We start from the raw sequence: 54,212 nt of genomic DNA, 5'->3' as shown, positions 1-54,212 counted from the left end.
TGTAGATGGCACATGGAACAATGGTGCAGTCGGAAAGCCGCCCAACATCTTCAGCCATAACGTCTATACTGCCGAGATTAACGCAGACTTGACGTTCGATGGTATGCTGTCGATGCGGTCATCTTCCGTCGCGGCCCAGATGCGCGTTGGGGGTTGGTATTTCGACAGCGTTGCTCTGGACAATCAGGTCTCGTTCCAGAACTCAGGCGTGAGGAATGAGATCGATGAGCCAGCGAAAGCGTCTGAAAACGGCTTCCTCGGCATCAACCTACGGTCAGTTGCTGTTTCCGCCCGCAACAGCCCTTATATCGCTCAGCCTGGCGCGCGGCGTATGGGCTTCGATTTCCAGGGTGTGCAGACGGTCGATGTGGACTGTCTCATCATGCACGCGGCCGACCCCGACAATCCGGCGGAAATCGCAGCCAAGGGCATAGCCGAACCCGCGGTCAGTCGTGGTCGCGGCGGCCTTTGGTCCAACTTGGTGATCTTCGGGTGGGGCGGTGACTTGAACCTCACCGGCCTGGCGGCATCCATCATCAAGACGATTACAATCCAGCGTCGGGCCGCGCAGCTTCTGGGGGTGCCAAATGCGAGCATCGCAGATTACGCGGAGTATGTGCGCGGGCTGTCTTATCGGGACATGCAGTTGGAAATCCGGGCGATGCACCGCTATCTGCTGGCGGCGCGGGAGGGCAACCTCGAATTGCCTTTGGCGGATCGCACCGTGCCACAGGTGCTGACCTTCAAGCCCGACTGGCGAGGCGAGGGCTTCCGCTCTGACAGCCGGATCAACTGGTCGTCTGGCGATACCCCGATCGACGGCGACAGTCTCAATCTGCACGGCAACAGAGTCAAATGGGTCAAGGACACGGTGGCGGCAGGTGCGATCACCTTCGGTGGGGGCCAGATGGTCGTTGCCTCCGGGAAGTTGTCGGCCGCGTCTCACTCCGACACCGCCGACATTGAGGTCATCCGCTGCGGTAAATATCACGCCCCGGCTATGATCGGCAAAGCCGTGGCCCGAGGAGGGCGGCTGGTGCTGGACGGCGCGGCGACAGGTGATTTCGAAGCCAGCGGCCAAGGGCAGATGATCCTTGGGCCGAACTGCGTCGTGCCCAGCGGGAAGCGTCTGCGCATCGTCGGCGACATGGGAAAGGTGGGCTGGGACGGAACCGGGGGCACCGGAAGTCTGACGATCCAGTCGGGCGGTGTCTTGGAGTTCCACGCGACCCCGGTCCTGCGCTTCGATCTCTTCAATATTGATACCTGGGGGCTTTACCTCCACGACATGAAGGGCGTCACCAGCGGGGCGACAGGAAAATGGGATAGCTGGCGCCGCGTCGGGGAGAATGCCTTTGTTCGCGTCCGTGACATGCTGGGCATTCCCGTCGTCGGTGAACAGACGATCACGAAGAAGTATATTTACGAAGCCCTCGGCACCATTTCCGCGATCCTGCCAGCCACTATCGGAAAGATCGAGCGGTTCCGCAGCGGACGCTTCGGGCTGACGGCTCCCGGCATCGCAGGCACCGTGACCCTTGAGGTGGGATCAGAACTGGTCATCAGCAATCGAGACAAGCTGTCGCCCGGCGTTTACGACCTGGGCGGCGGCGCGGGAACGGGCGTGACCTACGTCGATCAGGGCGCAATCTTGCCTGTGGGTGTGACGATCACGGGCGGCAAGGCCACGCTGACCATCAGCTAACCCGGCGGCGCCTTCGCATCAGCGCGAGGGCGCCGAGGCCTAGAGGCAGGAGGGCGGCAGCCGCTGGCAGGGGCACGGGGGCTGGATTGTCCACGGAAACCACGGTGAAGGAGGCAGTCTCGAACCAAGCGTGGAAGCCGCCATAAGACGTTAACTGATCGGGAACTGCTGGCCCCCAAAACCACTGCTCGAAAATTCCGCCCACCTTGGTCGTGCCTTGGGTGCCAATGGTGTCCATGTAATGGAGATGGAAGTCAGAACCTGGAAACGTCATCGTCAAATTTGAGCAATCATAGCCCGCCAATGTGCAATAGTCGGCCCGTCCGCCATTGTCATAGATGCCGGACCAGCTTTCTGGATCGTCAGGGTAGATGACCTGGGCTACGAAGCGGACGATATCTCCGATCTGGAGGTGGCTGAACCGCCCTGTCACGCCATAAGGGTTGCCTTCCAGTGCCATGCTATCAAGGTAAAGGTCGGCAACTGAGGGATCATGCGCCCACAAGGCTACGTCAGTATATACGGTCCCGTCGTATCGCAGTTGGATGTCATAGTTGACCGTCGTCGCCGCCTCTGCCGCCGACCCCACCCCGACCACCACGGCCGCCGCCGCGCACAATGCCCTGATACCCATAATCCACCCCTGAAAATCGAATCACCGTCACCATGCGCGGCTGGCGGAATCATCAGCATCACGGGGGCGTGAGTCTCGGGGAAAGCGCCGAAGGGAAATCAACGCGGAGGCGAAAGGCCGGCCGGAACAGAGATCTAACGCTAGCTGAAAATATTTGGCCCCGCCCGGTTTGCGCCGGGCGGGGCCTTTTTTCGTTTCAGCGGTCGGCTTCAGTCTTCTTCTGCGCCTGCGTCCCAACCCCGCTGCCACGCCGCCTCGGTGTCCTCGTGGGACTTGTACTTGGCCGGAGCGGCGTCCCGGCGCTGACCGCGCCCATAGGCCTTGCGCCCTGCCTGATAGGCGGCCTCGATCTCGTCGTCGGATGGGGCGGCTGCCTGGGGCCTCTGCTGCTCGTCCTCGCGGTCCGAATTACCTTCCGCAGCTTCTGCCGCGCCATCCTGCCCGCCTGGCACGCCGCCTTCGCCAGGATCATCACCGGTATTTTGGGCAGGCGTCTCATCGGCCTTATCAGCTGCCTTCGTGTCGCTCTGCTGCTTCGCCACGTCCTCGAGCGTTTGAGGTTTCTTGGTGTCGGCCTTCTTCCCGTCGTCCTTCCCGATTACCTTGACTGGCTCGAAATAGGTTTCCACCTGCTCCTCGCCCGATTTCAAGGCGCGGAAGATCACGGTCAGGGGGGCAATGTGATCGAGGGTCAGATCGAGCGCATCCCCGATCTGCAGGTAAGCCGCGATCTGCTCTGGCTTCACGCCGAAACTGGCGAAGGCCTTGAAAAGGTCGTCTCGCCTCTCGACAAGCGTTTTGGCGTCACCTCGCGTCACTTTGACGGCCGCGTCATAGGCATCCCCCCAAACCGCCTTCGGAACAGCGGCGAATGTGGCGTTCCGCTTGGCGATTGAGGCCGCCGCATTGCCGGTCACGATAATCAGGTCGTCGTTGAAGAGGCGGCCGTTCTTGTCAACGATGCGGCGCCGGACCCGCGCGGTCGTCGCCACGTTCGTCTCCAGGTCGTGGAAGATGCCCTCGGCTTCGACGAACTTCTCGATCCGGTCGACATGGACCACGCGCGCGCCGACGCGAGCGTTGCCCCACTGTCCCGCGACGATCTCGGCCAAGCGGATCGAGGGGCCCAAGACAGGCTTGTTGCCGCGCGGCAGCGCATAGCAGCATTCCTGGGCGGCCCGTTCCGACATCGTGGCCAGCGACATGATGTTCCGGGCTGCCTTGGCGGGCGAGCGCGGCTTCATGTCCGCGCGCGCTTCCTGCTGCATGATCTCGGCGCGGGTCAGTTCGCTGACCATGGAGATTGGCAACTGTGACAGTTGATCCTCAAGGGTTTCGAGGCTGGCGTCCCGGTCCTTCACCTGATCGTTCATGCCGCCCCGCCTTTCTCGACAAGCTCAATCTCGTCCGGAGCCGGCGGCGCCACGAGCGTGTAGCCGCTCGACAGGGTCTTGATGGTCCCGGACTTCATCATCAGCTTTTCGGCATCGGCCGTCCGCTCGACAAGATCCTCGGCATCGGCCGGGATCATGTGTTCGACGAAGAGGGTGCCGCCGGCGACGGCGAACGGCGACGAGGGGCCGAACACCGCTTCCGCGATCTGCTTTGCGCTCTCATCGCTGATCGCGATGGTGGCCTTGACGCGTCGCATCCGGATCGCGCCCTCGGCCGGGGTGGTTCTTGCCATGTCGACTTCTCCTTTCATGGCGGTTGGTGCGCGCGCCGTCAGGCGCGCTGCTTGGCATAGTGTACGGCGGGCTCGGGCAGCAGACCGAGCCGGTGCAGGTGACGCATCACCTCCAGCGCGGCCCGCGCGTCGCCCACGGCGTCGTGCGCCTTGTCGTTGGCGATTCCGAAATGCGCGCAGGCCTCGGCAAGGTTCGGCCATTTGAAGCCAAAACGGCCGGGGATGCGCAGGAGATCGGTCAGCGGGCGCATCACGCAGATGTTGCGGGTGCGCTCGAAGAGGTCATCGCGGCCCGCGCGTCGCAGCTCGGCGCGGAGCATCTTGATGTCGAACTGTGCGTTGTAGGCGACGATGCAGTATCCGGCCTCAATCCGGCTGACATACTCGTCCAGAACTTCGCAGACGGGCACGCCGTTGGCAGCCAGGAATTCGGTGGTCAGGCCATTGACCCGACCCGCATCGGGCGCCATGGCCCAGCCGTCGGGGCGAACGTAGCGCTCGAAGATCACCGGGTTGTCGTCGTCGGGATGATCAATGGCGATCCCGCAGAAAGACGCCATGCGCGGCTGGCCTTCGGCATCGGCCGGGCGCTTGAAGTCGAAGATGCCGGTGGTCTCGGTATCGATGACATAGAACATGCTGGTTACCCCCTGAAACTGGCGACGGTTTTCGGAAAGACCCGGATGCCGGGCAGCGAGGCGCGCCCCTTCTGGGCGCGCACCATGCCGTTGATCGCGGTCACGACCGCGGCCTCGGCGATGAAGTTCCCGAGGATGCCGAGCGTCCCGTAGACGGCATCCTTATCGGTAAATTCCCAATCATAGGTCGCGCGGGCCGAACTTGTGACGCCCTCGGCGCGGTGGCGGGTCAGGTCGGCGGCGGCCGTCAGCGCACGCTCTTCGGCGGCGTCGGCCGCAGCGTGCAAGGCTTCGGCCTTGCCTTCAGCCCGGCCTGCTGCCTCCGCGCTTTTCGCCTTGGCCGCGCGCTCTTCGGCTTCCTGGGCCTTGCGCCGGGCTTCCTCCGCCTCGCGCTGGGCGCGCGCGCGCTCTTCGGCTTCCTTGCGGCAAACGAAGTCATCGGCCATCGCCTGTGCCTTCTTGACCGCCTTGTCGATCGGATCGGACATAGCGGCGAAGAAGGCGTTGATCCCGCGTTGTGCAGCCAGAACCGGCTTGTTCTCCGCTTGGCGCACCTCGTCCGCGCGCTTGGCATAGGCGCGGGCCTTCACGATCCAGCGTCCGACTGCTGTCTGGTCGTCGTCGCTGTTGACCTTCTTCGGCAGGTCACCGGCTTCGGCCAGCAGATCGGCAATGGCCTTCTGCATGTCGGCGAAGTCGGCCTTCAGCACCTCGTCGAGAGGTGCCTTGTTGTGGCCGAAGACTTGATCCACGACCGGCGTTCTGTCCGGTCTGACCTCGGCAACGGTATCGGGCATGTCCTGCCTCCTATTCGGGTTGGGGGAGAATGAGCTTGCGGAAGACGCCGGCCGGGACGCGGCTTTCCGCCCGGCGCACGCGTTTCCAGGTGATCTTCCGGCCGCGTCCTATCCACGCGACCGAGGCGTCTCCCATTTTGGCCTTGATCTCCGCCTCGGCCGCCCGCAGGCGGTCATCGGCGGCCTTGCGATCGGCCTTGGCCGATGCGGCCTCGGCGATCAGTTCGGGGATGCGGTTATCGCCCGTCAGGTCGATCTCGTCCGCGGGGTCTCCGAATTCATAGAGCCGCTCGATCATGGCGGCGTCTCGGGCATAGTCCGGCTGGGGCTCTTCGCCCGCATCGACGGATGCCCAGAAATCAGCAGCCTTGGCATAGATCGCGTCCACCACGCCCGGCAGCATGTCGATGCCGATGACCGGGCAGTCAACGCCATGCGAGAAGGTCAGGGGCGCGACCGCTGCCCATTGCGCACCGGTCAGGTGCGCCTCCAACGTCGCCTGCAAGGCGATCCAGAGGGGCGGATTGACCGCACCTTCCTCATCCATCCAGCGGCGGCGATAGACGCCCATGTCCACCGTTTTGATCTGGACGATGCCGCGCCCCAGGCGCGGGCACGTCACGAGCACATCGGGCGTCGCACCGACCCGCGCCTCGGGATCGCGCCAGTATTCGTTCCGGCTGTTGTGGTCGATCTGCCAGTCGGGATGCGCCTCGCGGATCATCTGGACCGCGACCGGCTCCAGCAGCCGCCCGCGCCGCATCGCCTCGTTCTCGCGCGGGCCTTCGGTCACCCGCCCGCTCTTGAGGTTCCACAGTTCGTAGACGGTCAGGTAGTCATGGACCCCGAACAGCGCGCCGACGGTCGAGGCCGTCACGTCCTTGCTGCGTGCCTTGAGCCAGGCGCGGCGGTTGGACGGGAGGATGCGTTCGATGGTCATGAGGCGCTTTCGAAAGATGGGAAGGGCGGCGCATCCCCGGCCTGATGCATGAGCGCCGCCCCCGAACCCCCGTCGGCCGGGGATCGTGGTTCACGAGCCGAGACGGCGTGCGACGTTGGCAGGCAGGGCGCCGGTCTGGCGGAACAGTTCGGAGAGGAAGAGGACGGTCACGCGTGGCGCATCCAGCGCTGCGGCAATCTCTTCGATCGCCATGCCCTCAACGACGAGGGCGCGGACCTGATGGACGAAGCGAGGCTGCTCGTCGTTTTCGGTGATGAGGTCGTGATCGTCAGCCATTGGCCCGCCCCTGCTGCTTCAGCGTCTGCTGGGCGAGCGCAATCGAACGATCGAGCAAGGTGGCAATGCTGGTTTCGCCGAAGCCTGCGCTATGCAAGGCGGCGCGGGCAGCAGCCCGATCGCTAAGGTCAATTCGATGATGGACAAGATGGCCGGCCATGTGGCCGGTCAGAACGCTATGCACTGCGGCACGCACATGGATCGGCTGCGGTAGCCGAATAATTCTTCTGTCGTCGGTGGTCATGGAAAATCCTCGTCGTCGTTCGGTCAACGGACGCGGGGATCGTCGCCGCGCCTTCATCGGAAATAATCCGACTTGGCGGCTAAGGCAAGAAAAAAATCTGAAATAATCCGACTAACTGTTGAGGTGCCCAAGAGCCTGTCCGTTGCCGCCGCCATTCTGCCAGGACTTGCCGGACACAACCGGAGGGTTCGCCTTTCCTGCGCGACGCACACGCGCCCGGAGTCTAGAGAACGCGCGCGGAAGTAAGATCTTCCTTAGAGGTTGGGACGCAGGATCATGGAAACAGGTGTGGAAAGGGGTGGCCCCTCATGGGCCACCCCCTGTCACCGTCACCGCTTCATTGCCCGTCAGAATGCAGGTTCCGGTTCCCCGTACATGTGCATTTCCATGGTGACCGATCCGATTACATCGGCCCGGTCCATCGGGATGACCTCTCCGCCGGGAACCTCAATTCCCTGCATCGTCATTTTCCCGATGATGAGGCCGTTTCCATGCTGGCGGGCCACAACCAGCGATCCCGGATGCGGCGTGATGGCGTCAGTCACGATCACGATCGAACCATCCGAAATGCCAAGATGATCCCATGCATCACCGCTCACGATGAAGGCCTGCTGAGAGGCCGACGGGTGGCGGATGTCGCTGTTAACCGTCATCGGAATTGCCATCTCTTCCGGCCCGCCGATCACAGCCGAGACGGTCAACTCGGCGTATCCCGTGCCATCAGGATTGGGCACCTCTCCGGTCAAATAGCGGGGATCACAGTCAAGATACTCGGCAAGCTTCGGGATCAGGTTGAAGTTCATGCTGCCCGATTTGCCTGTCAGGAAGTCATAGAGGTAGGTCCGCCCCTTGCCGATGTAAGCGGCCGCGTCGTCCTTGTTTTTGCCAGTCACCTGAAAGCGCTCGTTGATACGAGTGCGCAATGGGTTTTCCATGTCGGTCCCCTAAAATGTCGTTCTTCGTTCGTCGTTCTGCCGTGGAGGATCGAGCCTCTCTTCATGGCGGATGATATACGCCACAATCGGATCATTTCCAACTAGGCTGATGTTGGGCTAGAGCGAACTCCCGCGCAAAAGTCTTGTCAGTCGGAATATTTCCGATTACACCATCCGACATGCATGATTTTTCCCCATCCCTCCGAGACGAAGTTGTTTCCCGGCTCGACCGCCTGACGGCGATACTCGAGCACGCGGGAATGCCGCCGTCAGTCTTGGGCAAAATCGTCAAGAACGACGGCAATTGGGTGAGTGATTACCGAAGCAACGACATCCGGGTCGGAACATACGACCGAGTCGTTTCGCGGGTGTCGGCCATCTGGCCTGCACACATCGCGTGGCCTGATGACGTGCCACGCCCTGAACCCGCCCGGATTGAACCCGCAGCCGCTGCAGACGCAGCGGAGCGGTTCAGACTGGCCCAGCCAAGCAGAGGATGATCCCGATGGCCAAGCAGCTCAAGGATGCGCCCGATACCAGCTTCGATCCGAAGCAACTGAAGAAATCCGTCGAGACCATCAATCGGGTGAAGGCGAAGGCCACCGAGATGAACGGCGAAGCGGGGGCGGCCACCAAGGCCGCCGTCGACGAACACAATTTCGACAAGACGGCGCTGACCTTCACGTCGCGCCTGGCCCGCAAGGAGCCTGCCGACGCGGCGGCCATTGCTGGCGCCTGCGTCGCCTATTTTCATGCCATGGGCTTCTTCGACACCTCGGACATGTTCCAAGACCACACCAAGGTGATGCGCAAGATCATCGAGGACGTGGACGCGGGCAAGCCCGGCAAAGGCAGCAACGTGACCTCTCTGAACAAAATGATCGACGGGCCGGGCGACGGCGCGCCGGTGAACTGACCGAACAGCGTGCCCGGGGTCTCTCCTCCTCCCTGACCTCCCTACCGGGCGCGCTATGGCGGGGACCACGAACATCCTCGCCAACCGCCAGGAGGGATTCTGGGCAGCAGCCCTCCTGGCACCCCATCCAGATCGAACGGAGACGACGATGACGACGCAACAGAGCGACGACGATCACGACGAGACGATGTTCTTCCAGGTGTCGATCCGCACCAGAAACAACGGCGATGAGGGCGAAGCTGTGTTCGTCTTCGAGACGGCCGAGCCGACCATTGACGATTTCATGGATGCCTTGGTCGAAGAGGATTTCATCCTCGGAACCCGATACGACACCAAGCCTGATGGGGACGGCGTGAGGCGGGTCCGCCAGTCCAGCGACTGCATCCTCAGCAAGCAACTGATCCTGCAGGTCACCTATCCGACCTATGTGCTTCGGTCCCAATCGGGCGAGCTGCTGTTTTCGCCGGAAGACCTGCCGAAATGACAGACGACTTTCCGCCCATTCTCTTTCTTGACATCGCGACGACAACAGGATGGTGCGAGGGCGCGCCCGGCGCGCGGCCGGAGAGCGGCACGCTGCGCCTTTGCAAGACCGGCGGCGCCGATGCCGAGGCCTTTGGCGGCCTTCTGCGCTGGCTGGGCGACCGTCTGACCGCCCGACGCTATCTGCGCGTTGTGTTCGAAGCGCCCGTTGGACCGGGCATGGACCTCGCTGGCGTGACCAACTGGAAGACCAAGCGGCGGCTGATCGGCCTCTGCGCGGTTGCCGAGGCGGTGGCGCATTCAACGGGGCATCCCGTTTTCGAGGCCAGTGCCATAACCATCCGCAAGCATGTCCTCGGCAGTGGGAGACCGGCCGAGCCGAAGAAGGCGGTCATGGCCGCCATGCGGCTGTCAGGCTTCGATCCGAAGGACGACAACGAAGCCGACGCGATCGCAGGCTGGATTTACGCCTGCTCGGTCACCGAACGGCAATCCATGCCGCTTTTGCGCGGCGCGCAGTGACGGGGCCGGGCGCAACAGGCGCCCGGCAGTCAGCCGACCGACGAACATCCGGGGCAAACCGTGTCAGGCGATAGCGACAAATTCAGCGAACACGCGGCGGCCGTGGCCCGCGAACTGCTGGGAGAAGAGAACAAGCACCTTTCTTCGCCGAAAGAACTTCGCTTCGGCAAGCAGGGATCGGTCAGTGTCGACCTGGAGCGCGGGCTCATCTTCGACCATCAGGAAAACCAGGGCGGGGGGGTGCTGTGGTTCATCGAGCAGCGCGCTGGAGCCCCGGTGGCGGGTGGTGCGGCTGTCCAATGGCTTCGGGATCATGGCTACTACATCGAAGACGATCCGGCTCCGCCCCGCGGCTCGTCTGGCGCCAGCTCCGGCACCGTCCGGTTGGACCCGGCCGGGAACTGGCTGCCGAACCGAATTCCTGCCGAGGCCACCGATGCGCGTCTTACGGCGACCTTCGATTACCGAGACCGCGACGGCAAGCTGCGCTATCAGGTTTGCCGCTACGATTGGTCCGTCGACCCGGCGGTCAATCCAAAGGGCCATGCCAAGACATTCGTGCAGCGTCGACCCGATGCGGCAAAGCAGAGCGGCTGGAGCTATTCCGTCAAGGGCGTCGAGCCCTTGCCCTATCGCCTGCCCGAACTCTTGGAGGATGTGGAGGCAGGACGACCGATCTTCGTGGTCGAGGGCGAGAAGAAGGTCGACATGCTGCGCGCCAACGGCGTACCCGCGACCTGCAACCATGGTGGTGCGGGCAAATGGGGCGACGAGTTGTCGGCCTATCTTGCTGGAGCCGACATCATCATCCTGCCCGACAACGACGACGCTGGGCGCGGCCATGCGGATCTGGTCGGACGCAAGCTGGAAGGGACGGCGCAGCGCGTCAGGATCCTCGATTTGGCAGGTCTGCCCGACAAGGGCGGCATCGATGATTGGCTTCCCGGTCGAGACGCCGACGATCTCTACGATGCCGTCGATCGGGACGCGCGCGTCTTCGAGGCGGCCCCCTTCAAGTCGATGTTCGGTGCGGTGGGCTGGGCGCAACTGGATGAGCCCGGCCCGTCCCATGAGTGGCTGATCAAGGGCATCCTCACCCGCAACGAGATTTCCTTCCTGCTGGGCGAGAGCCAGAGCGGCAAGAGTTTCCTGTGCATCGACATGGCGCTGTCGATAGCCCGCGGGGTGGAATGGTTCGGCCGCCGCGTCCTGCGCGGCGGCGTGATCTACCAGGCAGGCGAGAGCGCGACCGGCGTCAGACGCAAGAGGCTGCCCGCCTATCGAAGACACCACGACTGCGCGCGTGAGGATGTGCCTTTCGTGCTGCTGCAGAACCCGGTCGATTTCTACAACAGCGACGAGCAGGTCGAGGAATTCATTGCCGAATGCCAGCATTGGAAGAAGCGCCTGTCGGTGCCGCTGGAGCTGATCGTCATCGACACCTTCAACAAGGCGACGCCCGGCGCCAACGAGAACGACGGCAAGGACATGGGCATGGTGCTCGCGCGTTGCGAGCGCGTGCGCAAGGCGACAGGTGCCCACGTCATGCTGGTCCACCACTTGAACGCCGGCGGCACCAAGGCGCGGGGCCATACCAGCCTTTTCGGCAACGTCGAGAACGTCGTCACGGTCCGCAAGGTGATCGACAGCAAGGACAAGGAGGGCCGCCAACTGCGGGAATGGATCGTCTCGAAGCAGAAGGACGGCGAAGACGGGGTCAGCGGCAAGTTCGTCTTGCCTTCGGTCGAGATAGGCCGGGACGAGGATGGTGATGCCGTCACATCCTGCATCGTGGCCGCACCCGAGAAATACGAGACGCAGCCGGACGATCCGTCCGGTGTCGCGCTGGGCGGCTTCAACGCCTTCCTGCTGCGGGCGATCTATGACGGGGTGAAGGAGAAGGGTGTCCTGGCGCCCCTCGATTGTGGCCTGTCGCGCGGGCATCAGGCGATCGAGAAGCGCGACCTGTGGGAGAAAATCAAGGCCGTCAGCCTCGATGATCCCGAGGACATCAAGGAGGAGGAGAGCGAGGAGCAGGCGGCCGCGCGGCGGCAGAACAACCTTCGCCAGAACGTCAAGCGGTCCCGCGATTTCCTCTACCAGAAGGGCATCATCGACACGAAGGACGACTGGACTTGGCTGACGGGCAAGAAGGTTAAGGGTTTCGAAATGGCCCCCGGTCTCGGTGACGATGCCAAGCCGCGCCGCGGGTCCCGCAAGCGCGATGAGGACGACGCGCCCCCGCTAAATGACATGCCGTCCGCAAATCGACCCTTCGACCCAGAGGATTACTTCTGATGCAGCATGTGGATTGGACCGCCAGACAGGTGCGAGAGGTCTTGGTGGAGGCCGTGACCTGGGCCCGGCAATATGCAGGGCCGGTCGGTCCCTCCTCGGTTCGTGGCTCCATGCCCGTATATAAGGCTACGCTCGAGGATCACCTCGAGGAGGGATGGGGTCTGCCGGAGATCGCGGGGGACGAGGATGAAGAGGATCGTCCGTTGCGGGTTCCCGTCGCGCCAGATCGCGCCGATTTCCTGATGGCGGCCCTCTCATGGCAGGCGGTCTACCTGGTCAACGCCGGTCACCCCGATCTCGCCCGGACGCTGAGCCTGTGGCTGCACCATGCGACCGGAAAGCGGGGCGGCAAGGGCTTCGACGCCATGCTGAAGAAGCGCGAAATATCGAGGGGACATGCCTATCGAGTACGAGATAGGGCACTTGGCTTGATCGCGCAGGGCCTGATTGCCGATGGCGTGCCCAATGACTGATCCATCGAAGCGAAAGCCCCTGTCCTTGCCGGATCGAGCCTCGGTGCTTCGATACATCATCCGGAAATGGAACCCGCCGATACCCGGATGCGCGGCTTCGTCGATGTGGATCAGCGAAGATGAAATCGAATTCCTGAAGGACACGGTGAAGGTTCTCGACGCCTTCGCCTTCTATGGCGCGGATGATTTCGTCCGCCGCGAAGCCGAGAAAAGACGGAAAGGGAAAGGGCGATGAACCTGCGCGAGCAGCAATATCTAACCGGCGCAAGCAATCTTGTAAGGGTTTTGCATCTTCGGGGAGGCCGCCGCGTCGTTGTTCTAGACCGCGCCCTCAGGCGCCGGCAGGCAATCAAGTGCCTTCTTGATGCCGGTCATCGGGTGATCGACGTAGCTCGGGCGTTGAACTGTGGGTCGACGCTCGTTAGCCATGAGATCATAAATCGGAAATGATCCGATTTTAATCTTGACCGTAGGAGATAATCGGAATATTTCCGATCCAATGCAGTGATTGCTTGGAGACGGATATGAAGACCGATCCCGAAAGAAGCCACCGCGAAGATGATCAAGGGTTCGCAGTTCGCGTGACGCTGATCGTCATAGTGGTTCTGGCCGTCCTGATAGGGGTGATCCTGTGATGAGGATCATCCTTGACCTGCTCATTTGCTGTCTCGCCATCACCTTGGTCTGGATTGCGATCTATCTGGCAATCTTCAACTGGACCAATGCGGCGCATAGCGCGCTGCCCCGGGCCTGCGAGAGCTACCCTTCCGAATGTACCGCTGTGATGCAGGGCCAGTTCTAGGCCTGCGGCACCGCACCCCCGGCCGATCCGGTCGGACGATCCACAAAATTCCAACCATGGAGATGCGTCATGTCGCGAAGAGCGATGACAGCAGACGATGGCTTCATGCCCGCTTCCAGCCGCGCCGCTATTTTGCGGGTGCAGCCATGATCCCGCCCGTCGATTTCACTGCCGACACTCGGGACATCAGCCATCTTTGGTGCCGGTTGACCGGCGACAAGGGCGTGACCGCCCGCGCTCACATGCGCGGCGGTGCCTTGGTCTGCATCACGGTCGAGCGCGACCAGACACTTGCCATGTGCCGAGCCGGTGCAATCGCCACCCTGTCGGCCGATGCCGTTCGCAGCATCGAAGGGCAGGGCGACGGCACAAGAGGGTGGGTCCACTAATGCTGGATTATCTCCCTCTCATCATCGATTCCTTCGCGGGCGGCGGCGGCGCGTCCACCGGGATCGAGGCCGCCCTTGGCCGGTCGCCCGATGTCGCGATCAACCACAGCGCCAACGCCCTCGCCCTGCACGCGGCCAACCATCCCGAGACGCTGCACCTGGACAGCAACATCTGGGATGTGGATCCTCTGACCATCACTGGCGGACGCCATGTCGGGCTGCTGTGGGCCAGTCCCGATTGTCGCCACTTTTCGAAGGCCAAGGGCGGCGCGCCCCGCGACCGCAATATCCGCGACCTGGCTTGGGTCGTGGTCCGCTGGGCCGAGTTCGCCAAGCCCGATGTGATCCTGATGGAGAATGTCGAGGAATTCGTGACCTGGGGTCCGGTCGACAATGACGGCCAGCCGATCAAGGAATTCGCGGGGCAGACCTTCGAATTGTGGATCAAGCGCCTGCGCAAAGCGGGCTACAAGGTCCAGTGGCGCGAGCTGCGCGCCTGCGACTATGGCGCCCCGACGATCCGCAAGCGGTGGTTCCTGGTCGCGCGCCGCGACGGTCGCCCCATCGTCTGGCCCAAGCCGACGCACGGCAACCCGGCCTCAGCAGAGGTCCGCAAGGGCAAGCTGCTGCCGTGGCGAACAGCCGCCGAATGCATTGACTGGTCCCTGCCGTGCCCGTCGATCTTCGACACCGGTGCCGAGATCATGGCGAAGCACGGGCTGCGCGCCGTCCGCCCGCTGGCGGGCAACACGCTGGCCCGCGTCGCGCGCGGCATGAAGCGCTATGTCATCGAGGCCGACCGGCCCTTCCTGGTGAACCTGACGCATGGCGGGCGGGTCGAGGATGCAGCCGAGCCGTTCAAGACGATCACCGGCGCGCACCGGGGCGAAAAGGCCGTGGTGGTCCCGACCATCGTCGGCTGCGGCGGACGCGCCGGGCAGAGCCGCCCGCGCGGCGGTAACGAGCCTTTCGCCACGGTCACGGCCAAGGCCGACGCCTGCCTGGTCGCGGCCAGCATCCAGCGGTTCAACAGCGGCACGACCGGGCAGGACATGCGCGATCCGCTGGCCACGATCACGGCGAACAGCTGGATCAAGAAGCCGGGCGGGGCCGCGCCGCTGGGCGTCCTCGCGCCCTATCTTGCCAGCATCGCGCATGGCTACAGCGGCGGGCGGCGGGAATACCCTCTGTCCGATCCGCTTGGAACCGTCACGGTGGGCGGCATCCAGCACGCGGTGATCTCGCCATATCTGGCGACCTTCTACGGCCACACCGAAGGCCGAGGGAAGCGCGCGGCCGATCTGGCAGAGCCGTTGCGCACGGTGACGGTCGAGAACCGCCATGCAGTCGTCGCCCCCATCCTGACCTATGCCCAGCAGGGCGGCGGCATCCGGGACGCGCGCGACCCCCACCACACGATCTGCGCTAGCAAGAAGGACCAGAACAGCCTGATCGCGGCAACAATGGCTCAGATCGGCTATGGCGAGCGGCAGGGGCAGGCGCCCCGCGCCCTCGATGTGGCCGCGCCCCTCGGCACGGTGGTCGCGGGCGGAGCCAAGCACGCGCCCATTGCGGCATTCCTCGCCCAGCACAACGGCGGGCCGCGCATGGGTCAGCACGCAGGGCACGACCTGCGCGAGCCGATCAGCACCATCGCGGGCAGCGGCAGCCATCAGATGCCGGTCGCGGCGTGGTTCGCCAAATACTACGGGACCGGCGACGGCGCGCGGACGGACGAACCGATGCATACCGTCACCGTCAAGGACCGGATGGGCCATATGCAGGCCGAACTGGCCGCACCGCCCTTCACGCCCGAGCATGAGGCCCGCGCCCGCGAGGTCGCCGAGTTCCTGCGCGCGCACGACGCTTGGGACGGCGGCGAGTTCGTCATCCTGACCATCGACGGCGCGACCTTCGTCGTCGTGGACATCGGGATGCGGATGCTGACGCCCCGTGAATTGTTCAATGCCCAGGGATTTCCGCCAGATTACGTGATCGAGGGCGTCTGGGAGGGGCAGGACACGGATGCGCCCCGCTGGCGCGCCTTCCCGAAGGACGTGCAGGTTTCGTGTTGCGGAAATTCGGTCTGCCCGCCGCTGGCCGAGGCCCTGGTCTCCGCTAACTGCGGGCACCTGGCGGTCGCGGATCGCGAGGAGGCACAGGCATGATGCGCCCAGCCCTCAAGCCATGCCCGTTCTGCAGTCTGCCCCTGATGATGGTGGGCGTCGGGACGGCGCAGCACCCGGCAGGCGGGTGCATCCTATCCGGCGCGGTGGTCTACGCCACGCGGTTTGCCGATTGGAACCGCCGCGCCGTGATGCCCGAAGCAATGGAAGGGGGTGCGGTGTGAACCTTCCATCCCCATCCGATTGCCCGTGGATCCGGCAATGCCTCATCGACTTCGGCACTGGCACCATGCCCGGCTATGTCGGTCGCGATCAGTATGGCGATCGCGCCTATTTCGACCTTGAGACATTGTTCTGCGGCAAGGGTCCGTGCCGCGAGGCCCTGAAGATGACCTACGAGGGCGGCGCGGATTTTTACCGCGCCCTGGCGAATGACCTGACCATGGCGTCAGTTCCGATCCCCGCAGGAGCATTGCTCCTGCTGACCGCGCTAGCCGCTCTCGCTGCATGGAGGCGGTCATGACCGATCAAGCCTATGACGTCTTCCTCAAGGCCAAGGCCGCCATCGCGCCCAAGTTCGGCGGCTTGCATGTGGATGAACGAGACCTGAACCCTGCGTTGAAGCCGCATACCCGCCGGATGGTCCAATGGGGCTTGAACGGCGGCAGAAGAGCTTGGTTCGCATCCTTCGGTCTTCACAAGACGGCGACGCAGCTGGAGACGATGCGCGTCCTGACGGAAACGACCGGGAAGCCGACGCTCATCACCGCGCCCCTTGGCGTGCGGCGCGAGTTCATCCGGGAGGCGCAGGAGCGATTTCGCGGATCCTTCGCGGTCGATCTGAAGTTCATCCGCGACACGGATCAGGTCGATGGACCGGGCGTCTACCTGACGAACTATGAATCGGTGCGCGAGGGCAAGGTCCGGCCTGACCCGTTCATCGGCGTCAGCCTGGACGAGGCCGCGATCCTGCGCGGGTTCGGCGGCACCAAGACCTTCCGCGAGTTCATGGCGCTGTTCGCGGGCGACGACCGGCGCGACCAGTCGAACCGGATCAAGACCGATGGCGTGCCCTATCGGTTCGTCGCCACGGCCACGCCCAGCCCTAACGACTATATCGAGCTGCTGTCCTATGCCGGCTTCCTCGACGTGATGGATATCGGCCAGGCCAAGACCCGGTTCTTCAAGCGCAACAGCGAGAAGGCCGACCAGCTGACCCTTATGTCCCATAAGGAAAAAGAGTTCTGGCTGTGGGTCGCATCCTGGGCGCTGTTCGTCACCAAGCCGTCGGATCTGGATCCGGCCTTCTCGGATGACGGCTACGACCTGCCGCCGCTCGATATCCGCTGGCACGAACTGCCGGTCGACCATCTGGCAGGGGCCGGACAGGAACGCAGCGGCCAGCAGCGCATGTTCCGCGATGCTACCGTCGACCTCTCGGCCGCGGCGCGAGAGAAGCGGGACAGCCTGCCTGACCGGATCGCGAAGCTGATGGAGTTGCGCGCCGATGATCCCGCCGCGCATCGGATCATCTGGCACGACCTGGAGGCCGAGCGTCATGCGATCGAGAAGGCGGTTCCGTCCTGTGCCACGGTTTATGGCAATCAAGACCTGGACGAGCGTGAAGACCTGATCGGCCGGTTCGCTGACGGCGAGGTGCAGGAGCTGGGCGCCAAGCCCGTGATGCTCGGGTCCGGCACGAACCTGCAGCGGCACTGCGCCTGGTCTGTCTTCCTGGGCATCGGCTTCAAGTTCAACGACTTCATCCAGGCCGTCCACCGGTTGCGGCGCTTCGGCCAACAGGCCGGAAGCGTCCGCCTCGACCTGATCTACACCGAGGCCGAGCGCGAGGTGCGACGCTCGCTCGAACGGAAATGGCGGCAGCACAACGACATGGTTCAGAAGATGATCGACATCGTGAAGGAATACGGCCTGTCCGAGATTGCCATGCAGCAGGCGCTTGTCCGTGCCCTGGGCGTGGAGCGGGTCGAGGCCTCGGGCCCAGACTATCGGATCATCCACAACGACTGCGTGGACGAGACGCGCCGCATGGAAGAGGGGTCGGTGCAGCTGATCGTCACCTCGATCCCGTTCAGCACACAATACGAATACAGCCCGAACTATGCAGATTTTGGTCACACCGACGACGATCCGCACTTCTGGCGCCAGATGGGCTTCCTGATCCCCGAGCTGCTGCGCGTCCTGGAGCCGGGCCGGATCGCCGCAGTGCATGTCAAGGACCGGATCATCCCCGGCGGCATCAACGGCTTCGGTTTCCAGACCCTCTCGACGCTGCACATGGATTGCGTCCGCGAGTTCCAGCGTCACGGTTTCGCCTATCTCGGCATGAAGACCATCACGACCGATGTCGTTCGCGAGAACAACCAGACCTATCGCCTGGGCTGGTCGGAACAGTGCAAGGACGGCAGCCGCATGGGCTGCGGCGTCCCGGAATACTTGCTGATCTTCCGCCGCCCGCCCACCGACCGCAGCAATGGCTACGCCGACCGGCCGGTGAAGAAGGACAAGAAGGAATGGGATCCTGAAGCCAGGGACTGGAAGCACGAGCTAGGCTACAGCCGGGCCAGATGGCAGATCGACGCGCATGGCTATATGAGGTCGAACGGCAACAGGCCGCTGCTGCCGGGCGATCTGGATGGGCTGGATGCTGATCAGGTCTACAAGGTCTGGAAAGCGCACAACCTGACCCAGGTCTATGACTTCGAGCATCACGTGCGCATCGGCGAGCACCTGGAAATGTCGGGCCGCCTGCCGCCCACCTTCATGCTGCTGCCGCCGCACAGTTTGCATCCCGATGCCTGGACCGATGTTGCGCGGATGATGACCATCAACGCGGAGCAGGCGCGCAAGGGACAGGAGATGCATCTGTGCTTGGCGCGCGGCTCTCTGGTCTTGACGCGCGCAGGCTACAAGCCGATCGAAATGGTCGCGGTTGGAGATGAAGTTCTGACCCACAACGGGCGCTGGCGGCGGGTGCAGGTCGTGCGCAATACCGGCGTCCAACCGGTGGTGGACCTTCGCGCCCATGGCGTCGCGGCTCTGACGCTCACGCCGGATCATAAGGTCTGGTCCAGACAGTCGGACTGGGTGCGGCGCCGTGATGGCGCGGAGCGTACCGCGCCAGACTGGGTGCGCGCTGATCAGACAGTCGGCGGCTATGTGAACCTCAAGCTGCCGCCGGTCGAAGATTGCGCGCTGACGGATCAGGAATGCTGGCTGCTGGGTCGATGGTTGGCCGATGGCCATATCGGCGCCCGAGGCGAGCATGTCATCAGCGTCGGTCGCGACAAGCTGGAAGCCTTCGAACGCATGGCTGGTGACGCGGCCGGGACGCGCGGCGAAGGCACTGCCGTGCAAATTCGCCTCAAGGGCATGAGCGCAGCGTTCAAGGCGGCCGTGGCGGGCTGCGGCACAGGCGCGGCCGAGAAGCAGGTTCCGGTTTCTCTGCTGGCAGCACCTGCGGGCAAGGCCCGTGCCCTGTTGGATGGCTATCTGTCGGGCGATGGGCACCTTGTCGAAGATCGCGGAACATGGATGGCCACCAGCATTTCGCGGGCTTTGTTGCTGGGCATGGCTATGCTGGCGCAGCGCGCTTATAGCGCGATTGCCGGAATTCGCGAGGGACGCCCCGCAGGCGAAACTGTCATTGAAGGTCGCACGGTCCGGACCCGCCAAGAATGGATCATGTCCTTTGATCTGCCAGGCGACCGACGCAAGAAGGCGTTCGTCAAGGATGATGGTGCTTGGAAGAAGGTCCGGTCGGCAAATGCGTCGGGCGAGGCCGAAACCTGGTGCATCCGGGTCGAGGAAGACGAGAGCTTCACGGCCGAGGGCTGCATCGTCAAGAATTGCCCGCTCCAGTACGATATCGTTGACCGCGCCATCGCCCAATACACCGAGCGCGGCGAGACGGTCTACGATCCTTTCGGCGGGTTGATGACCGTTCCCTTCAGGGCGGTGAAGCTGGGCCGCAAGGGCATCGGCGTCGAACTGAATAAGGGCTATTGGCTTGACGGGGTGAAATACGTCGAAGCAGCGGCGCGCGAGGTGACGACGCCGAGCCTGTTCGACTTCCTCGAAGGCCAGGCCGCCGAAGAGAAAGCTGCCCCTGCAAAAAAGCGCCGGAGGTCCGCATGAGCGCCGCGCGGGCTTCCGAACAGCACCCGATCAGGTCTGCGGAACTGCATGTGTTCCAAGGCCTCGGCGCAGCAAGCGGGCGCTATGTCGCCCGCTTCCACCCCTATGACACCTATCCCGTTCTGTTCACCGGCCCATCGGCGGAGGCGGTAGAGGCCAAGGCGGAAGCCTTCAGGTCCGATGCCATCGCCAGGCATGAAGCCGCCTTTACGGCTCGTGCGCAGGCCAGACAATCGCGTCTCGCAAAGAAGGAAGCCACGAATGGCTGACCGTATCAATTCCGGCTGCATCGTCCAGGTCTGGTTCGAGCCAGAGAGCGAGCACCGCAGAGCGCACTTCTCGGTCATCGAGACCGAATTGCCCGATTTCGCGACCTTCTGCGAACTGGTCGAGGCCGACCGGCTGATCGCAGGTGCCGTCCTTTGGACGCGGAGGGTCGGCGATCGGGAGATGATCATCCGAGATCGTCAGCCCATCGCATTTCGCGGGTCTGCCGTGTTGCGCTGCCAGCTTCCGCATTGGCGCTTTTACGAGAGGGGGCAATCGGATGGCTGAGGTTCTCGGACATTGCGAAGCCTGCAATGCGAAGATCCGCACGGGCGACGCCTGCCACTACACCGCCGACGGCTGCTGGCTTTGTGACGATCATGCGCCGATGCTTAGCGACGCGATCCGCCAGCATCAGGAAATTGCCGAAGCACCCTGGTTCGATCCCGGCTCGCTGAACTATGACAGCCTCGACGATCTTCTCGCCCAGATGAACCGCATGCGGCGCGAACTTGCCGAGAAGGGTGACCGCAAGCTGTTGGTGACGGCATGAGCGCGGCGCCGACATTCACCCGCGACGAGCTGCGCGCCCTGCACATGGCGAACCGCGACAAGGCCACAGCGGAAATCCGCAAGATTGCGGGCAAGGCCGCAGCCGAGGCCGGTATGACGCTGGCCCGCCTGATCGGGCCAGATCAGACCCTTCCCGTCGTCAAGGTGCGGGACATTGTGTGCTATGTCGCCGCGCGGGAAGGCTATAGCCTTCCCCAGATCGGGCGCGCAATGAACCGCGACCCGAGCAGTGTCGGCACCGCCATCCGGCGCGAGAAGGCGCGGAGGGGCGAGGCATGATCCCGACGCTGAAGATCGCCGAGGATCGCGGCTTGGCCGTGCCTGCGGGGCATAGGGTGCATAGCGACTATGTGCCCATTGATCGGGTGCGCCTTGCCTGTCGCGACCGTATGGCCGTTGGAGACGTGGAGCGCGCCATGCAGCGCCGCATGGCCGCCGCGCCGGGCCAGCCGTGGCCCTGTCCCATCGGGCACTGGGACGGCGTGCAGTTCGTCATTGTCGATGGGCGGCATGAATATGTGGCCGCGCTGATGCTTGGGTGCTCGCACGTGCTGGTGGCCTGGATTGGGGATCAGCGATGAGCGACCTTTCCCCTCTCCAGCGCGAGGCCGTCGATGCCGTCGCCGCCTGGCACCGCGACTGCATGGCTTCGATCAACGGCAACCGCCGCATGTCCCGGCAGATCCTGCGCGTCTTCGGCTATGCCGGGACCGGCAAGACCACGACCGCGCGCCATTTCGCGGGCCAGGTGGACGGTCCGGTCCTCTATGCCGCCTATACCGGCAAGGCCGCCCTGATGATGCAGAAGAGCGGTTGCGCGGCCGCCTCGACCATCCACAGTATGATCTATCGGGTGGACGAGGATGAGTTTGGCCGCACGTCCTTCCGCCTGAACCGCGAGAGCGAGGCGCGCGACGCCGAACTGATCGTCATCGACGAATGCTCGATGGTGGACGAAGAGCTTGCCCGCGACCTTCTTTCCTTCCGCCGTCCCATCCTGGTTCTGGGCGATCCTGCCCAGCTGCCGCCGGTCAAGGGCGCGGGCTTCTTCACCTCGGCCGAGCCCGACGTGATGCTGACCGAGATCCATCGCCAGGCCGCCGACAATCCGATCATCCAACTTGCGACAGCGGCGCGCGAGGGCAGGGACATCAGGCCCGGAACCTATGGCCACAGCCGCGTCGTGGAACGCGGCACCTTGTCGGCGGACGATGTGGCGCGCGCGGATCAGGTGCTTGTCGGCCTGAACCGCACGCGCACGTCTTTCAACCGGAGGATCCGGCACACCTTGGGCCGGGGCGATGCCGGTCCCCTGCCGGAGGCTGGTGACAAGCTGGTCTGCCTGCGCAACGACAAGGACAAGGGCATCCTTAACGGCGGTCTCTTTGAAGTCATTGAGATGCAGTCGAAGGGCAGCGAGGTGGAGTTGACGGTGACCTCGGAAGATTTTCCTGAACGCGATCCGGTGGATGTGACGGTGCGCCGCGAGTTCTTCATCGGCGGCGTGGAAGACCTGGACAAGAACGACCTGCGCGGCACCCAGCAGTTCGATTACGGCTACGCGCTGACGGTCCACAAGGCGCAGGGCAGCCAATGGGGAAGGGTGATCGCCTATGATGAGAGCGGCACCTTCAGAAACGATGCAAGGCGGTGGCTCTACACCGCGATCACACGTGCTGCTGACCGCCTGACCTTGGTTGTCTGAAAAGGTAATCGGATTATTTCCGAATTATCCTTGATTATTCCGGGCTATCGGATTATTTCCGATTTATGGCTAGGGTGAGGCCCTGACCAGACGGAACGTGGAACGAACAAGGACCATTCCCATGATCGGCATCACCGACAGAAACTGGCGAGATACGCGCCGCAGAAGAACGGGCCCGGCTGCGGCCAATTCGGCCGAAATCTCTGCTGCCGGAACCCATCCCAGAAGACGATCGCGCATGAAACATTCTCCCGAGCATATCGCAGCACGATCCGCCTCCAAGCGCCAGAAAGCGCAGGAACGTCGCGAAAAACCCTCCAATGGAACCACCTGGCGAGAGCAGTTCGAAGCTGGTCGGTGCCTTGCCCAAGCTGCGCGAGCGATGGGGCAGACGGTCTGGCAGGGCAGAAGATGGGCGCAGGCCGCAGGGGTGAAATGGGCTGATGGCCGCTCATTGCCCGAGCAGCGTGCGGCGATAGGCGCCGAAAGAAGAAGACGCTTCCGCGAGGATGATGAGTTCCGGGAGCGTGAGTTCGCGCGGATCGCCAAGGTTCGCCCTTGCACCAGCCCGGCCCACAATCGTCGCCTGAACATGACCGAGGCGGAGCGCGAGCATTATGACCTGATGAGGTCGAAGAAGTTCACCGCCGACGAGGCTGTGACGATGATCGGGCGCCCGGACCTGACGCGCCGGGCCATGTTGGCCCGGCACAATCCCCAGAAGCTTCTGGCCGACCTGATGGCTGCGGATGCCGCGGCTTCCCAGGCGCGCGTCAAATCCTACCTGCACGATCCGCGAGGCGCGCAGGGCCACAGAAGAAAGGAGGTGCAGGATGCCACAAAGCATGGGTGAGCAGGCCGAACCCCGGCCGCTGCCGTTGGAATTCATCGAGGTCGGGCAGAACGACGATGGCGAGCATGTCATCTTGCTGACCGGCAGCCGGGAAGCCGTCCAGGCGGCCGGGATGCTATACGGCCAGCAGGTCGTGCTGGTTCCTGCTGATCAAGGGGGCAGTGCATCATGATCGCCCGCATGTTGTCGTTCTTCCTGCCCGCCGCCGCACCACAGGACACCGGCTCTCTCGCCTGGGCCTGCCATAGCAGCGCCGAGATGCACGCCGGGCGCTATGCGATCATCGATGATCCGAATGATCCCGAGGTTCAGGTTCTCGTTGATGGGATGGCGATCGTTCCCGGCTTCGGGGGCTTGGAAAGAAGCCAAGGCTTGGTGCGAACGGCACCGCATGGAGGTTGCCAATGAACAAGGAATGGATGCCGGTTGATACCATGCCTGAAGGTGTCTTGGTCGAAACCAAGATTGAAGATGCCCATGGTGTCCGCAATGTTCAAAGGCTGATCAAGCGGACACGCGAACCCGGCCGCACGCGCCCGATGTTCTTCGTCGAGGGCGAGGCTACATATGTCTACTACCAGCCGACGCACTGGCGCCCCATTTCCGCCTCGGATGCGCCGAAGAATGGTACTCCAAAAGAGATCAGCCCAGCCGCTCAAGCGATGATCGAATTGTTCTCTTGCGGCTTCCTCGAACATCATCGCTGTGCAGCCTGCGGCTCTCCCGTGGGATACGAAATTCATCATAATGTTCTTGCCGTTGTTTTTAACAGCGCCTGTGATTGCTCTGGCGGTGGCAAGATTCTGCGCACTGTTTCATATGGCGAATGGGCAGTGTTTGCCTCCTCCCGCGCCGCCCGCCCCTCTGCCACGGAGGGGAGCGATGGGTGACAAGCCGATCCTGTTCAGCGGGCCGATGGTCCGGGCGATCCTCGAAGGCCGCAAGACGCAGACGAGGCGGGTGTTGAAGCCAGTGAAGGGCCTGACCCTGGGCGACCTCCAGGACGAAGGTGAGCGCGAGGGCAACACGATCCATTGCGCCCGCCATCAGGTCCAGGATCCGTCCTTCGCCCGAGGCGACCGGCTGTGGGTGCGGGAGGCGTGGCGCGCCGGGCGCGGTTACGATGGCGCATCCATCAGGGACATCGCGCCGTGGTCCCGCATCTGGTGGGAGGCCGACGAGGCGAACGTCAACGCTGGCAAGCTGCGCCCCTCCATCCACATGCCCCGCTGGGCCAGCCGCCTGACGCTGACCGTGACCGATGTGCGCGTGCAGCGGCTGCAGGACATCAGCGAGGATGATGCGGTCGCCGAGGGTGCGCCGGTTGCCGCCCATCAGTACACGCCGGGTGCGCGGATGTGCGAGACTGACAAGTCTTGGCGCACAGTCACGCCTCGGCTGTGGTTCCACGAACTGTGGGACAGACTGAACGCCAAACGCGGCTTCGGCTGGGACGCCAACCCTTGGGTCTGCGCCGTCACCTTCACCGCCTATCAGCGCAACATCGACCAGATGGAGGCCCCCGATGCCTGACCCCGTAGACACGGACGACCTGCGCCGGATGCACGCTGCCCGGATCGGCCCGCCGATGCTAGCCAGAAGGATGAGGGGTGATGATCGACGATCTGTGGAAAGACGTGGACATCCGCGTGATCGACCAGCGTATCGGCGCTGGCGTCGGCGGGATGGATACCGTCATTCGAGTCTTGCATCGTCCATCGGGCATCATTGTCGAGGTGCCGCGCGTGACCGGATCGCAATTCAATGATCGGGCTGTGGCGATGGATATGATTGCTGCTGCCCTAACCCATCCCCAATATCGAGGTGAGCCATGACCGACACCAGCACCCTGCGCGAGAGGATCGCCCATGCCATGTGGCGTAACCAGGCCGAACGTGCCGGCACCCCAGGTATCGTCAGGGGTCGAACGCCCGAGGCATTTGCCGAGGCCAGCGATGAGACCCGACGCGAATGGCTGGGCTATGCGGATGCTGCCTTGGCGGTGATCGGCGCCCAACCTGACCTGCGCGACCGGATCGCTGTCGCGCTTTCGCAGGCCATCTACCAGCAGACAGAAGGGGAGTGGCAGCCCAATGTCCGACAAGCCGATGAACTGGCGGGTATCGTCCTCGACGCCCAGACCGAGCAGCCCGACCTTCAACTTTCGGGGCGGGAAGTTGAAGGTGACGCCCCGGATCAAACCGGAGTTTCGCCCGACACCTCTGCCGCGCCCACGGACAACACGGCGCTGGTGGAGGCGGCGGGAGCGGTCCTCCGCTTGTGGGAAAATGGCTGCAAAGACCACTCGTGGCGTCAGCATTTCCACGACGCCCTCGGCCGCCTAGCCCTTGCCCTTGCCAGCCGTGAAGCGAAGCTCGGCCCCGATGCGGTGGGGGAGGCGGACAATGGGTGACCGACCCGTGCTAGACGCAATCCGCTCGATCCTGCAATTCAAGGACCACGCCACGATAGCCGAGATCGCCAAGATGGCGGACATGAAGCAGCGTCAGGTTTTAGACGTTCTGAACGCTAAAGGACATATGGTCTGGCGCAACCGGAAGAACGGTCACATCACCAAGGCCGATCCGAGGGCCGTTCTTCGCAAGCGGTTGATCGAGAGCGACACTTACTACTTCCCTGGCACATACGGCGCTTGGTCTATCGAGGGGAAGTGCCTGCGGTTCAAGGGTCATGAAGATTTGCGCGCCCGCCTATGCCAAGGCGTCACTGTCGGGGCGCTAGGCGACAACTGGTCCGAAAAACACGTCATCGACACACCGGAGAACCGTGCCGCGTTGGAAGCCGCTGGCCTCCGTCTCTGGTCCGAAAGCGAGGCTGATGAACGCCTCTGGCAAGAAGGAGGCCCCCATGACCTCTGACCCGACCGCGCCGAAGATCGACACCACGCGAGAGGCGGTGGAACGACTAGCTGAATTTCACGGCGGCGTTGCGAAGTCCTATGATGATTATATTCGTGGTCCCTACACGACCACGAAAGCAAATCACATGGCTGTTGAGGCAACGCTGCGCGCCCTGCTGGACGAACGCGACCTTGCCGACGCCCGCGCAGCCGCAGCGGTGATGGCGATGCGAGAGGCGGCGGCAGAGGAAGCGAAGTCATGCTGCCATGAAGGCGATTATGTGGCCCGTGCTATCCGCACCCTCCCCACCCCCGCAGATGCACAAGCCGCACTAGACCGGCGGATCGCAGAGCGGGTGCGGGAGGCGGTGGAAGCCGCCCGCCAGGACGAGCGCACCGCCATCGCCGCCTACATCGGCATGTCCCCTTCCGAGGTCACAGACCGGCAATACCACATGGAGGCGATCAGGACGGGCCGGTATCGGGATGACCCCTTGATGCAGAGCGGCGGGTGGATGGAGGGCGGGGATAGTGGGGAGACCGACAGATGATCCTCGAATCTGGAAAGACGCCCGAGGAATGGGCCACTATCATGGAACAGCGCGGCCTGTCGGTCAGCGCCAGAACGCTTAGACAAAAGGCCAACCGCCTTGGGGCTTGCCACAAGCTGGGGCGCGCGATGATCATCACGCCCGAGCAACTCGACCAGATACTTGCCGAAAGGAATTCCGAATGTCGATCGAACCGTATCAGCGCGGCAAGTCCTGGTGGGCGCGCGGGCGGGTCGAATATCACGGCGTTCCCATCACCGGCTACTACCGCTGCAGCACTGGCGCATCTACAGAAGCAGGCGCGTGGCAGTGGTGCCGGGAAGAAGAAGAGCGGCAAGTAAGGCGGCACCTTCTCGGCGAGGAAGAGCAGCTTACCTTCGCCGAGGCCGTCATGCTCTATCCCGCCAAGGCAAATGAAGCCCGATACCTGCTGAAGATCGTGCCCGAGCTGGGCGACACCCCTTGCGCGCAGATCACTCCCCGCGCCGTCAGGGCCCTTGCCAAGAAGCTCTATCCCACCGCCAGCACGGATACCTGGCTGCGCCAGGTCATCACCCCGGTCAAGGCCGTCATCAACAACGCTCACGATGCCGGGAAATGCCCTCCCATTCGGATCAAGACCTTCTCGACAGCTGAACGCGTCGAGCAGGACAAGGCGCGCGACAAGGTGAGCCGCCGCGAGAGGAAGCCCGGATCATGGGAATGGATCGATCAGTTCAGCCAGCACGCCAGCCCCTATTTGTCCGCCTTGGCCGAGTTCATGTTCGAGACCGGCGCCCGGGTCGGACAGGCTGTCGCCCTCACGCCCAAGGATATCGACATGAAGTCCCTGCGCGTCATGTTGCCTGCAAGCAAGGGCCATCCCGCGCAGTGGGTGGCCATCAGCCCGGAGATGGCGATCAAGCTGGCGAACCTGCCGCCCAGGCGGCCGAAGGACCGCCGGCGCGGCGTCCTCCTGGAGCCTCGGGTCTTTGGATACTCGCGCAATACCGGGCCATTGAAGGCTTGGAGGACGGCCTGCAAGAATGCCGGCATCGATTATCTGCCGCCGCATAGCGCTGGGCGCCATGGCTTCTACACCGAGCTGCGCGTCCGGCAGGGCGTGGACCCCATCACCGCAGCCAAGGCCGGGCGCTGGTCGAACCCCGCATTGCCTGACAAGATCTATGCCCATAACGAGACATCTGACAGCGATGTCAGGACCATGATCCGTTCAACTCGCGTACATCGGCCGGGTGGAAAGACGCTCAAGGCTATGAAAGGAGGAAAGGAATAGGGAATTTTATATGCCCTTGGTAAGGGTGAGGTCGAGAGTTCAATCCTCTCTCGCAGCACCATCTTTTCTTGACAAAATACAAGAAAATACGCTGTAGCAAGGACTTGGTTCGGCCCCTCTTACACACGGGGGATACACACAATGGTCTTGCAGATGCCACGTCCGACTCAGCGCGGACCCGGTTCCCCGTTCTACTTCCTCGCCCGCGTTCCGGCCGATTTGGTCCAGCGACTCGGCAAGCGGGAGGTCTCCTATTCCCTCCAGACCTCAGACGAAACAGAGGCCAAGCGCCGCTTTGCAGCCGAATTGGCGAAGCACCAAGCGCGTTGGGAGGCGATCCGCAAAGGCCCGCAGCCGATCCCTCTCAGGACCATTATGGCACTGGCGGCGAATTTTACCGCGATTGGTCGGGGCGTCTTTCCGAGGAACCCGGAGAGCCGGGGTTCTGGACGCAGGTTGCCGAGAACAAGGAGGCCATAAGCACAAAGCAAGGCAACGAGCGGCAAGAAGCTCTAGCACAGTTGTATGGTCCGGTTGCTGACGAGCTCCTATCGCGGCACGGGCTGCTTGCCGATGATGCCAGCCGTGAGCGTCTCCGGCTGCACGATACCGCCGTCAGAGCCACAGAGACGCTCTCCAGGCAGGCTCAAGGCGACTATGGGGCACCCCCATGAGGATCGTTTCCCAGCCCCTGTACGCCCCCTGACGAGTCCTGAGACGGGCCCTGACGATGCGACGGGCAAGACCCTGAAGTGCCTGTTCGGAGCTTGGGAGAAGCAGGCGAAGGCAGACGGTAAGCCCGCCGCGACGATCCGCGATTTCCGGCAGAAGGTGGACGACCTGATTGCCTTCCTCGGGCACGATAGCATCCGCGACATGCAGCCCGCCGACATCGTGCGGTGGACAGACCACCTCCGGGATGAGCGGAGGCTAAACGGCAAGACCATCGGTCAGAAGTATCTGGCAGCGGTGCGGCTAATGTTCAGCTTCGCCAAGAGTCGTGCAATGGGCCTAGGAGATCCTACCGAAGGGCTCAGGGTCAAGGCCCCCAAGCGGCAGACCACGCGGGACCGGGGGTTCACAGACGAGGAAGCCAAGCGCATCCTGTCTGCCGCCCGCGCGGGGGTGGGGTTGTCCGATAGAATGTCCGACCACATGCGCCGCGCTATCCGGTGGGTTCCTTGGGTCTGTACTCACACGGGGGCACGGGTGACGGAGATAACGCAGCTTCGCCGGTCGGATGTCCTGACGGTGGACGGCATCCCCTGTATCAGGATCACGCCCGAAGCAGGGTCAGTGAAAACGGGCAGTCATCGGATTGTCCCGCTGCATCCCCAAATGGTTCGTGAAGGGTTCGTAAGGATGGTTGACGCGATGCCAGACGGGCCCCTGTTCCATGCAAAAGGGGCCTCGGCAAAGACCACCAGCGGGAGGATAGGCGAGTGGGTCCGCGATCATGCCAAGGTGACGGACCCCGCCCTACAGCCCAGCCATGCATGGCGGCATCGCCTCAAGACCCTCAGCCGGGACTATGACATCGCGGGGGAATGGGCAGACCACCTCCAAGGACACAGCAACCCGAGGGCTGCGGAAGTCGCATCGATCATGATCGTCTTTTCGTCAGCCGCCTCGGCGGCTAGGCCGGTCATGATGCGGGTGAACACACCCATCCGGCTCCAGCGCTTCCATCGGTTGTAGAGGGTCTTAGGCGGGCCGTATTCGCGGGGTGCGTCACACCAGCGCAAGCCATGGCGATTGATGAAAATTATGCCGCTCAGAACGCGACGATCATCGACGCGGGGCTTGCCATGGCTTTTGGGAAAGAACGGCTCAAGCCACGCCATCTGCGCGTCACTCAGCCAGAAAAGATTGCTCATCAGTGGGGCCTCCTGTGCCCTCCTGAAGCACCGATCAAGGTCACAATCAATGGGTCCTGACCCTAGTCCGCCCCTGCGGCCAGCTGTCAGGGCGTCAGCAGGTACTTGGCCCCGGTCGATTTGCGGACATAAGCGGCGATCGTTTCAGGGTCCAGTATCTGGTCCAGCGTGATCCGCGCGGTATAGTGGCTGGCGAAGGTCGTCGTCATTTCGTCCACCACCCGCTGGCGCATCCGCCCGACCACCTCCGGATCCAGCCGTTGCAGGGCTTGGAACAGCAGCCAGCCGCCGATGGACCAGCGGAAGCCGAAGCCCCGGCGCAGGACCGTCGGGCCGGTGTCCAGCGAGCCGTAGATATAGCCCTGCTTCAGCACCGCCGAACCATAGAGGTTGTAGCCCGTCGCCTCGCGCACCGTCGCTGCCTCCATCGCGTTCAGGATGATGCTGGTCGTCTCGCCCCCGCCGATGGCGTCGAAGGACAGGGTGGCGCCGGTCTGGGCGATGGCATCGGTCAGATCGTCGCGGAAGCTGGCGGCGCTGCTGTCGACCACATGCTCGGCCCCTAGGCCACGCAGCAGGGCGACCTGTTCGGGACTGCGGACGATGTTCACCAGTCCGATCCCGTCGGCCTGGCAGATCCGCAGCAGCATCTGCCCCAGGTTCGACGCGGCGGGGGCGTGGACGATGGCGCCATGTCCCTCGGCACGCATCGTCTCGACAAAGCCAAGCGCGGTCAGCGGGTTGACGAACAGGGCCGCGCCGTCCTCGGGGGTTGCGCCGTCCGGAAGGACCAGGCAATCCGCCGCGCCGATCAGGCGCAGGCGGGCATACATCGCGCCGCCCAGCATCGCTACCCGCTTGCCCAGCAGGTGCTGCTGGTCCGGCCCCGCCGCGATCACGGTGCCCGCGCCTTCGTTCCCGGGGGCCAGCGACTGGCCGATCCGGGCGCGCATGGCGGGCATGGCGGCGTCGGGGATCCGCGCGGTCAGGGCCTGGCCGTCGCGCGACAGGGTGGTCATGTCGGCCGGGCCGAACATCAGCCCCAGATCCGAGGGGTTGATCGGCGCGGCCTCGACCCGGACCAGCACCTGGCCGGCGCCGGGTTCGGGCAGTTCGACAGGTTCCAGGTTCAGTCGCAGCGTGCCGTCGGGCTGAACGGTCGATCTCAGTTCCAGGCTTTCCATGGGGTCTCCGATCCGTTTCGGCCATCTTTCCGCAGTCCTGGGCCGGGTTCAACCGGGTGCCGTCACCCTGTCTTCATACCAGCGTGAATTGACCGCAGCCCCGACATGCGACACTGATCCCCTGTCCCGGCCGCAGTCCGGCGCGCGCAAGGGGTTCGGATGGCTGGCCTGTTCCAGATGCTTGTCAAGGCGACGCGGCCCGCCCGCAAGCGGCTGCGCCTTCCTGCGGTCCCCGCTTTGCCAGGAATGAAGGCCCCGGCGAGCAAGCGGATGGCGGCCGGTCTGGCCCGGCGCAAGACCCCGCAATCCCGCCCGCCGCGCCCGGCGCCGGGCAGCTTCATCGCCGACAGCTTCGCCTGCCCGGAGGGTCAGATCAGCTATCGCTTCTATACGCCCGCAGGCTCGGCAGGGCGGCGGATGCCGCTTGTCGTGATGCTGCACGGCTGTTCGCAGACGGCGGCGGATTTCGCGGCGGGCACCGGCATGAACCGGCTGGCGGACGAACTGGGTTTTCTGGTCCTGTATCCCCAGCAGTCGCCCAAGGCCAATATCGGGCGCTGCTGGAACTGGCACGATCCCCAGAACCAGGCGCGCGGCAAGGGTGAACCGGCGGTGATCGCGGCCCTGACCCGCCATGCTCTCCGGCTGGGGCGGGCCAATCCGTCGCGGGTCTATATCGCCGGGATTTCGGCGGGCGGGACCGCTGCCGCCATCATCGGCGCCGCCTATCCCGACCTGTTCGCCGCGGTCGGCGTCCATTCCGGGGTGCCGATGGGCAATATCCGGTCGCTGCGCTCGGCCGTGTCGGCGATGCGCGGCAAGCGGGGGCCGGGAAGCACGGCCAGGCTGCCGCCGCAACTGCCGACCATCGTCTTTCACGGCGACAGCGATCGCGTCGTCCATCCCAGCAATGCCGGAGGCTTTCTTGCCAATCTGGAACGGTCGCGCCCCGGTCCGTTGACCTGCCGCATCGCCTCGGGCCGGACGGAACGGGGCAGGGAGTTCACGCAGCGGAGTTATCAGAACCGCTTAGGCCGGACGCTGCTTGAGAACTGGACCGTGCATGGCAGCGGCCATGGCTGGTCGGGCGGCCGGGCGGCGGGATCGCATACCGACCCCGCCGGTCCCGACGCCTCGCGAGAGATGCTGCGGTTCTTCCTGGCCCGGCGGCGCGGCGGGCAGGGGCCTTGCTAGTCGGCCCCATAGATCGCTTCGGCCGACCCGACCTGCACATCTTCGTTGGCCAGCACGCAACTGCGGCCCGGAGAGATCGCGTCCTCGGTGATGCCAAGCGCGGCGATGTCGGCGGGGATTCCCTGGCCCACCGCCAGCGAAGCCGCCAGCCGGGCCGAGGCCGCGCTGGCCATCACGCCGTTGCCGCCCTGGCCGGCCAGCCAGATGAAGCCCGCGTCCTGCGGGTCGGCACCGATCACCGGCTCGTGGTCGGGCGCGAAGGTCCGCAAGCCGCCCCATTTGTGGGACAGCCGCGCCACCTTCATCGTGGTGAAGGTCTCGATCCGGTCGATGGCGATGGCGACCTCCATCTCGTCGGCCTGGGCGTCGCAGGGGGCCGACGCCGCCATGTCCACGGGCGAGACCATGACCTTGCCCGCCTCGGGCTTGAAATAGAAGGTCTCGGCCACGTCGAAGGTCATCGGCCAGTGATGCAGGTTGCTGCCCGAGGGTGCGTCGAAGGTGACGGCGGTGCGGCGGAAGGGCACCACGTTGCGATAGCCCAGGCCCGCCATCTCGGCCACCTGCTGCACCCATCCACCGGCGGCGTTGACAAGGGTGCCGGCGTGGAATTCGCCCGCCGTGGTGTCGACCCGCCAGCCGTTCGCGGCGCGGTGGATCGCCGTCACGCGCGCGTCCGTCACCACCGCGCCGCCCGCCGCGCGGATGCGGCGCTGATAACCCATCATCAGTTCGTTCGTGTCCACGTCCTTGCAGTCGGGCTCATACATGGCGGTGGCGTATTTGTCGGCCCGCAGCACCTCGCAATAGCGCAGCGCATCGGCGGCGGGCATGAGTTCGACCCTGGCGCCGCGTGCGATCAGGTCGTCATACTGCGCCTGAAGCTGTCCGGTCTCGTGCGCCTGGGCCAGGAACAGCGCGCCCCGGTCGGTGACCAGCGGCAGATCGGTAAAGCCGTCCGGCGGGTTTTCCAGAAAGCCGCGCGTGGCGGTGACAAGGCGGCTCCAAAGCCGGGGGCCGTAGTTCTCGGACATCACAGCGGCCGACCGCCCGGTCGAGTGATAGCCGGTCGCACTTTCCTGTTCCAGCACCGCGACGCTGCCATGGGGCAGCAGTTCGTAAGCTACCGAGATCCCGGCGATCCCGCCGCCGATGACGATGAAATCCGCAGTCCGTGCCATGCCGCTTCTCCTGTTTCGTGTGGCATCGGTTCTAATCCAGCGGGACCGGATTTTTGTAGCGAACATGACGGCCCGCGCGACGCATGGTGTCGCGGCGGCCAGGCAGGTCGACGGAATCTGTCGCGCCACCTGGGCTAGAGTGTCGCCGACACAGCCGCAGGAGACGCGCATGAAAGCCTGGTTCATCGACTGCACCCCGGAACTGGCCCGGTTGTTCGATTCGGGCGCGGCGCCGGTGCCGCCGGGCGTGCGCATTCATCGCGGCGATCCCGACGACGGGGCGATCCTGGCCATGGCCCGCGATGCCGAGGTGCTGATGGTCGAACATACGGTGATCCCCGACGCGGTGCTGACCCAGGCGCCGACCCTGCGCGCCATCGTCTTCATGGGCACGGGCGCGGGCACCTATGTCAACGCCGCCCTGGCGCGGGCGCGGGGCGTGCCGGTGCTGACGACGCCCGGCTATGGTTCGGTGGCGGTTGCGGAACATGCCTTCGCGCTGATGATGGCCGGGGCGCGGCAGGTGGCGCGGATGGACCGCGACATCCGCGCGGGCGTCTGGCAGCCGCGCGGCGGTATGCAGCTTGCTGGCCGCAAGGTCGCTGTGCTGGGCATGGGGGGCATCGGGCAGGCCTTCGCGGAACGCTGCGCCGCTTTCGGGATGCGGGTGGCGGGCTGGAATCGCAGTCCGCTGGACCACCCGCTGTTCTGCGCCGACCTGGACCAGGCACTGCACGGCGCCGAGGTGGTGTCGCTGCACCTGGCCCTGACCGAGGCGACGCGCGGCTTTCTGGACTCCGCCCGGCTGGCACTGCCCGCGCCGGGCTTTCTGCTGGTCAACACCGCCCGGTCGCAGCTGATCGATCCCGCCGCGCTGATCGCCGCCCTGGACAGCGGGCAGGCGGGCCACCTGGCGACGGACGTGTTCGACGCCGAACCCCTGTCGCCCGACGACCCGCTGCCCGGTCGCCAGGACGTGACCTTGACCGCCCATGCCGCCTACATGACCCGCGACGCCTATCTGGAATTGTGGAGACGCACCTGCGCCCAGTTCGAGGCCGTGCGGGAATCATGACATTTCCTGCTGCATGGCAGGCGAATTTGTCATGCGATGCCGAACAGGCGCTGGAATAGGGAAAAAATGATACCGTTTTCATGGCTTATTGCGGGTGAAAGCGGCAGGTAGAAAGGGAACTCCGATGCTGGCCAATTCGCTTGAAGCCCTGGACAAGGCTCATCTGATCCATCCCGTCGTCTCGCTGCGCGAGCATGAACGGCGCGGCGTGACGATCCTTCAGTCGGGGCAGGGCTGTTTTCTGACCGACAGCGCCGGCAACCGCCTGCTGGACGGCTTTGCCGGGCTGTGGTGCGTGAACGCGGGCTATGGCCATAAAAGCATCGTTGATGCGGCGGCAGAACAGATGATGCGGCTGCCCTATGCGACGGGCTATTTCCATTTCGGCAGCGAACCGGCAATCCGCCTGGCCGCCGAACTGGCCGAGCTGGCGCCGGAAGGGGTCGATCATGTGTTCTTCACGCTGGGCGGGTCGGATGCGGTGGATTCGGTGATCCGGCTGGTGCGTTACTATTGGAACGCGCGCGGCCAGACTGCGAAGAAGAACTTCATCGCGCTGCAATCGGGCTATCATGGTTCGTCGTCCACCGGGTCGGGGCTGACGGCGCTGCCGCTGTTCCACGAAGGCTTCGACGTGCCGGGCGCGCGCCAGCACCATATCCCGTCGCCCAACCCCTATCGCCACCCGGCCGGGCCGGACGGCGATGCGGTCAGCGCCGCGGTGGTGCAATCCTTCCGCGACAAGGTGGCGGAACTGGGCGCGGAAAACGTGGCCGCCTTCATCATGGAGCCGATCCAAGGGTCCGGCGGCGTCATCGTGCCGCCCGCCGGTTTCGCCAAGGCGATGCAGGAAGCCTGCCGGGAACTGGACATCCTGTTCATCGTCGATGAGGTCATCACCGGCTTCGGCCGCACCGGCCCGATCTTCGCCTGCGAACACGAAGGGCTGACGCCGGATTTCATCACCATCGCCAAGGGCCTGACCTCGGGCTATGCGCCGATGGGCGCGGTGCTGATGGCGGATCGGGTCTATCAGGTGATCGCCGACGGCGCGCCCGAAGGCGTGGCGTTGGGCCATGGGCTGACCTATTCCGGCCATCCCGTCAGTGCCGCCGTGGGACTTGAGGTGCTGAAGCTCTATCGCGGCGGGATGATCGACAACGCCCACAGCGTCGGCGCCTATTTCACCCGACGCCTGGCCGAGTTCCGCGACCGCCCGCTGGTGGGCGAGGTGCGCGGCAAGGGCCTGCTGGCGGCGATTGAGCTGGTCAGCGACAAGGCGACCAAGGCGAAATTCCCCGCCGAGGCCCGCATCGGCCCCCGCCTGGCCGAGATCGGCTATCGCAACGGCATCATCTTCCGCGCCTTCAACGACGGAACGCTGGGCTTCGCGCCGCCGATCTGCATCACCGAAGACGAAGTCGATCTGCTGATCGACCGCGTCGACGCCACCCTGACCGAAATTTCCAACGCATAAAGGACAATCCGATGAAACTGACCGACTTCAAGGCGCTGACCTTCGACGTTTACGGCACGCTGATCGACTGGGAAAGCGGCATGATCGAGGGGCTGAAGGGCCTGACCGCACGCGTCGGCCGCGACCTGTCGCGCGACGAAATCCTGGAGGCGCACGCCCGCCACGAATCCAGCCAGCAGAAATACACCCCCGCCAAGAAATACAGCGAGCTGCTGCAAATCGTCTATAAACGCCTGGCCGAGGAATGGGGCGTGCCCTTCACGCGCGAAGAATGCGTCGAATACGGCGAATCGGTCAAGAAATGGCCCGCCTTCCCCGACAGCGAAGGCGCGCTGCAATATCTGAAGAAGCACTATAAGCTGATCGTCCTGACCAATACCGACAACGACAGCTTCAAGGGCTCGAACGAAAAGCTGGGCGTGCATTTCGACGGCGCCTATACCGCCGAGGATGTCGGCAGCTACAAGCCGTTCGACCGGAACTTTGACTATATGCTGGAAAAGATCACCTCGCTGGGGCTTCAGAAGTCCGACATCCTGCATACCGCCGAAAGCATGTTCCACGACCACGGCCCGGCCAACAAGTTCGGCCTGGCGAACTGCTGGATCTATCGCCGCCACGACCAGAAGGGTTTCGGCGCGACGATGAATCCGGGCGAGATGCCGACCTACGACTTCCGGTTCAACTCGATGGCCGATCTGGTAAAAGCCCATCAGGAAGAACTGCGCGCCTGATCCGGCGTCTGCGCAAGAAGGAACAGGCATGGCGGAAAATCCACGGCTCGACCGAATCGATGTCAACATCCTTGCGCAGCTTCAGGCCGACAGCGGCATGACCAATGTCAGGCTGGCGGAAGCCGTCGGCCTGTCTCCGTCGCCTTGCCTGCAACGGGTGAAGCGGCTGGAAAAGGCCGGTTTCATCGAAAGCTATCGCGCGCAGATCAATATCCGCAAGCTGGCCGAAAGCGTCATGGTCTTTACCGAAGTGACGCTGGCCGACCACCGCCGCGAGGATTTCCAGAAATTCGAACGCGAGATCCGCAAGATCGAAAACCTCCAGGAAATGCACCTGATTTCCGGGGGCTATGATTATCTGCTGAAATTCACGGTGCGCAACATGCTGCATTACCAGGAGATCATCCTGGACGTGCTGGAGAAGAATATCGGCGTGGCGAAATATTTCAGCTATATCGTGATCCAGACGCTGCTGGACCGGGGCTATGTTCCGCTCAAGTCATTGATCCGGGAAAATCGCTGATCCTGTGGCGGCGGACGAATAAGGGCGGCATCGCAGCCGCCCTTTTTCCATGCCGGATCATTTTCCGATGGCATCCAGGAACTGATACCAGCCCGCCACCATGCGCACGGCGGGTTCGCGGACCCCGTACATCGGCACCTGCTTCAGCGGGGTCGCGGTAATCAGACCCAGGTCCGGCTTTTCCCCGGCAACCACCGCCGCGACATATTTCCCGATGGCCGAGGACATGGCGACCCCCGTGCCGTTATAGCCCATGGCATAGACGGTCTTGTCGTCCAGCCGGCCCAGATGCGGGATGCTGTCCAGCGTCAGCGCCACCAGCCCCGACCAGCGATGCGTGATCTGCTTGCCCTCAAGCTGCGGGAACTGCCGGAACCTCGCGCGGCGCAGCGCCTCGAAGGCGGATTCCGAATCCTCCTTGCCAAAGGCGCCGCGGCCGCCATACATCAGCCGGTTGTCGACCTTGCGGAACCAGCGCATCATGCGGCGCGTCTCGGCATAGCTGCGGCCTTCGGTGAACAGGCTGTCGGCCACCGACTGCTCCAGCGGCTCGCTGACGATCATGGCCGACCGGAACGGCACGATGGCCTTGCGCACGCCCCCGGTCGCTGGGGTCAGTTCGTTATAGCCGTCCGTCCCGATGACCATCTGCCGGGCGCTGACGGTGCCGTTCGGGGTTTCCAGCACCACGCGGCCGCCCGACTGATGCGTCTTGAGCACCGGCGAGTTCTGATAGATCGAAACCCCGTCCCGCATCACCCCGTTCGCCATGCCGAAGACCAGGTTCAGCGGGTGCAGCGTGCCCCCGAACGAGGTCAGCATGCCGCCCACGAAATCGCGCGAGCTGGTTTCGGCATGGACCTCCTCGGCACTGACCAGCCGGTTGGTGGTGTCGCCCAGGTTGACGCGCATCCACTCGATCTCTTTTTCGATCTTGCGCATGTAGCTGTGCGTGTGGGCGCACAAAAGCCAGCCGCCCTGGCGGTAATCGGCGGCCTCGATGCCGTAATCCTCGACCAGTTCGTTCAGATGCTCGACCGTCTCGCGGCCCAGGGCGTGCATCCGGCGCGCGGCTTCCAGCCCGTGAATGCGGGCGATCTCGGGATAGGTGATGCGGTATTTGGCGGAAACCACACCGCCGTTGCGGCCGCTGCATCCCCAGCCGATGGCATTGGCTTCCAGGATGGCGCAGGACAGCCCGCGTTTCGCCAGGTAGCGGGCGGTGGAGAGGCCCGTGAAGCCGCCGCCGATGATGGCGACGTCGTACTGCCTGGACCCGCGCAGTTCGGGCGCCTGGGGCCGGTTGACGGCCGTGGCCTGCCAGAACGAGCGGACATCGGCAATCGGCAGGGATTGGGACATGATCTGTCTTTCGTTTCCAGGGTTGAAATGACCGGCGCGGGCAAAGGGCAGATGCCCCTGCCCGCGCGGCTGGACTTGTCCGGGTCGGACCCAAGGCCCTAGGACACGATGACCCACAGCTTGCGCACCGTCTCGATGGTGCGCCAGGTGCCGACGAAGCCGGGGCGCATGATGAAGGTGTCGCCCGCCGTCAGGCGCCGCGTCTCGCCGCCGTCTTCGGTCAGTTCGACCACGCCCGACAGGACGTGGCAGAACTCCCAGGTCTCGCCCTTGATCGAGCGGGTGGCGCCGGGGCTCGCTTCCCAGACGCCGCTGCGGATGCGGCCGCCGTCGACCACGTCCTGTTCCCAGGTCTTGTAGCGGGGATCGCCCTCGACCAGCCGGTCGGGCGCGGCTTGCGGCAGTTCGGGCGTGCCGAGGTTTTCCAGGTCGAACACGATCATCTGCGACATGGCGAGGGCCCCTTACTTGCCGGCTTCGACGGCTTCGACTAGCTCGGCGATCGAGGCGAAGTGATAGTCCGGCACCGCCGCGTCAGCGACCGCGGGCGAGCCGCCATAGCCTTCCAGGCCCTTGCGCCGCTCGATCCAGGCGACCTGGATGCCCAGCTTCTTCGCCACGCGGATGTCGTGGAACTGGCTTTGCGCGACGTGCAGATAGTCCTTCAGGCGGAAGCCCAGGTGGCTGTTGCGGCCGCGGACATAGGAGAACACCTGCGGATCGGGCTTGCAGACCTCGACATCCTCGGCCGTCACCTTGTCGTCGAAGGGGTGATCCAGCGTGGCCGAGAACTGCTCATAGGCCCAGTTGTCGGCATTGGTCAGCGCGACCAGGCGGAAGCGCTTGCGCAGCGCCTTCATGCCCTCGACCGCATCCGGGAAGGCCGGCCAGTCGGTCATCGAGCGGCGCAGACCGTCCAGGTGGTCGTCGTCTATCGGCAGGCCGTATTTGGTGGCGATGGTCCGATAGACCTCGGGCAGCATCCAGGTGAAGGGGATGCCGGGGGTCAGGTGGTGCTGTTCGTCCTCGGCATCAGCGAATTCGGTCAGGATCTTGGCGTCCTCGATCTCGGCGCCGGCCTTGTCGAAGACGGGCCGGAAGAAGTTGATGACGCCTGCTTCGAAGTCGACAAGCGTGCCGACGACGTCGAAGGTCAGGATTTTGCGGTCGGTCAGGGCCATGGTGTCTCTCCCCCCTTAGGGCAAGTGGATGGGATCCGTTTACCCCAGAATTGCCGCTCTCCGAACTGACATGATTTCATCAGGCGCATGACAATTTGGCATGGTGGGATACGGTGCGGTCAGGTTATATCCGGCCATCCCGACATGACGAAGTTGCCGATTAACCCGGCGGCCACGCATTCCTGTCATAGGAGTCCGAATGATGCGGTTGGACATCGAATCCCTGCGCGCCTTCAAGGCGGTGCTGGATCATGGCGGCGTGACCCGCGCGGCCATGGCGCTGAACCTGACGCAATCGGCCGTCAGCCACAAGATCACCCGGCTGGAAAGCCGGGTCGGGCGGCCGATCCTGATGAAGGGCGAACACGGGATGGTGCCGACCTCGGACGGGCAGGGGCTGCTGCATTACGCCGAACGCCTGATTTCGTTGCATGACGAGGCGGCGCAGCATTTCCGGTCCTCGGATCTGGCGGGGCAGATCCGGCTGGGCGCGACCGAGGATGCGACCAGCGCCGAACTGGCCAAGGTGCTGGGCCGGTTCGGCCGCGTGCATCCCAACGTCTCGCTGTATGCGCGGGTGGCGCAAAGCCTGATGCTGAATTTCTGGTTGACCACCGGCGAGATCGACATGGCGATCCTGCAAACCTTCACCAAGGACATGGAGCCGGACGACATCGAACTGTGGCGCGAGGATCTGATCTGGGTCCGCAGCATCGACCATCCCCCGCAGCTGGGCGACAGCATCCCCTTCGTGTCCTTCGACAGCAATTCGTTCTACAAGCTGGCGGCCATGCAGGCGCTGACGGCCACCGGACGGAGCCTGCGGGTGGTGCTGGAATGTCCGGGCAAGGAAGGCATCCGCGCGGGCATCAAGAGCGGCTTCGGGATCGGCCTGCTGGGCCGCAGCAACCTTGAGGAAGGATTGACCGAACTGCATTCGGACCTGCCCGCCATGCCCTCGGTCTCGCATGTGCTGCGCAGCCGGGCGGCGCTGCCGTCGCGGCTGGAACGGAATTTCGCCGATGCCATCCTTCTGGAAATGAAGGACGACATCCCGAAATGAATGGGCCGCACCTGGGTGGCGCGGCCGGTTCCTATCTCAGTTGCGCGCGCTTGGTTTCGGGCGCCCAGACCAGCGACACGACCAGTCCCACCAGCGGGAAGGCGGCCATGATCAGCAACGTGGCCGAGACCCCGTATTCCTGCATCGCCACCGGCAGCAGATAGGTCGCGGCGGCGGCGGAAATACGAGAGAATGCGGCGGCGAAGCCGACCCCGGTGGACCGGATGCGGGTTTCGAAGATCTCGGACGGATAGACGAACTGCATGTTGTTGGCGGCGGGCGCGATGAACATGTAGCCCGCGAACAGCGACACCACCAGCCAGGTCGGCGCATCGGGCAGCAATCCCAGGCCCAGCAGCAGGACGAACATGATCGCGAAGGTCGAGATCACGAAGCTTCTGCGCGTCAGCCAGTGCAGCAGCCACAGCCCGAAGACCGCGCCCAGGATCTGCAAGCCGTTCAGCAGGATGTCGACCGTCAGGCCGCTTTCGATGCCCAGGGATTTGAAGACCGGCAGCGCAAAGGTGAAGATGGCGAAGAACGGGCCGATCTGGCAGAACCAGAAGAGACCGGCGTAAAGATGCGCCCGCCAGTTCGGGTGCCGGAACAGCTCGACCGGCGAGGGGTGGGTTTCCTCAAGCGCGATGGTCGGGATGGTGTAGCCGGTTCCGAAATGCCTGCGGACGATGTCCTCGGCCTCTTGCTCGCGGCCGCGCGCCTTGAGCCACATGGGGCTTTCGGGCAGGCCCAGCCGCAGCAGGAACGTGATCGCCGCCGGGATCGCGCTGCTGGCCAGCAGCAGCCGCCAGTTGTCGCCCTCGTAGGCCATCCCCACGAAGAAGGCGACGCTGAAGCCAATTTGCCAGGCCAGCGCGAAACTGCCCAGCAGCACCCCCCGGCCGCGACGGCGAGAGAATTCGGCCAGCACGGCGGTGCCCACCGCGTATTCCACGCCGATGGCCAGTCCCAGTGCCAGCCGCAGCACCACAAGCTGCCACATGTCCTGCACCAGATATTGCAGCAGGGACAGCACCACGAAAGCCGCCAGGTTCCAGGCGAAGACCGGGCTGCGGCCATAGCGGTCGGCCAGGTTGCCGAAGATCAGCCCGCCGATGAACACGCCGATCAGGGCGCTTGCGGCGATCAGGCCCTGGTTCAGGCTGGAAAGCTGCATTTCGGTGCTGGCCAGCGCCAGCGACGGCCCGATGATGCCCAGGACATATCCGTCCAGGGCGGCGCCCCCCAGGATCGCCGCCGTGGCGACGATATGGATGCGTTTGAGGGGAGCCAGATCCAGCCCCGACGGATCGGAGTTTCCGGCAGTCTCAGTCAGTATCATGTATCTCCTCCCAGAGATGTCTTGGCCGGGCGGCAAGGCCCGCGATGACCGTGATGGCTACGCAGATCGAGGGTGCGTGTTGCTGCGCGGGCGACGGGATCCAGGCCGTTTGCGACAGGCAGCACGCCGGTCCGGCGGAGGCGGCGCCCGGTATGGTGCCAAGAATCCCTAACATTTTCAGGAGGATTTGGGCGAATGACAAATGGTCATCGAAACCATCGGCATTTTCGATCTGCGACCCGTGCATCGCGCGCGAGGCGATCTTGCGGTCCGGTCTTCAAGGGAAAAGGCGCCCCGTCAGGCGCCCTTGCTCAATCGCTCTGAAGGCGCTTGAAATGCCGGGTCTCGACGATCCCGCCGTTGCGGAGAGAGTGCAGGCGCATGACGATGGCCGTGCTGGTCCGGATCTCGGTCATGGAACGACCCGGCTTTGGTCCGGCCCCGCAACCCGGCAGGTGGCAGGGCAGGATGCAGGATGGCTTACAGCCCGCCGAAATGAAACGCCTTGGTTTCCAGGTATTCCTCGATCCCCTCCTGCGCGCCCTCGCGGCCCAAGCCCGAGGCCTTGACGCCGCCGAAGGGCGCCTCGGCATGGCTGACCGCGCCGGTGTTCAGGCCGACCAGCCCGGCCTCCAGCGCCTCGCCGAAGCGGAAGGCGCGGGCCATGTCGCGGGTGAAGAAATAGGCGGCCAGGCCGAAGGGCGTGCCATTGGCGATGGCCAGCGCCTCGTCCTCGGTCTCGAAGCGGAAGATCGGCGCGACCGGGCCGAAGGTCTCCTCCGAGGCCAGCCGCATTTCGGTCGTGGCGCCCACCAGCACGGTCGGGTCGGCGAACTGCTGCCCCAGGTCGCGTGTCGCGGTGGCGCGGGTTGCGCCCTTGGACAGCGCGTCGTCGATATGGGCGCCGATCTTGTCGATGGCGGCGGGGTTGATCATCGGGCCGATCTGGACCCCCGGTTCGGTGCCGGGGCCGACCTTCAGCGCATCGACGCGGGCGGCCAGCGCCGCGACGAAGGCGTCGTGGATGCCCGATTGCACCAGGATGCGGTTCGCGCAGACGCAGGTCTGCCCGCCATTGCGGAACTTGCTGACCATCGCGCCTTCGACCGCGGCATCCAGATCGGCGTCGTCGAAGACGATGAAGGGCGCGTTGCCGCCCAGTTCCAGCGACATCTTCTTCAGCGTCGGCGCGCATTGTTCCGCCAGCAGGGCGCCCACGCGGGTCGATCCGGTGAAGGACAGCTTGCGCACGACGGGGCTTGCGGTCAGCGCGCTGCCGATCGCCTCGGGCCGGCCGGTCAGGATGTTCAGGACGCCCGCCGGGATGCCGGCGCGTTCCGCCAGCACGCCAAGCGCCAGCGCCGAATAGGGGGTGAAGTCCGAGGGCTTGATGACCATCGTGCAGCCGGCGGCCAGCCCCGGCGCGACCTTGCGGGTGATCATCGCATTGGGAAAGTTCCACGGCGTGACGATGGCGCAGACGCCGACCGGTTCCTTCATCGCAAAGATCTTCTTGCCCGGCACGGGCGAGGGGATGATCTTGCCGTTGATCCGCCGCGCTTCCTCGGCGAACCAGCGCACGAAGCTGGCGCCATACAGGATCTCTCCCCGCGCCTCGGCCAAGGGCTTGCCCTGTTCGCGGGTCAGGATCAGCGCCAGGTCGTCGGCATGGTCCAGGATCAGCTGGTGCCAGGCCATCAGCAGGTCGGAGCGGTCGGCATGGGTGCGCGCCTTCCATGCTTTCATGGCGGTTTCGGCGGCGGCGATGGCGGCCTCGGTCTCGGCCGCCGTGCAGTCGGGCATCCGGCCCAGCACGTCGCCGGTCGCAGGGTCGATCACGTCCATGTCGGCCCGCGCCAGCCAGGCGCCGTCGATCAGCGCGGCTTCGCGGAACAGGCCGGGATCCTTCAGGGCGCTGCGGATGTCGTTCGGAGTGGTGGTCATGCGTTCTCCTCCAGCGCGGCGATCACGGCGGCGGTGATTTCCTGGGTTCCGTGCAGGCCGGGGCGGATGCCGATGCCGCGCGCGGTCGCCGATTCGATGGCAGCCAGCACAGCGGCGGCGGCTTCGGTTTCGCCCAGGTGTTCCAGCATCTGCGCCCCCGACCAGATCGCGGCGATGGGGTTGGCGATGTTCTTGCCCGCGATATCGGGGGCCGAGCCATGCACGGGTTCGAACATCGACGGCACGCGGCGGTCGGGATTGATGTTGGCCGAGGCCGCGAAGCCCAGGCCGCCCTGGATCGCCGCGCCCAGGTCGGTCAGGATGTCGCCGAACAGGTTCGACGCCACCACCACGTCCAGATCCTGCGGCGTCATCACCATCTTGGCGGCCATCGCGTCGATATGCATGGGACTGACCGTCACGTCCGGGTATTCGGCGGCCAGTTCGCGCGTCACCTCGTCCCAGAACACCATCGAGTATTTCTGCGCGTTCGATTTCGTGACCGAGGTCAGGTGCTTCCTGCGCGCCCTTGCCTGTTCGAAGCCGAAGCGCAGGATCCGTTCGACCCCCTTGCGGGTGAAGATCGAGGTTTCCACCGCGACCTCGTTGTCGCGGCCCTGGTGGACGCGGCCCCCTGCGCCGGAATATTCGCCCTCGGTGTTCTCGCGGATGCAGAGGATGTCGAAGCCCTGCGCACGCAGCGGGCCTTCGACGCCGGGCAGCAGGCGGTGCGGGCGGATATTGGCGTATTGGTCGAAGGCCTTGCGGATCGGCAGCAGCAATCCGTGCAGCGACACCGAATCCGGCACCGTGGCCGGCCAGCCGACCGCGCCCAGAAAGATCGCGTCGAAGGACCGCAACTGGTCGATGCCGTCTTCGGGCATCATCCGGCCGGTCGCCAGATAGGTTTCGCAGGACCAGTCGAAGCGCGTCTTGTCCAGGCTCAGGCCGAAACGCGCGGCGGCGGCGTCCAGCACCTGCATCGCCGCATCGGTAACATCGACCCCGATGCCGTCGCCCGGAATCAGCGCAAGCGTGTATGTGGTCATGAAGACTCCTGCATGGTCGTGATTGCGTGTTTTGGGGAAAGTCATGCCACCGAACGCCTGGCGTTAGGTTTCGAAGATGACCCGCCTCCGGCAGTTTTCGCCACGCAGGGGCGGGCCGACGGAATTTTATGTCGCAGTCGGCCGCGCCCGTGCCGTCATCCGGGCAGAATCTCGAACCGCGTCACGTCGATCATCCCCCGGTCGGTGATCTTCAGCGCCGGGATGACCGGCAGGGCCAGGAAGGCCAGTTGCAGGAAGGGTTCCTCCAGCGTGACCCCCAGCGACTTGGCCGCGTCGCGCAGCAGGATCAGCCGGTCGCGGACCGTCTCGAACGGATCGAGGCTCATCAGCCCCGCGACGGGCAGGGGCAGTTCGGCCAGGATGTCGCCCCCGCTCGCGACGACGAAGCCGCCCTCGATTTGCGACAGGCGGTTCGCGGCCAGCGCCATGTCGTCGTAATCGGCGCCGACGACGGCGATGTTGTGATGATCGTGGCACACGGTCGAGGCGATGGCCCCGCGCCGGATCCCGAAGCCCTGGACAAAGCCCGTGGCGATGTTGCCGTTCCAGCCGTGTCGTTCGATCACGGCGATGCGGGCCAGATCGCGGGCCGGATCCGGGCGCTTGTCGCCGTCCCGAGGCGCGATGTCGTGGGTCAGATGGGCGGTGATGATCTTGCCCTCGATTATACCGATCACCGGGGTTTCGCTGCGGTTTCCGGCGCAGCGGAAATCCTGCGGTCCGACATGCGGCGCCTTGACCGAGGCGCGGGCCACCGGCCGGGACGGCGGCCGCGCGGCAAAGGCCGCGTCATCGACGACCCGCCCGCCGCACAGCACCGCCTGCGCCCGGCAGCTTTCCAGACTGTCCAGGGCCACGATGTCGGCGCGCAGCCCCGGCGCGATCAGCCCGCGATCCTTCAGCCCGAAAGCCTCGGCCGCCGACAGCGAGGCCGCGCGATAGACCGCCAGCACCGGGCTGCCGCGCCGGATCAGTTCCCGGATCATGTGGTCCAGGTGCCCGTGTTCCGCGATGTCCAGCGGGTTCCGGTCGTCGGTGCAAAGGCACATATAGGGCGCGGTCACATCGGTCAGCACCGGCTGCAGCGCCGCCAGATCCTTGCTGACAGATCCCTCGCGGATCAGGACGCGCATTCCGTTGCGCAGCTTTTCCAGCGCCTCGGCGGCGGTCGTCGCCTCGTGTTCCGTGCGGATGCCCGCCGCGACATAGGCCGACAGGTCGCGCCCGGTCAGTTGCGGGCAATGGCCGTCGACATGGCCGCCCGCGAACAGCCGCAGCTTGGCCATGGCGGCGGGATCGCGGTGGATGACGCCGGGATAGTTCATGAACTCGGCCAGCCCGATAGACGATGGGTGACCCATCACCCTTTGCAGATCCGCCGCCTCGATCCGCGCGCCCGAGGTCTCCATCTCGGTCGAGGGCACGCAGGACGACAGTTGCACGCGCAGGTCCATCAGCAGGCATTCGCTGGCCCTCTGGAACCAGCGGATGCCGTCCAGGCCGATGACATTCGCGATCTCGTGCGGATCGCAGATGGCGGTGGTGATGCCGCGCGGCGTCACGCAGCGGTCGAATTCATACGGCGTGACCAGGCTGCTTTCGACATGCAGATGCGTGTCGATGAAGCCCGGCACCAGGGTCAGGCCGGTCACGTCGATCACCTGCCGCGCCTCGTAGTCGCCGATCCCCGCGATCCGGTCGCCGCAGATCGCCACGTCCCCCGCCATCAACGCGCCGGTGATCAGGTCGAAGACCCGCCCGCCCCGCAGCAGCAGATCGGCGGGTTCGTCGCCCCGCGCCTGGGCAATGCGGCGTTCCAGATCGTCCATATGCGCACCCTCCGTTCGCGTCAGAAGACCCGACGCAGGGGGCGGCGTCCAGAGGGGATGAGGAAGGGCGCGGAGTTGTAATCGCCTAGAACCACTGCCCCGGTTCCATCAGCCCCAGATCCATCAGTTGCCGGGCGCGCCACTGGAAGGGCTCGGAATTTCGCCACCTGAAGCTGTCCACCGCGTCTCGGGATCCCGGATTGGTCGCCAGGGCCTTGGCGGCGCGGAAAGAGGCGATGGCGGCGGTCAGGTTGTGATGCCAGGGGCAGGCATAGGTGTTGTATTCGGGGACGTTGAAGCGGTGATCGGCCTCGATGCGCAGGCCGGGGGCCGCACGGAACAGGGCGATGCGGTCGATGCGGCGGCGGGCGGGGGGTACATGCTCCTCGAACCGCCAGCGCAGGCCGCCGTGGAAATCCAGTTGCCGGTCCAGCGGTTGCCCGTCCGATCCCTTGCGGCCAAGCGCGAAATAGCCCGCCCGGTCGAACATCGCCTCGGTCAGGTTGACCGCGTTCGGATCGCGGGCCAGATCGGGCGCATAGAGGTCGATCACATAGGTCAGCATCGCGTCGCGCCGTTCTTCGGCGTGGAAGGCCAGAAGCTCGGACACGGTGCGGGTTTCGGAAAAGGGAAAGAACAGAAATTCCGCGTTGTAGCAGTAGTAAAGCCAGGTTCCGGCGGGAACGGCCCGGATCACCGCATCCACCGCGCCCTGATGGGCCAGGGCGTCACGGGTGTTCCAGTGCAGGTTGGTCACGCGCGCCCCTGCGTCAGGCGGCACGGGAACCGGACCCGGCGACAGCGCAAGGATGTGGCGAAAGCCGAGGGCCAGGTGATGGCGCAACGTTTCTTCGACCGCCGCGTCGTCCTCGATCAGGATGAGGGCGATGGGGCCGCGCGCAAGAACCGGGGGGCGCGCCTTCAGGAACGCCGCCAGCGGCGGATGCGCCGTCACGGCATCACGGCCTTGACCTGGTCGAGGGCCTGGCGCAGCAGGTCGGGATTGCTTCCGGCGGTTTCGACCAGGCGCTTCAGCGTGGCCTTCTGCGTCTCGCCGATGGCGGCGGCGTCGATCAGGCGGGCCACCTCGGCCGCGTCGAATCCCTCGGGCGTCAACAGCGTCTGGATGCGCGCGGCGGTGACGGCGGCCGTTGCAGCCTGGTCCGTCGCCGCTGCGGCATCATGGGCGGCCTTGGCCGCGTCCTCGGCGGCTTGGGCAACGGGGGCGGCCGCGCCGCTGGCGGCGGTGGCTGCGGCATCTGCCGCGCGGTCGGCCGCGTCCAGGGCCGCTTCGGCGGCGGCCTCGGCTTCGGCCGCGGCGTCGCTGACGGGGGCGACGCCCGCATCCTCGGACGCTTGGACCGCCTCGGCCGCGACATCGGCGGCGATCGCTGCGGCATCGGCTGCCGCGTCGGCGGCGGCCTCGGTCGCCTGGGTGGCAGCGGGGGCCGCGCCGGCCGCAGGCGCTTGCGTAACGGCAGGAGGAGCGGTTTCGGTGCGTCCGTCCTGCCAGAGCCACCATCCCCCCAGGCCAAGAGCCAGAATCACGATCAGGGCCAGAAGAATGCGCATGGCGGGGCTGTTCCTTGCAGGGGTTCGCCAAATCCTATGCCACAGGGGCATGGCGCGGAAAAGCCGCCGGGCGCGTCAAGCAGGCTCCAAATCCACCATGCGAGCGATTCCCGACATCAAATCCGGTTGAATCATCCCGCTTTGACGCTTATTTTCCGTCCATTCCACATTGGCTATCCAAGGAGCATCGCCATAGCCCGCCGACCGCATAACGCACCGCCCACCCGTGATACCGGACCCCGCGTGAACGAACGCATCCGCGTATCCGAAATTCGCCTGATCGGCGCCGACGGAGAGAATGTCGGCGTGGTTCCGCCCTCGGTCGGGTTGCAGATGGCGCAGGACGCCGGGCTGGATCTGGTCGAAATCTCGCCCAACGCGACGCCGCCCGTCTGCAAGGTCATGGACCTGGGCAAGTTCAAGTATGAACAGCAGAAGCGCGAGGCCGAGGCCCGCAAGAAGCAGAAGATCATCGAGATCAAGGAAATCAAGTTCCGTCCGGGAACCGATACCCACGATTACGATGTGAAGATGCGGTCGGTCATGAAATTCCTAGGCGAAGGCGACAAGGTCAAGGTGACGCTGCGCTTCCGCGGCCGCGAAATGGCCCACCAGGATCTGGGGCTGGAACTGCTGAACCGCGTCCGCGACGACGTGGGCGAGGCGGGCAAGATCGAATCCATGCCCAAGCTGGAAGGCCGGCAGATGGTGATGATGATCGCCCCGAAATAGGGCGATCCGCCGTCGAAAAGGGGCCGCGCCGCGATTGCCGGCGCGGCCTTCCTGTCAGAACCGTCCCGCCATCAGCCGCTGGCGGATCACCGCCTGGTCGTCGCGGATCATGCCGGGGATCAGGAACAGGTCGATCACGGCCCAGACCCAGACGAAGGCCAAGGGAATCCAGCCGATCAGGATGGGCGCGGTCAGCGCACCGATTCCCGACAGGGCCAGCATGATGATCCCGCTGGCCCACCGGCCCAGATACATCCGGTGAACGCCAAGTCCCCACAGCAGGATCGCCAGCAGATAGGCGACCAGTTGCGATCTCGATTCGTTGGCAACGCGCTGTTCGATCAAAAGCTGTTGCTGAACAGTTTCCGGCAAGGGCCTCTCCATGGATGGGGGCGACAGCCGCCCCTTTGCCCATAGATAGGAACCCCTGCGTCGGCTGCAAGGATTACTCGGCCCGCAGGAAGCGGTCGAAGGTCAGGCCGATGGGGCGGATCGGCCCGGTGCTTCCATCGTTGCGGCCCACGTCGACGACCCCCAGGTGATAGCGGCCCGGTTCCAGCAGGACCGGCCCCAGCCGGGCGTCGGTGCTGCCGCCCGCGTCGTCGTTTTCGGCCATCACCCCGCCCGACGCGGCGAACAGGACCAGCTTCGGGTCGGCCCCGCCCAGCCCGCCATACGCGCCGACGATCACCACCGTCGGCTGGTCCAGATCGAAGCCCAGCCATTGCGTCGCGCCGTCATGCAGCACCACCGTCTGCCTGGTCTGGGACAGATCCAACGCCTGGACCGGATAGCTGCCGTCGGCGGGCGGGCTCAGCTCTCCCTTGCGATAGGCGTTGCGCAGGAAGGCCTCCACGTCCAGCTTTTCGGCGCTGACCGTCAGTGCGCCGGGCTGCGCGCTCAGCGCCGCGACAGCCACGCAATAATCCCCGGCTGCCAGGGGTGCCGCGAAATCCAGCCGGGAATTCAGCCCGTCGGCATCGTCGTTTTCCGCCAGCAGCCCGCCTTGACCGTCATAGAGGCGCAGCACGGGGTCCAGTTCCGGGCTGGACGCGCGCAAGGTCACGGGCGCGGGCTGCGCCAGTGTAAAGCGGTAATAGCCGGTCTGCGTCCCGTCCAGCGTCGCCGTGACCGCGCCCTGGTCCAGCCGCTGATCCAGCGTGCCGCCGGGCGCCAGGGCCTCGGCGGGGGTGTCGGCGGTGCAGGCGGCAATCCGGTCGATCCCGGCGTCCCCCGGCCCCTCGGTCAGCAGCGGGGCCTGTTCCGGCCGGGAAACCTGGACGGTCGCCGCCATCGCATCGTTGCTGACCGACCGCAGCGCGACGCAATAGACGCCAGGCCCGACCGTGGTTTCCAGGGCCGAATTCAGCGACACGGGCGTGTCGTCGTTCTCGGCGATCAGGTCGCCATCCTCGGTCAGCAGCGAGATCGCGGGATCGCCATCCTCGGCGCTTGCCTCGACCCGCAGCGCCTGGCTGTCGGCGCCGACGCGAAAGGCGAACAGGGCCTGACCGCCCGAGACCTGGGCCGGGGTGGACAGGGGATCGGGGCTGGTGGCGATGTCCTGACCCTCTCCGCCCAGCCATTGCGGATCGCCGCCGCAGATCCGGGGGCTGTCCGGGGCCTGCTGCGCGGCGGCGGGCAGGCCCAGACCGATGGCGGCGGCCAGGCCGAGGAGGATGGGGCAGGGGCGGTGCGGCATGAGGGACTCGGTCGGCAAGGGAACTGTTTGGGGCGGACTGTGGCATTCGCCGAAAGCCTGGACAATCGGGTTCTGCGATAAATTCGGCGGATGCGGGCGGCTTGACGCTTGACCATCCTGCCCCGGAACGGTTCAACGCTGGCAAACGCCCGTGCGGGCGAAACCGGAAAGCTGCGTCATGAAGTTCACTCTCTCCTGGCTCAAAGAGCATCTCGACACCACCGCGACCCTCGATGAGATCACCGAGGCGCTGACCGACCTGGGCCTGGAGGTCGAGGAAGTCCGCGATCCGGCGGCGAAGCTGCGGACCTTCACCCTGGCCCGCGTGCTGCACGCCCAGCAGCATCCCGACGCAGACCGGCTGCGCGTCTGCCGCGTGCTGACGGACGAGGGCGAGAAGCAGATCGTCTGCGGCGCGCCCAACGCCCGCGAGGGGATCACGGTCGTTCTGGCCAAGCCCGGCGACTACGTGCCTGGCATCGACGTGACCCTGGGCGTGGGCAAGATCCGCGGCGTCGAAAGCCAGGGCATGATGGCCTCGGAGCGGGAGCTGGAACTGTCGGACGAACATGACGGCATCATCGAACTGCCCTCGGGTCAGGTCGGCCAGCGTTTCGTGGACTGGCTGGCCGAAAACGCGCCCGAGAAGGTGGATCCGATGATCCACATCAAGATCACGCCCAACCGCCCCGACGCGCTTGGCGTCCACGGCATCGCCCGCGATCTGGCGGCGCGCGGCCTGGGGGTGCTGAAGCCGGTGGCCGATACGGCGGTGCCGGGCCGTTTCGCCAGCCCCATCGTCGTGACCATTGATCCGGCGATCGCCGAAAAGGCGCCCTATTTCACGGGCCGCGTGATCCGGGGCGTCAGGAACGGCCCATCGCCCGACTGGCTGCAACAGCGCCTGAAGGCCATCGGGCTGCGACCCATCAACACGCTGGTCGATATCACCAACCTGTTCACCTATGACATGAACAGGCCCTTACATGTCTTTGACATGGCAAAGGTTTCCGGCAACCTGCATGTTCGCCCCGCAGCGGCGGGCGAGGAAATCCTGGCGCTCGACGGCAAGACCTATGCGCTGCCCGAAGGCGCGATGGTGATCGCCGACGACAATGGCCCCGAAAGCATTGCGGGCATCATGGGCGGCGAGGTCTCGGGCTGTTCCGACGACACGACGGACGTGTTCCTGGAAAGCGCCTATTGGGATCCCATCGCGATTGCCGCCACGGGGCGGGCGATGAAGATCAACAGCGACGCCCGCTACCGCTTCGAACGCGGCGTGGACCCGGCCTTCACCCGGCCGGGGCTGGAACTTGCGACGCAGATGATCCTGGATCTCTGCGGCGGCGAGCCGTCCGAGGTGGTCGAGGCCGGGGCCGTTCCAGACACTGCCCGCGCCTATCGGCTGGACACCGCCCGCACCGCCAGCCTGGTCGGCCTGGACATCCCGGCGGATGTGCAGCGCGCCACCCTGACCGCGCTCGGCTTCCGCATGGAAGGCGACCTGGCTCATGTGCCAAGCTGGCGTCCCGACGTGCTGGGCGAGGCCGATCTGGTCGAGGAAATCGCCCGCATTGCCAGCCTGACCAAGCTGCAAGGCCAGCCCCTGCCGCGCCCGCGTCCTGGTGTGCCGAAGCCGGTGCTGACTCCCTTGCAGGTCCGCGAGAAATCCGCACGGCGGCAGGCGGCGGCGCTTGGCTATAACGAATGCGTCACCTACAGCTTCATCGACAAGGCCTCGGCTGACCTGTTCGGCGGCGGTGCCGATGCCGTGCGCGTCGAGAACCCGATCAGCAGCGAGATGACGCATCTGCGCCCCGACCTGCTGCCTGGCCTTCTGGCTGCCGCCGCCCGCAATCAGGCGCGTGGCTTCGCCGATCTGGCGCTGTTCGAGCTTGGGCCGGTCTTCGCGGGTGGCGAACCGGGCGAGCAGGCCACCCAGATCGCGGGGTTGATGGTCGGCCATACCGCGCCGCGCGACCCCTTCGGAAGCCGCCGCAAGGTGGACCTCTATGACGCCAAGGCCGATGCCGAAGCCGTGCTGGCGGCCATCGGCGCCCCCGCCAAGGTGCAGGTGAACCGCAAGCTGGATCCATGGTGGCATCCGGGCCGAGCGGGCAATATCGCGCTTGGCCCCAACGTGCTGGCGACCTTCGGCGAAATCCACCCCCGGATCCTGCGGGCCTTCGACGTGAAGGGCACGGCTGTGGCCTTCACCGTCCGCATCGCCAGCGTGCCTTTCCCCAAGGCCCGCACGGCGACGCGCCCCGCGCTGAACATTTCGGAATTGCAGGCGGTGGAACGCGACTTCGCCTTCGTCGTCGACCCGCAGGTCGAGGCGCTGACCCTGGTCAATGCCGCCGCCGGGGCCGACAAGGCGTTGATCGACAGCGTGACGGTCTTCGACCAGTTCACCGGGCTGGAGGGCGGCCGCAAGTCCATCGCCATCACCGCCCGCCTGCAACCGCGCGACAAGACCCTGACGGATGCGGACATCGAGGCCGTCAGCCAGAAGATCATCGACAAGGTGCAGAAGGCGACCGGCGGCACGCTGCGCGCCTGATCTCCTGCCTTGGACCTTGAATATCCTCGGGGCTTCCGAACGCCCGGAAAAAGGTCCAGTGGACCTTTTTCAGTGAGGAAGGGGCCGGCAGGCCCGAGCGGGTGGCGAAGCGCCCCCGGCTGTCGCGGGACGCAATTCCGCCATCACGAACAGCCGCAGCGCCGTCGCCAGCCCGACCTCGGGCGGGCGGGCATGGTCGATCTGCCCGATAAGTTGCGCCCGCGTAAGTCCCCGCGCGCGGGCGGCCTCGGCCATGCCACGCCAGAAGGCATCCTCCAGCGATACCGAGGTGCGGTGCCCGTCGATCGTCACCGACCGTTTCACGGGCGGGGTCATCGGCGGCAGATCAATCGGCATCCGGACCATCGTCGCGGCGATGCGCGTCAAGCCTGCGCTCGGCGCGCTCTGCCTCGGCCTGCCGGATTTCGCGCGCGGGCTTGGCCTCGCCGAACTTCGCGGCACTCGCGTCGCCCGCCGC

General features: G+C 65.0%; 61 protein-coding genes, 1 tRNA gene and 2 pseudogenes. 39 read left to right on the top strand and 25 right to left on the bottom strand.

Annotation, left to right across the window (positions count from 1 at the left end; genetic code table 11):
* Positions 1-1,705, top strand: a pseudogene (locus ACTJI6_RS10915) (hypothetical protein); the annotation flags it as partial.
* On the opposite strand, the gene ACTJI6_RS10910 reads toward ACTJI6_RS10915, so the two are convergent.
* From ACTJI6_RS10910 to ACTJI6_RS10870, 9 genes are all read right to left on the bottom strand, one after another.
* On the bottom strand, positions 1,698-2,339 hold the full coding sequence (locus ACTJI6_RS10910; protein ID WP_440800600.1) for a VPLPA-CTERM sorting domain-containing protein: 642 nt from the start codon (positions 2,337-2,339) through the stop codon (positions 1,698-1,700). The pseudogene ACTJI6_RS10915 and the gene ACTJI6_RS10910 overlap by 8 nt on opposite strands.
* Positions 2,340-2,548: 209 nt before the next feature.
* Entirely contained in the window at positions 2,549-3,712 is a 1,164-nt protein-coding gene (locus ACTJI6_RS10905) for a hypothetical protein (protein ID WP_440800598.1), read from the bottom strand.
* A complete protein-coding gene (locus ACTJI6_RS10900; RefSeq protein WP_440800595.1) occupies positions 3,709-4,026 on the bottom strand; it encodes a hypothetical protein in 318 nt (105 codons plus the stop codon). The genes ACTJI6_RS10905 and ACTJI6_RS10900 overlap by 4 nt, the downstream gene beginning before the upstream one ends.
* A gap of 38 nt (positions 4,027-4,064) precedes the next feature.
* Positions 4,065-4,664 (bottom strand): 3'-5' exonuclease, encoded by a 600-nt coding sequence (locus tag ACTJI6_RS10895; RefSeq protein ID WP_440800592.1) that lies wholly within the window; start codon positions 4,662-4,664, stop codon positions 4,065-4,067.
* 5 nt (positions 4,665-4,669) lie between these two features.
* The gene (locus tag ACTJI6_RS10890; RefSeq protein ID WP_440800590.1) at positions 4,670-5,461 is read right to left on the bottom strand and encodes a hypothetical protein; all 792 of its coding nucleotides are present in this window, start codon (positions 5,459-5,461) and stop codon (positions 4,670-4,672) included.
* A gap of 10 nt (positions 5,462-5,471) precedes the next feature.
* Positions 5,472-6,401, bottom strand: a complete 930-nt coding sequence (locus ACTJI6_RS10885) for a YqaJ viral recombinase family protein (protein WP_440800587.1) — start codon at positions 6,399-6,401, stop codon at positions 5,472-5,474.
* Positions 6,402-6,491: 90 nt separating this feature from the next.
* Positions 6,492-6,698 (bottom strand): hypothetical protein, encoded by a 207-nt coding sequence (locus ACTJI6_RS10880; protein ID WP_440800584.1) that lies wholly within the window; start codon positions 6,696-6,698, stop codon positions 6,492-6,494.
* A complete protein-coding gene (locus tag ACTJI6_RS10875) occupies positions 6,691-6,942 on the bottom strand; it encodes a hypothetical protein (RefSeq protein ID WP_440800581.1) in 252 nt (83 codons plus the stop codon). Before ACTJI6_RS10875 ends, ACTJI6_RS10880 begins: the two co-directional genes overlap by 8 nt.
* 347 nt (positions 6,943-7,289) lie before the next feature.
* Positions 7,290-7,877, bottom strand: a complete 588-nt coding sequence (locus ACTJI6_RS10870) for a hypothetical protein (RefSeq protein WP_440800579.1) — start codon at positions 7,875-7,877, stop codon at positions 7,290-7,292.
* Between the two features lie 505 nt (positions 7,878-8,382).
* Between ACTJI6_RS10870 and ACTJI6_RS10865 the strand changes: the two genes are divergently transcribed.
* The 30 genes from ACTJI6_RS10865 to ACTJI6_RS10720 all read left to right on the top strand — a co-directional run bounded on the left by ACTJI6_RS10865 (position 8,383) and on the right by ACTJI6_RS10720 (position 29,827).
* Positions 8,383-8,793: a hypothetical protein gene (locus ACTJI6_RS10865; RefSeq protein WP_440800578.1), complete on the top strand. Its 411-nt coding sequence runs from the start codon at positions 8,383-8,385 to the stop codon at positions 8,791-8,793.
* A gap of 55 nt (positions 8,794-8,848) precedes the next feature.
* Entirely contained in the window at positions 8,849-9,277 is a 429-nt protein-coding gene (locus ACTJI6_RS10860; protein ID WP_440800576.1) for a hypothetical protein, read from the top strand.
* Complete coding sequence (locus tag ACTJI6_RS10855) at positions 9,274-9,798, top strand: hypothetical protein (protein ID WP_440800574.1); 525 nt, start codon at positions 9,274-9,276, stop codon at positions 9,796-9,798. Before ACTJI6_RS10860 ends, ACTJI6_RS10855 begins: the two co-directional genes overlap by 4 nt.
* 60 nt (positions 9,799-9,858) lie before the next feature.
* On the top strand, positions 9,859-12,096 hold the full coding sequence (locus ACTJI6_RS10850) for an AAA family ATPase (protein ID WP_440800572.1): 2,238 nt from the start codon (positions 9,859-9,861) through the stop codon (positions 12,094-12,096).
* Positions 12,096-12,569 (top strand): hypothetical protein, encoded by a 474-nt coding sequence (locus ACTJI6_RS10845; RefSeq protein WP_440800570.1) that lies wholly within the window; start codon positions 12,096-12,098, stop codon positions 12,567-12,569. The genes ACTJI6_RS10850 and ACTJI6_RS10845 overlap by 1 nt, the downstream gene beginning before the upstream one ends.
* Entirely contained in the window at positions 12,562-12,804 is a 243-nt protein-coding gene (locus tag ACTJI6_RS10840) for a hypothetical protein (RefSeq protein WP_440800568.1), read from the top strand. Before ACTJI6_RS10845 ends, ACTJI6_RS10840 begins: the two co-directional genes overlap by 8 nt.
* Before the next feature lie 399 nt (positions 12,805-13,203).
* Positions 13,204-13,371 (top strand): hypothetical protein, encoded by a 168-nt coding sequence (locus ACTJI6_RS10835; protein ID WP_440800566.1) that lies wholly within the window; start codon positions 13,204-13,206, stop codon positions 13,369-13,371.
* 146 nt (positions 13,372-13,517) lie between these two features.
* Positions 13,518-13,760: a hypothetical protein gene (locus tag ACTJI6_RS10830; RefSeq protein ID WP_440800564.1), complete on the top strand. Its 243-nt coding sequence runs from the start codon at positions 13,518-13,520 to the stop codon at positions 13,758-13,760.
* The gene (locus ACTJI6_RS10825) at positions 13,760-15,928 is read left to right on the top strand and encodes a DNA cytosine methyltransferase (protein WP_440800562.1); all 2,169 of its coding nucleotides are present in this window, start codon (positions 13,760-13,762) and stop codon (positions 15,926-15,928) included. Before ACTJI6_RS10830 ends, ACTJI6_RS10825 begins: the two co-directional genes overlap by 1 nt.
* Positions 15,929-16,106: 178 nt before the next feature.
* A complete protein-coding gene (locus tag ACTJI6_RS10820) occupies positions 16,107-16,409 on the top strand; it encodes a VPLPA-CTERM sorting domain-containing protein (protein ID WP_440800560.1) in 303 nt (100 codons plus the stop codon).
* A 485-nt stretch (positions 16,410-16,894) separates the two neighbouring features.
* On the top strand, positions 16,895-20,044 hold the full coding sequence (locus ACTJI6_RS10815; RefSeq protein ID WP_440800558.1) for a hypothetical protein: 3,150 nt from the start codon (positions 16,895-16,897) through the stop codon (positions 20,042-20,044).
* Entirely contained in the window at positions 20,041-20,313 is a 273-nt protein-coding gene (locus ACTJI6_RS10810) for a hypothetical protein (RefSeq protein ID WP_440800556.1), read from the top strand. The genes ACTJI6_RS10815 and ACTJI6_RS10810 overlap by 4 nt, the downstream gene beginning before the upstream one ends.
* Positions 20,306-20,599, top strand: a complete 294-nt coding sequence (locus tag ACTJI6_RS10805; protein WP_440800554.1) for a hypothetical protein — start codon at positions 20,306-20,308, stop codon at positions 20,597-20,599. The genes ACTJI6_RS10810 and ACTJI6_RS10805 overlap by 8 nt, the downstream gene beginning before the upstream one ends.
* Positions 20,592-20,864, top strand: a complete 273-nt coding sequence (locus ACTJI6_RS10800; RefSeq protein WP_440800552.1) for a hypothetical protein — start codon at positions 20,592-20,594, stop codon at positions 20,862-20,864. The genes ACTJI6_RS10805 and ACTJI6_RS10800 overlap by 8 nt, the downstream gene beginning before the upstream one ends.
* Positions 20,861-21,163, top strand: a complete 303-nt coding sequence (locus ACTJI6_RS10795) for a helix-turn-helix domain-containing protein (protein ID WP_440800550.1) — start codon at positions 20,861-20,863, stop codon at positions 21,161-21,163. The genes ACTJI6_RS10800 and ACTJI6_RS10795 overlap by 4 nt, the downstream gene beginning before the upstream one ends.
* On the top strand, positions 21,160-21,465 hold the full coding sequence (locus ACTJI6_RS10790; RefSeq protein ID WP_440800548.1) for a hypothetical protein: 306 nt from the start codon (positions 21,160-21,162) through the stop codon (positions 21,463-21,465). The genes ACTJI6_RS10795 and ACTJI6_RS10790 overlap by 4 nt, the downstream gene beginning before the upstream one ends.
* Positions 21,462-22,589, top strand: a complete 1,128-nt coding sequence (locus tag ACTJI6_RS10785; RefSeq protein ID WP_440800546.1) for an ATP-dependent DNA helicase — start codon at positions 21,462-21,464, stop codon at positions 22,587-22,589. The genes ACTJI6_RS10790 and ACTJI6_RS10785 overlap by 4 nt, the downstream gene beginning before the upstream one ends.
* Before the next feature lie 121 nt (positions 22,590-22,710).
* Positions 22,711-23,442 carry a hypothetical protein gene (locus ACTJI6_RS10780; protein WP_440800545.1) on the top strand — a complete coding sequence of 244 codons (732 nt, stop codon included), beginning with the start codon at positions 22,711-22,713 and terminating at the stop codon, positions 23,440-23,442.
* A complete protein-coding gene (locus ACTJI6_RS10775) occupies positions 23,435-23,614 on the top strand; it encodes a hypothetical protein (protein WP_440800543.1) in 180 nt (59 codons plus the stop codon). The genes ACTJI6_RS10780 and ACTJI6_RS10775 overlap by 8 nt, the downstream gene beginning before the upstream one ends.
* The gene (locus ACTJI6_RS10770) at positions 23,611-23,850 is read left to right on the top strand and encodes a hypothetical protein (RefSeq protein ID WP_440800541.1); all 240 of its coding nucleotides are present in this window, start codon (positions 23,611-23,613) and stop codon (positions 23,848-23,850) included. The genes ACTJI6_RS10775 and ACTJI6_RS10770 overlap by 4 nt, the downstream gene beginning before the upstream one ends.
* Positions 23,847-24,332: a hypothetical protein gene (locus ACTJI6_RS10765; protein ID WP_440800539.1), complete on the top strand. Its 486-nt coding sequence runs from the start codon at positions 23,847-23,849 to the stop codon at positions 24,330-24,332. Before ACTJI6_RS10770 ends, ACTJI6_RS10765 begins: the two co-directional genes overlap by 4 nt.
* Entirely contained in the window at positions 24,325-24,975 is a 651-nt protein-coding gene (locus ACTJI6_RS10760; protein WP_440800537.1) for a hypothetical protein, read from the top strand. The genes ACTJI6_RS10765 and ACTJI6_RS10760 overlap by 8 nt, the downstream gene beginning before the upstream one ends.
* A gap of 80 nt (positions 24,976-25,055) precedes the next feature.
* Positions 25,056-25,277: a hypothetical protein gene (locus ACTJI6_RS10755; RefSeq protein WP_440800535.1), complete on the top strand. Its 222-nt coding sequence runs from the start codon at positions 25,056-25,058 to the stop codon at positions 25,275-25,277.
* Positions 25,274-25,855: a hypothetical protein gene (locus ACTJI6_RS10750; RefSeq protein WP_440800533.1), complete on the top strand. Its 582-nt coding sequence runs from the start codon at positions 25,274-25,276 to the stop codon at positions 25,853-25,855. The genes ACTJI6_RS10755 and ACTJI6_RS10750 overlap by 4 nt, the downstream gene beginning before the upstream one ends.
* Positions 25,848-26,321, top strand: coding sequence for a hypothetical protein (locus ACTJI6_RS10745; protein ID WP_440800531.1), 474 nt, complete (start codon positions 25,848-25,850; stop codon positions 26,319-26,321). Before ACTJI6_RS10750 ends, ACTJI6_RS10745 begins: the two co-directional genes overlap by 8 nt.
* Complete coding sequence (locus tag ACTJI6_RS10740; protein WP_440800529.1) at positions 26,311-26,853, top strand: hypothetical protein; 543 nt, start codon at positions 26,311-26,313, stop codon at positions 26,851-26,853. Before ACTJI6_RS10745 ends, ACTJI6_RS10740 begins: the two co-directional genes overlap by 11 nt.
* A gap of 181 nt (positions 26,854-27,034) precedes the next feature.
* Positions 27,035-28,129 (top strand): tyrosine-type recombinase/integrase, encoded by a 1,095-nt coding sequence (locus ACTJI6_RS10735; RefSeq protein WP_440800527.1) that lies wholly within the window; start codon positions 27,035-27,037, stop codon positions 28,127-28,129.
* Positions 28,106-28,190: transfer RNA gene (locus tag ACTJI6_RS10730), tRNA-Leu, on the top strand. Before ACTJI6_RS10735 ends, ACTJI6_RS10730 begins: the two co-directional genes overlap by 24 nt.
* 80 nt (positions 28,191-28,270) lie before the next feature.
* A complete protein-coding gene (locus tag ACTJI6_RS10725; RefSeq protein ID WP_440800525.1) occupies positions 28,271-28,609 on the top strand; it encodes a DUF6538 domain-containing protein in 339 nt (112 codons plus the stop codon).
* Positions 28,610-28,654: 45 nt separating this feature from the next.
* Complete coding sequence (locus ACTJI6_RS10720) at positions 28,655-29,827, top strand: site-specific integrase (protein WP_440800523.1); 1,173 nt, start codon at positions 28,655-28,657, stop codon at positions 29,825-29,827.
* Here the strand turns inward: ACTJI6_RS10720 and ACTJI6_RS10715 are convergent.
* Both ACTJI6_RS10715 and ACTJI6_RS10710 read right to left on the bottom strand, forming a co-directional pair.
* A pseudogene (locus tag ACTJI6_RS10715) lies at positions 29,722-30,006 on the bottom strand (transposase); the annotation flags it as partial. The gene ACTJI6_RS10720 and the pseudogene ACTJI6_RS10715 sit on opposite strands and share 106 nt — an antisense overlap.
* Before the next feature lie 86 nt (positions 30,007-30,092).
* Positions 30,093-31,190, bottom strand: a complete 1,098-nt coding sequence (locus ACTJI6_RS10710; RefSeq protein WP_440800521.1) for a zinc-binding dehydrogenase — start codon at positions 31,188-31,190, stop codon at positions 30,093-30,095.
* 159 nt (positions 31,191-31,349) lie between these two features.
* Here ACTJI6_RS10710 and ACTJI6_RS10705 point away from each other — a divergent pair, with 159 nt between their 5' ends.
* Complete coding sequence (locus ACTJI6_RS10705; RefSeq protein WP_440800519.1) at positions 31,350-32,384, top strand: extracellular catalytic domain type 1 short-chain-length polyhydroxyalkanoate depolymerase; 1,035 nt, start codon at positions 31,350-31,352, stop codon at positions 32,382-32,384.
* Here ACTJI6_RS10705 and ACTJI6_RS10700 read toward each other — a convergent pair.
* The gene (locus tag ACTJI6_RS10700) at positions 32,381-33,565 is read right to left on the bottom strand and encodes an NAD(P)/FAD-dependent oxidoreductase (RefSeq protein WP_440800517.1); all 1,185 of its coding nucleotides are present in this window, start codon (positions 33,563-33,565) and stop codon (positions 32,381-32,383) included. The genes ACTJI6_RS10705 and ACTJI6_RS10700 overlap by 4 nt on opposite strands.
* Before the next feature lie 169 nt (positions 33,566-33,734).
* Here ACTJI6_RS10700 and ACTJI6_RS10695 point away from each other — a divergent pair, with 169 nt between their 5' ends.
* From ACTJI6_RS10695 to ACTJI6_RS10680, 4 genes are all read left to right on the top strand, one after another.
* The gene (locus ACTJI6_RS10695) at positions 33,735-34,640 is read left to right on the top strand and encodes a 2-hydroxyacid dehydrogenase (protein ID WP_440800515.1); all 906 of its coding nucleotides are present in this window, start codon (positions 33,735-33,737) and stop codon (positions 34,638-34,640) included.
* Positions 34,641-34,764: 124 nt separating this feature from the next.
* The gene (locus ACTJI6_RS10690; protein ID WP_440800513.1) at positions 34,765-36,117 is read left to right on the top strand and encodes an aminotransferase class III-fold pyridoxal phosphate-dependent enzyme; all 1,353 of its coding nucleotides are present in this window, start codon (positions 34,765-34,767) and stop codon (positions 36,115-36,117) included.
* Positions 36,118-36,128: 11 nt separating this feature from the next.
* A complete protein-coding gene (locus tag ACTJI6_RS10685) occupies positions 36,129-36,851 on the top strand; it encodes a haloacid dehalogenase type II (RefSeq protein WP_440800511.1) in 723 nt (240 codons plus the stop codon).
* A gap of 28 nt (positions 36,852-36,879) precedes the next feature.
* The gene (locus tag ACTJI6_RS10680) at positions 36,880-37,374 is read left to right on the top strand and encodes an Lrp/AsnC family transcriptional regulator (protein ID WP_440800509.1); all 495 of its coding nucleotides are present in this window, start codon (positions 36,880-36,882) and stop codon (positions 37,372-37,374) included.
* 57 nt (positions 37,375-37,431) lie between these two features.
* Here the strand turns inward: ACTJI6_RS10680 and ACTJI6_RS10675 are convergent, their stop codons facing one another.
* The 3 genes from ACTJI6_RS10675 to ACTJI6_RS10665 all read right to left on the bottom strand — a co-directional run bounded on the left by ACTJI6_RS10675 (position 37,432) and on the right by ACTJI6_RS10665 (position 39,917).
* Positions 37,432-38,736: an NAD(P)/FAD-dependent oxidoreductase gene (locus tag ACTJI6_RS10675; RefSeq protein ID WP_440800507.1), complete on the bottom strand. Its 1,305-nt coding sequence runs from the start codon at positions 38,734-38,736 to the stop codon at positions 37,432-37,434.
* 98 nt (positions 38,737-38,834) lie between these two features.
* A complete protein-coding gene (locus ACTJI6_RS10670) occupies positions 38,835-39,188 on the bottom strand; it encodes a cupin domain-containing protein (RefSeq protein ID WP_440800505.1) in 354 nt (117 codons plus the stop codon).
* A gap of 12 nt (positions 39,189-39,200) precedes the next feature.
* The gene (locus tag ACTJI6_RS10665) at positions 39,201-39,917 is read right to left on the bottom strand and encodes an HAD-IA family hydrolase (RefSeq protein WP_440800503.1); all 717 of its coding nucleotides are present in this window, start codon (positions 39,915-39,917) and stop codon (positions 39,201-39,203) included.
* Positions 39,918-40,116: 199 nt separating this feature from the next.
* Between ACTJI6_RS10665 and ACTJI6_RS10660 the strand changes: the two genes are divergently transcribed.
* Positions 40,117-40,980: a LysR family transcriptional regulator gene (locus tag ACTJI6_RS10660; RefSeq protein ID WP_440800501.1), complete on the top strand. Its 864-nt coding sequence runs from the start codon at positions 40,117-40,119 to the stop codon at positions 40,978-40,980.
* Between the two features lie 31 nt (positions 40,981-41,011).
* On the opposite strand, the gene ACTJI6_RS10655 is transcribed toward ACTJI6_RS10660, so the two are convergent.
* The 6 genes from ACTJI6_RS10655 to ACTJI6_RS10630 form a co-directional block, all read right to left on the bottom strand.
* Positions 41,012-42,319, bottom strand: a complete 1,308-nt coding sequence (locus tag ACTJI6_RS10655; RefSeq protein ID WP_440800499.1) for an MFS transporter — start codon at positions 42,317-42,319, stop codon at positions 41,012-41,014.
* A gap of 480 nt (positions 42,320-42,799) precedes the next feature.
* Positions 42,800-44,263: an NAD-dependent succinate-semialdehyde dehydrogenase gene (locus tag ACTJI6_RS10650; RefSeq protein WP_440800497.1), complete on the bottom strand. Its 1,464-nt coding sequence runs from the start codon at positions 44,261-44,263 to the stop codon at positions 42,800-42,802.
* Positions 44,260-45,312, bottom strand: coding sequence for a tartrate dehydrogenase (locus ACTJI6_RS10645; RefSeq protein ID WP_440800495.1), 1,053 nt, complete (start codon positions 45,310-45,312; stop codon positions 44,260-44,262). The genes ACTJI6_RS10650 and ACTJI6_RS10645 overlap by 4 nt, the downstream gene beginning before the upstream one ends.
* 155 nt (positions 45,313-45,467) lie before the next feature.
* Complete coding sequence (gene ade / locus ACTJI6_RS10640; RefSeq protein ID WP_440800493.1) at positions 45,468-47,162, bottom strand: adenine deaminase; 1,695 nt, start codon at positions 47,160-47,162, stop codon at positions 45,468-45,470.
* 85 nt (positions 47,163-47,247) lie between these two features.
* Positions 47,248-48,117, bottom strand: a complete 870-nt coding sequence (locus tag ACTJI6_RS10635) for a glycosyltransferase family 2 protein (protein WP_440800491.1) — start codon at positions 48,115-48,117, stop codon at positions 47,248-47,250.
* Positions 48,114-48,734 (bottom strand): hypothetical protein, encoded by a 621-nt coding sequence (locus ACTJI6_RS10630; RefSeq protein WP_440800489.1) that lies wholly within the window; start codon positions 48,732-48,734, stop codon positions 48,114-48,116. Before ACTJI6_RS10630 ends, ACTJI6_RS10635 begins: the two co-directional genes overlap by 4 nt.
* A 243-nt stretch (positions 48,735-48,977) precedes the next feature.
* Between ACTJI6_RS10630 and infC the strand changes: the two genes are divergently transcribed.
* Positions 48,978-49,466: a translation initiation factor IF-3 gene (gene infC, locus ACTJI6_RS10625; RefSeq protein ID WP_241232776.1), complete on the top strand. Its 489-nt coding sequence runs from the start codon at positions 48,978-48,980 to the stop codon at positions 49,464-49,466.
* Positions 49,467-49,520: 54 nt separating this feature from the next.
* Here the strand turns inward: infC and ACTJI6_RS10620 are convergent, their stop codons facing one another.
* Positions 49,521-49,838: a TM2 domain-containing protein gene (locus tag ACTJI6_RS10620; protein WP_440800486.1), complete on the bottom strand. Its 318-nt coding sequence runs from the start codon at positions 49,836-49,838 to the stop codon at positions 49,521-49,523.
* A 73-nt stretch (positions 49,839-49,911) separates the two neighbouring features.
* Positions 49,912-51,168, bottom strand: a complete 1,257-nt coding sequence (locus tag ACTJI6_RS10615) for a DVUA0089 family protein (protein ID WP_440800484.1) — start codon at positions 51,166-51,168, stop codon at positions 49,912-49,914.
* A 178-nt stretch (positions 51,169-51,346) separates the two neighbouring features.
* Between ACTJI6_RS10615 and pheT the strand changes: the two genes are divergently transcribed.
* Positions 51,347-53,734 (top strand): phenylalanine--tRNA ligase subunit beta, encoded by a 2,388-nt coding sequence (gene pheT / locus ACTJI6_RS10610; protein WP_440800482.1) that lies wholly within the window; start codon positions 51,347-51,349, stop codon positions 53,732-53,734.
* Positions 53,735-53,803: 69 nt separating this feature from the next.
* Here the strand turns inward: pheT and ACTJI6_RS10605 are convergent, their stop codons facing one another.
* A complete protein-coding gene (locus ACTJI6_RS10605; protein ID WP_440800617.1) occupies positions 53,804-54,070 on the bottom strand; it encodes a ribbon-helix-helix domain-containing protein in 267 nt (88 codons plus the stop codon).
* 10 nt (positions 54,071-54,080) lie between these two features.
* Positions 54,081-54,212 (bottom strand): DUF4169 family protein (locus tag ACTJI6_RS10600; RefSeq protein WP_440800615.1); only part of this gene is annotated, 132 nt, incomplete at its 5' end.

It is taken from the genome of Paracoccus sp. 22332 (assembly GCF_052045125.1).
Lineage (GTDB): Bacteria > Pseudomonadota > Alphaproteobacteria > Rhodobacterales > Rhodobacteraceae > Paracoccus > Paracoccus haematequi_A.
Note: the sequence above shows the minus strand (reverse complement) of the source record. Positions and strands in the feature narration are given on the sequence as shown.

Coding starts and splice junctions, on each gene's coding strand:
- ACTJI6_RS10825 (WP_440800562.1), top strand. CDS start 13,760: ATGCTGGATTATCTCCCTCTCATCATCGATTCCTTCGCGGGCGGCGGC.
- ACTJI6_RS10785 (WP_440800546.1), top strand. CDS start 21,462: ATGAGCGACCTTTCCCCTCTCCAGCGCGAGGCCGTCGATGCCGTCGCC.
- ACTJI6_RS10805 (WP_440800554.1), top strand. CDS start 20,306: ATGGCTGACCGTATCAATTCCGGCTGCATCGTCCAGGTCTGGTTCGAG.
- ACTJI6_RS10645 (WP_440800495.1), bottom strand. CDS start 45,312: ATGACCACATACACGCTTGCGCTGATTCCGGGCGACGGCATCGGGGTC.
- ACTJI6_RS10845 (WP_440800570.1), top strand. CDS start 12,096: ATGCAGCATGTGGATTGGACCGCCAGACAGGTGCGAGAGGTCTTGGTG.
- ACTJI6_RS10770 (WP_440800541.1), top strand. CDS start 23,611: ATGATCGCCCGCATGTTGTCGTTCTTCCTGCCCGCCGCCGCACCACAG.
- ACTJI6_RS10760 (WP_440800537.1), top strand. CDS start 24,325: ATGGGTGACAAGCCGATCCTGTTCAGCGGGCCGATGGTCCGGGCGATC.
- ACTJI6_RS10790 (WP_440800548.1), top strand. CDS start 21,160: ATGATCCCGACGCTGAAGATCGCCGAGGATCGCGGCTTGGCCGTGCCT.
- ACTJI6_RS10885 (WP_440800587.1), bottom strand. CDS start 6,401: ATGACCATCGAACGCATCCTCCCGTCCAACCGCCGCGCCTGGCTCAAG.
- ACTJI6_RS10900 (WP_440800595.1), bottom strand. CDS start 4,026: ATGGCAAGAACCACCCCGGCCGAGGGCGCGATCCGGATGCGACGCGTC.
- ACTJI6_RS10615 (WP_440800484.1), bottom strand. CDS start 51,168: ATGCCGCACCGCCCCTGCCCCATCCTCCTCGGCCTGGCCGCCGCCATC.
- pheT (WP_440800482.1), top strand. CDS start 51,347: ATGAAGTTCACTCTCTCCTGGCTCAAAGAGCATCTCGACACCACCGCG.
- ACTJI6_RS10810 (WP_440800556.1), top strand. CDS start 20,041: ATGAGCGCCGCGCGGGCTTCCGAACAGCACCCGATCAGGTCTGCGGAA.
- ACTJI6_RS10630 (WP_440800489.1), bottom strand. CDS start 48,734: ATGCGCATTCTTCTGGCCCTGATCGTGATTCTGGCTCTTGGCCTGGGG.
- ACTJI6_RS10690 (WP_440800513.1), top strand. CDS start 34,765: ATGCTGGCCAATTCGCTTGAAGCCCTGGACAAGGCTCATCTGATCCAT.
- ACTJI6_RS10605 (WP_440800617.1), bottom strand. CDS start 54,070: ATGACCCCGCCCGTGAAACGGTCGGTGACGATCGACGGGCACCGCACC.
- ACTJI6_RS10745 (WP_440800531.1), top strand. CDS start 25,848: ATGGGTGACCGACCCGTGCTAGACGCAATCCGCTCGATCCTGCAATTC.
- ACTJI6_RS10665 (WP_440800503.1), bottom strand. CDS start 39,917: ATGGCCCTGACCGACCGCAAAATCCTGACCTTCGACGTCGTCGGCACG.
- ACTJI6_RS10835 (WP_440800566.1), top strand. CDS start 13,204: ATGAGGATCATCCTTGACCTGCTCATTTGCTGTCTCGCCATCACCTTG.
- ACTJI6_RS10650 (WP_440800497.1), bottom strand. CDS start 44,263: ATGACCACCACTCCGAACGACATCCGCAGCGCCCTGAAGGATCCCGGC.
- ACTJI6_RS10795 (WP_440800550.1), top strand. CDS start 20,861: ATGAGCGCGGCGCCGACATTCACCCGCGACGAGCTGCGCGCCCTGCAC.
- ACTJI6_RS10660 (WP_440800501.1), top strand. CDS start 40,117: ATGATGCGGTTGGACATCGAATCCCTGCGCGCCTTCAAGGCGGTGCTG.
- ade (WP_440800493.1), bottom strand. CDS start 47,162: ATGGACGATCTGGAACGCCGCATTGCCCAGGCGCGGGGCGACGAACCC.
- ACTJI6_RS10910 (WP_440800600.1), bottom strand. CDS start 2,339: ATGGGTATCAGGGCATTGTGCGCGGCGGCGGCCGTGGTGGTCGGGGTG.
- ACTJI6_RS10865 (WP_440800578.1), top strand. CDS start 8,383: ATGGCCAAGCAGCTCAAGGATGCGCCCGATACCAGCTTCGATCCGAAG.
- ACTJI6_RS10700 (WP_440800517.1), bottom strand. CDS start 33,565: ATGGCACGGACTGCGGATTTCATCGTCATCGGCGGCGGGATCGCCGGG.
- ACTJI6_RS10685 (WP_440800511.1), top strand. CDS start 36,129: ATGAAACTGACCGACTTCAAGGCGCTGACCTTCGACGTTTACGGCACG.
- ACTJI6_RS10800 (WP_440800552.1), top strand. CDS start 20,592: ATGGCTGAGGTTCTCGGACATTGCGAAGCCTGCAATGCGAAGATCCGC.
- ACTJI6_RS10780 (WP_440800545.1), top strand. CDS start 22,711: ATGATCGGCATCACCGACAGAAACTGGCGAGATACGCGCCGCAGAAGA.
- ACTJI6_RS10855 (WP_440800574.1), top strand. CDS start 9,274: ATGACAGACGACTTTCCGCCCATTCTCTTTCTTGACATCGCGACGACA.
- ACTJI6_RS10880 (WP_440800584.1), bottom strand. CDS start 6,698: ATGGCTGACGATCACGACCTCATCACCGAAAACGACGAGCAGCCTCGC.
- ACTJI6_RS10815 (WP_440800558.1), top strand. CDS start 16,895: ATGGCGCTGTTCGCGGGCGACGACCGGCGCGACCAGTCGAACCGGATC.
- ACTJI6_RS10830 (WP_440800564.1), top strand. CDS start 13,518: ATGATCCCGCCCGTCGATTTCACTGCCGACACTCGGGACATCAGCCAT.
- ACTJI6_RS10720 (WP_440800523.1), top strand. CDS start 28,655: ATGGTCCGGTTGCTGACGAGCTCCTATCGCGGCACGGGCTGCTTGCCG.
- ACTJI6_RS10710 (WP_440800521.1), bottom strand. CDS start 31,190: ATGGAAAGCCTGGAACTGAGATCGACCGTTCAGCCCGACGGCACGCTG.
- ACTJI6_RS10735 (WP_440800527.1), top strand. CDS start 27,035: ATGTCGATCGAACCGTATCAGCGCGGCAAGTCCTGGTGGGCGCGCGGG.
- ACTJI6_RS10890 (WP_440800590.1), bottom strand. CDS start 5,461: ATGCCCGATACCGTTGCCGAGGTCAGACCGGACAGAACGCCGGTCGTG.
- ACTJI6_RS10695 (WP_440800515.1), top strand. CDS start 33,735: ATGAAAGCCTGGTTCATCGACTGCACCCCGGAACTGGCCCGGTTGTTC.
- ACTJI6_RS10670 (WP_440800505.1), bottom strand. CDS start 39,188: ATGTCGCAGATGATCGTGTTCGACCTGGAAAACCTCGGCACGCCCGAA.
- ACTJI6_RS10840 (WP_440800568.1), top strand. CDS start 12,562: ATGACTGATCCATCGAAGCGAAAGCCCCTGTCCTTGCCGGATCGAGCC.
- ACTJI6_RS10875 (WP_440800581.1), bottom strand. CDS start 6,942: ATGACCACCGACGACAGAAGAATTATTCGGCTACCGCAGCCGATCCAT.
- ACTJI6_RS10775 (WP_440800543.1), top strand. CDS start 23,435: ATGGGTGAGCAGGCCGAACCCCGGCCGCTGCCGTTGGAATTCATCGAG.
- ACTJI6_RS10905 (WP_440800598.1), bottom strand. CDS start 3,712: ATGAACGATCAGGTGAAGGACCGGGACGCCAGCCTCGAAACCCTTGAG.
- ACTJI6_RS10750 (WP_440800533.1), top strand. CDS start 25,274: ATGACCGACACCAGCACCCTGCGCGAGAGGATCGCCCATGCCATGTGG.
- ACTJI6_RS10755 (WP_440800535.1), top strand. CDS start 25,056: ATGATCGACGATCTGTGGAAAGACGTGGACATCCGCGTGATCGACCAG.
- ACTJI6_RS10870 (WP_440800579.1), bottom strand. CDS start 7,877: ATGGAAAACCCATTGCGCACTCGTATCAACGAGCGCTTTCAGGTGACT.
- ACTJI6_RS10895 (WP_440800592.1), bottom strand. CDS start 4,664: ATGTTCTATGTCATCGATACCGAGACCACCGGCATCTTCGACTTCAAG.
- ACTJI6_RS10740 (WP_440800529.1), top strand. CDS start 26,311: ATGACCTCTGACCCGACCGCGCCGAAGATCGACACCACGCGAGAGGCG.
- ACTJI6_RS10655 (WP_440800499.1), bottom strand. CDS start 42,319: ATGATACTGACTGAGACTGCCGGAAACTCCGATCCGTCGGGGCTGGAT.
- ACTJI6_RS10725 (WP_440800525.1), top strand. CDS start 28,271: ATGGTCTTGCAGATGCCACGTCCGACTCAGCGCGGACCCGGTTCCCCG.
- ACTJI6_RS10705 (WP_440800519.1), top strand. CDS start 31,350: ATGGCTGGCCTGTTCCAGATGCTTGTCAAGGCGACGCGGCCCGCCCGC.
- ACTJI6_RS10680 (WP_440800509.1), top strand. CDS start 36,880: ATGGCGGAAAATCCACGGCTCGACCGAATCGATGTCAACATCCTTGCG.
- ACTJI6_RS10765 (WP_440800539.1), top strand. CDS start 23,847: ATGAACAAGGAATGGATGCCGGTTGATACCATGCCTGAAGGTGTCTTG.
- ACTJI6_RS10675 (WP_440800507.1), bottom strand. CDS start 38,736: ATGTCCCAATCCCTGCCGATTGCCGATGTCCGCTCGTTCTGGCAGGCC.
- ACTJI6_RS10860 (WP_440800576.1), top strand. CDS start 8,849: ATGGCGGGGACCACGAACATCCTCGCCAACCGCCAGGAGGGATTCTGG.